General features: G+C 62.8%; 45 protein-coding genes. 26 read left to right on the top strand and 19 right to left on the bottom strand.

Annotated elements, in window-relative coordinates; translation table 11 throughout:
* The first annotated feature begins 138 nt into the window (after positions 1-138).
* On the top strand, positions 139-1,344 hold the full coding sequence (locus M2D63_RS21765) for a benzoate/H(+) symporter BenE family transporter (RefSeq protein WP_285865094.1): 1,206 nt from the start codon (positions 139-141) through the stop codon (positions 1,342-1,344).
* A 2-nt stretch (positions 1,345-1,346) separates the two neighbouring features.
* Here M2D63_RS21765 and lpdA read toward each other — a convergent pair whose 3' ends face one another.
* A complete protein-coding gene (gene lpdA / locus M2D63_RS21760; protein WP_285865093.1) occupies positions 1,347-2,747 on the bottom strand; it encodes a dihydrolipoyl dehydrogenase in 1,401 nt (466 codons plus the stop codon).
* Positions 2,748-2,957: 210 nt separating this feature from the next.
* Between lpdA and cfaB the strand changes: the two genes are divergently transcribed.
* A complete protein-coding gene (cfaB, locus tag M2D63_RS21755; RefSeq protein WP_285865092.1) occupies positions 2,958-4,142 on the top strand; it encodes a C17 cyclopropane fatty acid synthase CfaB in 1,185 nt (394 codons plus the stop codon).
* Positions 4,143-4,148: 6 nt separating this feature from the next.
* On the opposite strand, the gene cls is transcribed toward cfaB, so the two are convergent.
* The gene (cls, locus tag M2D63_RS21750) at positions 4,149-5,588 is read right to left on the bottom strand and encodes a cardiolipin synthase (RefSeq protein WP_285865091.1); all 1,440 of its coding nucleotides are present in this window, start codon (positions 5,586-5,588) and stop codon (positions 4,149-4,151) included.
* 128 nt (positions 5,589-5,716) lie between these two features.
* Between cls and M2D63_RS21745 the strand changes: the two genes are divergently transcribed.
* Positions 5,717-6,244, top strand: coding sequence for a DUF3617 domain-containing protein (locus M2D63_RS21745; RefSeq protein WP_285865090.1), 528 nt, complete (start codon positions 5,717-5,719; stop codon positions 6,242-6,244).
* On the opposite strand, the gene folE2 is transcribed toward M2D63_RS21745, so the two are convergent.
* A complete protein-coding gene (folE2, locus tag M2D63_RS21740) occupies positions 6,241-7,134 on the bottom strand; it encodes a GTP cyclohydrolase FolE2 (RefSeq protein ID WP_285865089.1) in 894 nt (297 codons plus the stop codon). The genes M2D63_RS21745 and folE2 overlap by 4 nt on opposite strands.
* A 114-nt stretch (positions 7,135-7,248) precedes the next feature.
* Here folE2 and zigA point away from each other — a divergent pair, with 114 nt between their 5' ends.
* Together zigA and M2D63_RS21730 are read left to right on the top strand one after the other, a co-directional pair.
* Positions 7,249-8,457 (top strand): zinc metallochaperone GTPase ZigA, encoded by a 1,209-nt coding sequence (zigA, locus tag M2D63_RS21735; RefSeq protein ID WP_285865088.1) that lies wholly within the window; start codon positions 7,249-7,251, stop codon positions 8,455-8,457.
* 61 nt (positions 8,458-8,518) lie between these two features.
* Complete coding sequence (locus M2D63_RS21730) at positions 8,519-9,490, top strand: CobW-like GTP-binding protein (protein ID WP_285865087.1); 972 nt, start codon at positions 8,519-8,521, stop codon at positions 9,488-9,490.
* Here the strand turns inward: M2D63_RS21730 and M2D63_RS21725 are convergent.
* A complete protein-coding gene (locus tag M2D63_RS21725) occupies positions 9,487-9,879 on the bottom strand; it encodes a DUF3301 domain-containing protein (RefSeq protein WP_285865086.1) in 393 nt (130 codons plus the stop codon). The genes M2D63_RS21730 and M2D63_RS21725 overlap by 4 nt on opposite strands.
* A gap of 116 nt (positions 9,880-9,995) precedes the next feature.
* On the opposite strand from M2D63_RS21725, the gene pdxY reads away from it, so the two are divergent.
* Positions 9,996-10,868: a pyridoxal kinase PdxY gene (gene pdxY / locus M2D63_RS21720; RefSeq protein WP_285865085.1), complete on the top strand. Its 873-nt coding sequence runs from the start codon at positions 9,996-9,998 to the stop codon at positions 10,866-10,868.
* Here pdxY and M2D63_RS21715 read toward each other — a convergent pair.
* Positions 10,865-11,350, bottom strand: a complete 486-nt coding sequence (locus M2D63_RS21715) for an acyl-CoA thioesterase (protein ID WP_285865084.1) — start codon at positions 11,348-11,350, stop codon at positions 10,865-10,867. The two genes, pdxY and M2D63_RS21715, sit on opposite strands and share 4 nt — an antisense overlap.
* A gap of 321 nt (positions 11,351-11,671) precedes the next feature.
* Between M2D63_RS21715 and M2D63_RS21710 the strand changes: the two genes are divergently transcribed.
* Complete coding sequence (locus tag M2D63_RS21710) at positions 11,672-13,432, top strand: cation:proton antiporter (protein ID WP_285865083.1); 1,761 nt, start codon at positions 11,672-11,674, stop codon at positions 13,430-13,432.
* A gap of 149 nt (positions 13,433-13,581) precedes the next feature.
* Here the strand turns inward: M2D63_RS21710 and M2D63_RS21705 are convergent, their stop codons facing one another.
* The 3 genes from M2D63_RS21705 to uvrD form a co-directional block, all read right to left on the bottom strand.
* Entirely contained in the window at positions 13,582-13,989 is a 408-nt protein-coding gene (locus M2D63_RS21705; RefSeq protein ID WP_010222784.1) for an SMI1/KNR4 family protein, read from the bottom strand.
* Between the two features lie 111 nt (positions 13,990-14,100).
* A complete protein-coding gene (locus tag M2D63_RS21700; RefSeq protein ID WP_285865082.1) occupies positions 14,101-14,952 on the bottom strand; it encodes a Tim44 domain-containing protein in 852 nt (283 codons plus the stop codon).
* Between the two features lie 160 nt (positions 14,953-15,112).
* Positions 15,113-17,296, bottom strand: coding sequence for a DNA helicase II (gene uvrD, locus M2D63_RS21695; RefSeq protein WP_285865081.1), 2,184 nt, complete (start codon positions 17,294-17,296; stop codon positions 15,113-15,115).
* 224 nt (positions 17,297-17,520) lie between these two features.
* On the opposite strand from uvrD, the gene M2D63_RS21690 reads away from it, so the two are divergent.
* On the top strand, positions 17,521-20,391 hold the full coding sequence (locus M2D63_RS21690; protein ID WP_285865080.1) for an EAL domain-containing protein: 2,871 nt from the start codon (positions 17,521-17,523) through the stop codon (positions 20,389-20,391).
* On the opposite strand, the gene zwf is transcribed toward M2D63_RS21690, so the two are convergent.
* Complete coding sequence (gene zwf, locus M2D63_RS21685; protein WP_285865079.1) at positions 20,388-21,830, bottom strand: glucose-6-phosphate dehydrogenase; 1,443 nt, start codon at positions 21,828-21,830, stop codon at positions 20,388-20,390. The two genes, M2D63_RS21690 and zwf, sit on opposite strands and share 4 nt — an antisense overlap.
* 103 nt (positions 21,831-21,933) lie before the next feature.
* Between zwf and hexR the strand changes: the two genes are divergently transcribed.
* Positions 21,934-22,800: a transcriptional regulator HexR gene (gene hexR / locus M2D63_RS21680; RefSeq protein ID WP_045186245.1), complete on the top strand. Its 867-nt coding sequence runs from the start codon at positions 21,934-21,936 to the stop codon at positions 22,798-22,800.
* 171 nt (positions 22,801-22,971) lie between these two features.
* Positions 22,972-23,190 (top strand): PA3496 family putative envelope integrity protein, encoded by a 219-nt coding sequence (locus M2D63_RS21675; RefSeq protein WP_285865078.1) that lies wholly within the window; start codon positions 22,972-22,974, stop codon positions 23,188-23,190.
* On the opposite strand, the gene M2D63_RS21670 is transcribed toward M2D63_RS21675, so the two are convergent.
* On the bottom strand, positions 23,132-24,094 hold the full coding sequence (locus M2D63_RS21670) for a LysR family transcriptional regulator (protein WP_285865076.1): 963 nt from the start codon (positions 24,092-24,094) through the stop codon (positions 23,132-23,134). The two genes, M2D63_RS21675 and M2D63_RS21670, sit on opposite strands and share 59 nt — an antisense overlap.
* Before the next feature lie 188 nt (positions 24,095-24,282).
* On the opposite strand from M2D63_RS21670, the gene M2D63_RS21665 reads away from it, so the two are divergent.
* Together M2D63_RS21665 and oadA are read left to right on the top strand one after the other, a co-directional pair.
* The gene (locus tag M2D63_RS21665; RefSeq protein ID WP_045186243.1) at positions 24,283-25,698 is read left to right on the top strand and encodes an acetyl-CoA carboxylase biotin carboxylase subunit; all 1,416 of its coding nucleotides are present in this window, start codon (positions 24,283-24,285) and stop codon (positions 25,696-25,698) included.
* Positions 25,699-25,709: 11 nt separating this feature from the next.
* Positions 25,710-27,518, top strand: coding sequence for a sodium-extruding oxaloacetate decarboxylase subunit alpha (gene oadA, locus M2D63_RS21660; RefSeq protein WP_285865075.1), 1,809 nt, complete (start codon positions 25,710-25,712; stop codon positions 27,516-27,518).
* Positions 27,519-27,672: 154 nt separating this feature from the next.
* Here the strand turns inward: oadA and M2D63_RS21655 are convergent, their stop codons facing one another.
* From M2D63_RS21655 to M2D63_RS21645, 3 genes are read right to left on the bottom strand one after another with little or no spacing between them, the layout of a single operon-like run.
* Entirely contained in the window at positions 27,673-28,344 is a 672-nt protein-coding gene (locus tag M2D63_RS21655; protein WP_285865074.1) for a GNAT family N-acetyltransferase, read from the bottom strand.
* Positions 28,345-28,360: 16 nt separating this feature from the next.
* Complete coding sequence (locus M2D63_RS21650; protein ID WP_285865073.1) at positions 28,361-28,807, bottom strand: GNAT family N-acetyltransferase; 447 nt, start codon at positions 28,805-28,807, stop codon at positions 28,361-28,363.
* Positions 28,808-28,819: 12 nt separating this feature from the next.
* The gene (locus M2D63_RS21645; protein ID WP_285865072.1) at positions 28,820-29,449 is read right to left on the bottom strand and encodes an FMN-binding negative transcriptional regulator; all 630 of its coding nucleotides are present in this window, start codon (positions 29,447-29,449) and stop codon (positions 28,820-28,822) included.
* 91 nt (positions 29,450-29,540) lie between these two features.
* Here M2D63_RS21645 and M2D63_RS21640 point away from each other — a divergent pair, with 91 nt between their 5' ends.
* Complete coding sequence (locus tag M2D63_RS21640; RefSeq protein WP_285865071.1) at positions 29,541-31,070, top strand: PLP-dependent aminotransferase family protein; 1,530 nt, start codon at positions 29,541-29,543, stop codon at positions 31,068-31,070.
* 3 nt (positions 31,071-31,073) lie between these two features.
* Here the strand turns inward: M2D63_RS21640 and M2D63_RS21635 are convergent, their stop codons facing one another.
* From M2D63_RS21635 to M2D63_RS21625, 3 genes are all read right to left on the bottom strand, one after another.
* Positions 31,074-32,174, bottom strand: coding sequence for a polyamine ABC transporter substrate-binding protein (locus M2D63_RS21635; protein WP_285865070.1), 1,101 nt, complete (start codon positions 32,172-32,174; stop codon positions 31,074-31,076).
* Positions 32,171-33,217, bottom strand: coding sequence for a histone deacetylase family protein (locus M2D63_RS21630; protein ID WP_285865069.1), 1,047 nt, complete (start codon positions 33,215-33,217; stop codon positions 32,171-32,173). Before M2D63_RS21630 ends, M2D63_RS21635 begins: the two co-directional genes overlap by 4 nt.
* 127 nt (positions 33,218-33,344) lie before the next feature.
* Positions 33,345-34,337, bottom strand: a complete 993-nt coding sequence (locus M2D63_RS21625) for an AraC family transcriptional regulator (RefSeq protein ID WP_285865068.1) — start codon at positions 34,335-34,337, stop codon at positions 33,345-33,347.
* Between the two features lie 198 nt (positions 34,338-34,535).
* Between M2D63_RS21625 and M2D63_RS21620 the strand changes: the two genes are divergently transcribed.
* A complete protein-coding gene (locus tag M2D63_RS21620; protein ID WP_285865067.1) occupies positions 34,536-34,778 on the top strand; it encodes a hypothetical protein in 243 nt (80 codons plus the stop codon).
* Between the two features lie 176 nt (positions 34,779-34,954).
* On the opposite strand, the gene aspA is transcribed toward M2D63_RS21620, so the two are convergent.
* Positions 34,955-36,379 (bottom strand): aspartate ammonia-lyase, encoded by a 1,425-nt coding sequence (gene aspA, locus M2D63_RS21615; protein ID WP_107024467.1) that lies wholly within the window; start codon positions 36,377-36,379, stop codon positions 34,955-34,957.
* Positions 36,380-36,558: 179 nt separating this feature from the next.
* Between aspA and M2D63_RS21610 the strand changes: the two genes are divergently transcribed.
* The 5 genes from M2D63_RS21610 to M2D63_RS21590 all read left to right on the top strand — a co-directional run bounded on the left by M2D63_RS21610 (position 36,559) and on the right by M2D63_RS21590 (position 40,158).
* Positions 36,559-37,467: a LysR substrate-binding domain-containing protein gene (locus tag M2D63_RS21610; protein WP_285865066.1), complete on the top strand. Its 909-nt coding sequence runs from the start codon at positions 36,559-36,561 to the stop codon at positions 37,465-37,467.
* A gap of 200 nt (positions 37,468-37,667) precedes the next feature.
* On the top strand, positions 37,668-38,159 hold the full coding sequence (gene purE / locus M2D63_RS21605; RefSeq protein WP_285865065.1) for a 5-(carboxyamino)imidazole ribonucleotide mutase: 492 nt from the start codon (positions 37,668-37,670) through the stop codon (positions 38,157-38,159).
* A gap of 10 nt (positions 38,160-38,169) precedes the next feature.
* Complete coding sequence (locus M2D63_RS21600; protein ID WP_285865064.1) at positions 38,170-39,252, top strand: 5-(carboxyamino)imidazole ribonucleotide synthase; 1,083 nt, start codon at positions 38,170-38,172, stop codon at positions 39,250-39,252.
* Positions 39,253-39,334: 82 nt separating this feature from the next.
* Positions 39,335-39,580 (top strand): GlsB/YeaQ/YmgE family stress response membrane protein, encoded by a 246-nt coding sequence (locus M2D63_RS21595; protein WP_285865063.1) that lies wholly within the window; start codon positions 39,335-39,337, stop codon positions 39,578-39,580.
* A gap of 44 nt (positions 39,581-39,624) precedes the next feature.
* Positions 39,625-40,158 carry a DUF3299 domain-containing protein gene (locus M2D63_RS21590; RefSeq protein WP_285865062.1) on the top strand — a complete coding sequence of 178 codons (534 nt, stop codon included), beginning with the start codon at positions 39,625-39,627 and terminating at the stop codon, positions 40,156-40,158.
* A gap of 58 nt (positions 40,159-40,216) precedes the next feature.
* Here M2D63_RS21590 and M2D63_RS21585 read toward each other — a convergent pair whose 3' ends face one another.
* Positions 40,217-41,113: a D-hexose-6-phosphate mutarotase gene (locus M2D63_RS21585; protein ID WP_285865061.1), complete on the bottom strand. Its 897-nt coding sequence runs from the start codon at positions 41,111-41,113 to the stop codon at positions 40,217-40,219.
* 72 nt (positions 41,114-41,185) lie between these two features.
* Complete coding sequence (locus M2D63_RS21580) at positions 41,186-41,587, bottom strand: acyl-CoA thioesterase (protein ID WP_009402429.1); 402 nt, start codon at positions 41,585-41,587, stop codon at positions 41,186-41,188.
* Positions 41,588-41,959: 372 nt separating this feature from the next.
* On the opposite strand from M2D63_RS21580, the gene M2D63_RS21575 reads away from it, so the two are divergent.
* The 7 genes from M2D63_RS21575 to M2D63_RS21545 all read left to right on the top strand — a co-directional run bounded on the left by M2D63_RS21575 (position 41,960) and on the right by M2D63_RS21545 (position 51,243).
* On the top strand, positions 41,960-43,249 hold the full coding sequence (locus tag M2D63_RS21575; RefSeq protein ID WP_285865060.1) for an MFS transporter: 1,290 nt from the start codon (positions 41,960-41,962) through the stop codon (positions 43,247-43,249).
* Between the two features lie 163 nt (positions 43,250-43,412).
* Positions 43,413-44,411 (top strand): phosphate ABC transporter substrate-binding protein PstS, encoded by a 999-nt coding sequence (locus M2D63_RS21570; protein ID WP_285865059.1) that lies wholly within the window; start codon positions 43,413-43,415, stop codon positions 44,409-44,411.
* 137 nt (positions 44,412-44,548) lie between these two features.
* Positions 44,549-46,837 carry an ABC transporter permease subunit gene (locus tag M2D63_RS21565; RefSeq protein ID WP_285865058.1) on the top strand — a complete coding sequence of 763 codons (2,289 nt, stop codon included), beginning with the start codon at positions 44,549-44,551 and terminating at the stop codon, positions 46,835-46,837.
* Between the two features lie 17 nt (positions 46,838-46,854).
* A complete protein-coding gene (gene pstA, locus M2D63_RS21560; protein ID WP_285865057.1) occupies positions 46,855-48,525 on the top strand; it encodes a phosphate ABC transporter permease PstA in 1,671 nt (556 codons plus the stop codon).
* An 86-nt stretch (positions 48,526-48,611) separates the two neighbouring features.
* Entirely contained in the window at positions 48,612-49,445 is an 834-nt protein-coding gene (gene pstB, locus M2D63_RS21555) for a phosphate ABC transporter ATP-binding protein PstB (protein ID WP_285865055.1), read from the top strand.
* Between the two features lie 56 nt (positions 49,446-49,501).
* The gene (phoU, locus tag M2D63_RS21550; protein ID WP_285865054.1) at positions 49,502-50,260 is read left to right on the top strand and encodes a phosphate signaling complex protein PhoU; all 759 of its coding nucleotides are present in this window, start codon (positions 49,502-49,504) and stop codon (positions 50,258-50,260) included.
* Between the two features lie 89 nt (positions 50,261-50,349).
* A complete protein-coding gene (locus M2D63_RS21545; RefSeq protein WP_285865053.1) occupies positions 50,350-51,243 on the top strand; it encodes a response regulator in 894 nt (297 codons plus the stop codon).
* Positions 51,244-51,372 lie beyond the last annotated feature (129 nt).

Below are 51,372 nucleotides of genomic sequence, written 5' to 3'. Positions count from 1 at the left end.
CGCTACGCTCAGCTGGGGGCGGGGGGGGTTGCTGTCGGTTTGTGTGGGGTTTTATCCCTTCGGGGGGCACCCCCGCCCCCCGGGGGGGGTGGGGGGTGGCCCCGCGATGCTTTTCAGAAGCCACCACTGGATAATCCAATGAAAACAATACTCCAGGACTTCTCCCTGTCGGCCTTGGTCGCCGGCTTCATCGCCACCCTGATCTCCTACGCAGGTCCCTTGGTGATCATCTTTCAGGCCGCCCACAGTGCACAGCTGTCGGCGGCCGAACTGTCTTCGTGGGTGTGGGCCATTTCCATCGGCAGTGGCGTGCTGGGTGTAGTCCTCAGCCTGCGTTTCAAGGTGCCACTGGTGATCGCCTGGTCGGCGCCGGGCTCGGCCTTGCTGGTGGCGTTGCTGCCGGACATCGCCTTCGCCGAGGCGGTCGGCGCCTATATCGTCGCCAACCTGGTGATCCTGCTGGTGGGCCTGTCCGGTGCCTTCGACCGCATCGTCGGCAAGCTGCCACCGGCCATTTCCGCCGCCATGCTGGCGGGTATCCTGTTCAGCTTCGGCACCGGTTTGTTCACGTCGCTCAAAGCGCAACCGCTGTTGGTGCTGGCGATGTTCGTCTGCTACCTGGTGTTCAAGCGCATCGCGCCACGCTACGCGGTGCTGGCCGTGCTGGTCTGCGGCGTGAGCATTGCCGTGGGCAGTGGCGCAATGAACAGTTCGGCGCTGGTGGTGGGGCTGGCCACCCCGGTGTGGACCACGCCGGCGTTCACCTGGCATGCCGTGCTGAGCATCAGCTTGCCGCTGGTCATGGTGGCGCTGACCGGGCAATTCGTACCGGGCATCGCGGTGCTGCGCAACGACGACTATGCCACGCCCGCCAGCCCGATCATTGCCAGCAATGCCCTGACCAGCCTGTTGCTGGCGCCCTTTGGTTGTCATGGCCTGAACCTGGCGGCGATCACCGCGGCGATCTGCACCGGTCGCGAAGCTCATGATGATCCGGGTAAACGCTATTGGGCGGGTGTTTGCGGTGGGGTGTTGTATCTGCTGTTGGGCGTATTCGGCGCAACGCTGGTGTCGCTGTTCACTGCCTTTCCCGCGGCCTTGATCGCGGCGCTGGCGGGACTGGCGCTGTTCGGCGCCATCGGCGGCGCGCTGGCCGGGGCGATGAGTGTGCCCGCTGACCGCGAGGCGGCGTTGATCACTTTTCTGGTGACGGCCTCGGGGATGTCATTCCTGGGCTTGTCGGCTGCCTTCTGGGGGTTGATCTTCGGTCTGTTCGCGCACCTGCTGCTGCACCTGCGGCGACCGGCGCCACAGGTGAGCAGGGTAGGGATGCAGGCTGACTGAAGTCAGATCTGCATGGCCATGCCTTCGACGTTCATGGCCGCCTGGCGCAAGGCTTCGGAACGGGTCGGGTGCGGGTGGCAGGTCAGGGCGATGTCTTCGGCCGACGCCGAGAACTCCATGGCCACGCAGAACTCGCCGATCATCTCGCTGACGCTCGGGCCGACCAGGTGCACGCCCAGCACTTCATCGGTGTTGGCATCGGCCAGGACCTTGGCGAAGCCCTCGGTCTCGTGGTTGATCTTGGCCCGGCTGTTGGCGGTGAAGGGGAACTTGCCGACCTTGTAGGCGCGACCTTCGGCCTTGAGCTGTTCTTCGGTCTTGCCGACGCTGGCCAGCTCCGGACGGGTGTAGATCACCCCGGGGATCAGGTTGTAGTTGACCTCATGGGCCTTGCCGGCGATCCGCTCGATACAGGCCACCGCTTCGTCTTCGGCCTTGTGCGCAAGCATCGGGCCGGAGGTGACATCACCGATGACCCACACGCCCGGTACTGAAGTGCGGTGATGCTCGTTGGCGAGCATGCCGCGTTTGTCGGTCTCAAGGCCGACACTCTCCAGGCCCAGGCCCTTGGTGTAGGGGCGACGGCCAATGGCGACCAGCACATAGTCGGCTTCGAGGTTTTCGCTGGCACCGCCGGCGGCAGGTTCCAGGCTCAGGCTGACGGCATCGGCCGAGGCCGTGGCCTGGGTCACCTTGCTGCCCAGCTTGAACTTGATGCCTTGCTTGGCCAGTGCGCGTTGCAGGGTCTTGGCGGTTTCTTCGTCGGTGCCCGGGCAGATGCGGTCCAGGTATTCGATCACGGTGACCTGGCTACCCAGGCGCCGCCACACCGAACCCAGCTCCAGGCCGATCACGCCAGCGCCGATCACCACCAGGTGCTTGGGTACGCTCGGCAGCGACAGGGCACCGGTGGAGTCGATGATGCGCTGGTTGTCGATGGTCACGCCCGGCAGCGGGGTGGGTTCGGAGCCGGTGGCGATGACGATGTCCTTGGCCTGCAGCTCGGTGATGCTGCCGTCGGCGGCGCTGACGTTGACCCGGCCAGGTCCGGCCAGCTGGCCCCAGCCCTTGATCCAGTCGACCTTGTTCTTGCGGAACAGGAACTCGATGCCCTTGGTCAGGCCGGTCACGCTTTCGTCTTTCTGCTTCATCATCTGGGCGAGGTTCAGGGTCGGGGTGACCTCGATACCCAGGTTGGCGAATTCACTGCCTGTGGCGGCTTCGTACAGCTCGGAGGCATGCAGCAGCGCCTTGGACGGCATGCAGCCAACGTTGAGGCAGGTGCCACCGAGGGTCGAGCGTCCTTCCACGCAGGCCACGCTCAGGCCCAGCTGGCCGGCACGGATGGCTGCGTTGTAGCCGCCGGGGCCGCCGCCGATGATCACCACATCATAGGTTTTCATTGTTGTACTCCAGGATGAAGAATCGACAATGGCGCCAAGATTAGTCTGTGGGATGATCGATTGTATACAAATTATCGAGTGGCCCCGGATGTGCCCGCAGGGTCTGGAATGCGGGCGTCAGCCTCAGACCATGGTCGCAATGTGCTATAGCTTTGAATATCTGAACTACCCTTTGGCGGTGACGTCCGATGAAGAAAGGGAGGCTCATTCATGCTTGCGCAACTTCCACTGGTTCTGCAAAGCCTGCGACTGCCACTGCGTCTGCGACTGTGGGATGGTCATGAGTACGATCTTGGCCCCAAGCCCAAGGTCACCATCCTGGTCAAGGATCCGCAGCTGATCACCCAACTGACCCACCCGAGCCTGGATGAACTGGGCGCCGCTTTCGTCGAGGGCAAGCTGGAGCTTGAGGGCACCATCGGTGAGGTGATCCGGGTTTGCGATGAGCTCAGTGAGGCGTTGCTCAAGGATGAAGCCGACCATCAGCCGGTGCGTCGCGAGCATGACAAGGACACCGATGCCGAGGCCATCTCCTATCACTACGACCTCTCCAACGACTTCTACCAGCTGTGGCTGGACAAGGAGATGGCCTACTCCTGCGCCTACTTCAAGACCGACCAGGACAGCCTGGAACAGGCCCAGCTGAACAAGTTCGAGCACCTGTGTCGCAAACTGCGTCTGCAGAAGGGCGATTACCTGCTGGACGTCGGCTGCGGATGGGGTGGCCTGTCGCGATTCGCCGCCCGTGAGTTCGGCGCCAGGGTGATGGGCATCACCTTGAGCAAGGAGCAGCTCAAGCTGGGCCGCGAACGGGTCAAGGCCGAGGGGCTCAAGGACCAGGTGGAGCTGAAGATCCTCGACTACCGCGACCTGCCTCAGGATGGCCGCTTCGACAAGGTGGTCAGTGTCGGCATGTTCGAGCACGTCGGCCACGCCAACCTGGCGCTGTATTGTCAGCGCTTGTTCGGCGCGGTACGCGAGGGCGGCCTGGTGATGAACCACGGCATCACTGCCAAGCATGTGGACGGCCGTCCGGTGGGACGTGGCGCCGGTAGCTTCATCGATCGCTTTGTGTTCCCTCACGGCGAGTTGCCGCATCTGTCGATGATCTCCGCCAGCATCAGCCAGGCGGGACTTGAGATCGTCGATGTCGAAAGCTTGCGCCTGCACTATGCGCGCACGCTGCACCTGTGGAGTGAGCGTCTGGAGAGTCAGTTACAAACAGCCTCGACCCTGGTGCCGGAGAAAGCCTTGCGCATCTGGCGCCTGTACCTGGCCGGCTGTTCCTATGCCTTTGCCAAGGGCTGGATCAACCTGCACCAGATTCTCGCGGTGAAGCCATTCGCCGACGGGCACCACGACCTGCCGCTTACCCGCGAAGACCTGTATCGCTGAGCGCCGCTAGAGAATCGGTGAAATCAGCCGGGCAATACGCATCCCCAGTTGTTGCAGGCGATGGGTGTCCTGGCTGTCTTCGGCGGTGATCTCCCGGGCCAGGTCGAAGTCGTGGAACAGCATGGCTTCGACCTGGCCGGCGAAGGCGCGATCGACAGTCAGCAGCATCACTTCGAAGTTCAGGCGGAAGGAACGGTTGTCGAGGTTGGCGCTGCCGATGGCGCTGATCTCATTGTCGATCAGCACCACCTTCTGGTGCAGGAATCCCGGCCCGTAGCGAAACATCCTCACCCCGGCACGCACTGCCTCGAAAGCGAACAGGCTGGAGGCGGCATAGACGATGCGATGGTCGGCCCGTGACGGCAGGAGGATGCGCACATCCACCCCACGCAAAACCGCCAGGCGCAGGGCGGCGAATACCGCTTCATCGGGGATGAAGTAAGGGCTGGTGATCCACACCCGCTCCTTGGCCGAATGAATGGCTTCGACGAAGAACAGCGAGCAGGTTTCCTGAGGGTCGGCCGGACCACTGGCCAGCACCTGGCAGAGCACGCCGTTTTCCGGATAGGTGTCGGGCAGCAGCAGGGGCGGCAGTGTGCGGGTCGCCCAGAACCAGTCTTCGGCGAAGGACTCCTGCAGGCAGGCCAGCACCGGACCGCTGACTTGCACATGGGTGTCGCGCCAGGGTGAGAGCTTCGGCTTGTTGCCCAGGTACTCGTCGCCGACGTTATGCCCGCCGACGAAACCCTGAATACCATCGACGACGACAATCTTGCGGTGGTTGCGGAAGTTGACCTGGAAGCGGTTGAACCAGCCGCGGCGGGTGGCGAAGGCGCGGATGTTCACACCGCCATCTCGCAGGACCTGGCTATAGGCAGCGGGCAGGGCATGGCTGCCGACCCGGTCGTACAGCACAAAGACCTTGACCCCCTCGGCGGCTTTTTTCAGCAGCAGGGCCTGCAGCGCCCGGCCCAGGTTGTCGTCGTGAATGATGAAGAACTGCACCAGCACGGTGTCCCGCGCCTGTTCGATGGCGGCGAAGATGGCGTCGAAGGTGGCCTTGCCATCGATCAGCAGACGCACCTGATTGTTCGCGAGGCAAGGCATGCGTCCCAGTCCGGGCATGGCTCGCAGCGAGGTGTAGGACTCGGAACTTCGTGCGGCGAGGGCCTCCTCGACCCAGGGCCGCCAGTTCAGGTCGGCCATGGCCACATGCATTTCACGGTTGGCGTGGCGGCGGGCATGGATGTAGGCATCGAAGGTGCGACTGCCGAACACCAGGTAGGGGATCAGGGTGAAGTAAGGAATGAACACCAGCGACAGGGCCCAGGCAATCGCGCCCTGGGCGGTGCGCACAGTGAGCACCGCATGCACGGCGGCGATGCTGCCCAGCAGGTGTATGACACCGATGAGGTAACCGAAGAATAAGGGGCTGTGGTAGTCCATACGCATCCTGCTATCCAAAGGCACTGTCTCTAACAGAGCATGTTCGAGGGCGACCTTGCAACCGAAAGCACAAAATGACGTCTAAGCTGTGTTCCAGCTTGGGGCTGGAGTTTCGAGGAGTCCACTACATGAAGAGTCGTCTGCCGATGCTGGCACTGGTCCTGGGGCTGGCGAGCCCGTTGGTGCATGCACAGATGTTGCAACCGGGTCTGTGGGAACTGACCACCAGCAATATGCAGGTCGATGGCAAGCAGCTGCCGGACATGGGCTTCATGCTCGGCCAGCTGAAGAACCTGCCGCCCGAGCAACGGGCAATGATCGAAGGGGGCCTGGCCAAGCAGGGCATCAATATCGCGGGTCAGGGCGTGCGTTCGTGCCTCACCCCTGAACAGGTCAAGAGCAACGACATCCCGCTGCAGGATCCGAAGTCTGGCTGCACGCAGAAGATCACCGAGCGCAATGGCAATGTGTGGAAGTTCACCTTCACCTGTCCGAAGGCCCAGGGAGCGGGACAAGCTACCTTCCTTAGTGACCGCGAGTTTCTCACCGAGGTCGCCGGCACCTTCAATGCGTCGGGCGTGCAGCAGCAGGGCAGCATGAACACCCGTGCCGTGTGGCTGGGTGCTGAGTGTGGAACGGTCAAGCCACGGACCTAGCCGTTCCAGCACCATCGGCTTTCGGCAACCGCGTCGTGGGCATGCAGGCTTTCCGCATGTTCCACGCGCAGCTTGAAGCCGCTGATCCCTTCCAGGCTGCGCAAGGCAAGATGCAGGCGCCGCGCGGCATCCTCACAGAACATCAGGTTCTGACCATTGGCCAAGGCGAAGGCCTGTTCATCCGCACGTTTCACCGCCGTTTGCACAGCAGTACCCAGTGCGGCTTCGGCCTGATCGATCAGCTCGACAATCGGAAACGCATCACTACCTTCCCGCAAACGCACCTGCAGTTTCGCCACACTGCGCTGGCTATGGGGTGTGGCAACCACACCCTCGGCACTGCCTAACCAAGCGAGTACGGCTTCGTGGCTTAGCGGGCGATTGTCGAAATCGGACAGGAACTGCTGCTGAATCAATTGCCTGGCCAGGGCTGCCGAGCAGGGGCAGGTGGAGGAATAATCCAGCTGCACAAATAGTTCCACGTGGAACATTTCATCCTTTAGCTGAGCAGACAGCGTAATCGGATGGGCCTTCCAACCCGCCAATGGGCTGACCAGTGCTGGGCGTTTGAGCAGCAAATCGAAGCGCAGATTCAAATAGGCTGCGGTGGATAAACCGGCGTGACTGGCTAGAAAATCTTCCAGAACCTGGCGTAGCAATCCTGGGCTCAGCGGCTGCTGTTCGAAAATCTCCAATGCCAGGTAGAGGCGCGACATATGGATGCCGCGAGCGCTGCCATCGTCCAGGCTGACGCCGGCGTCGGCACTGGCCCGCAGCCTGTTGCCTTGAAACAGCAGCGGCAAGGCAATGTTGCACATGCCGACCCAGTCCAGTGGCAAAGCAGTGCGGATGTCTTGAACAGCGATATCGGGAAGGGTTAAGGCAGTCATGGTCAGCTCATGTTCCGGGTGGCGTATTGGAGCAGGTTGGCAAAATTGTATTGTTATAATATAACATTGCGCAATGCATCGTTCGAATGCGCTTGCCCATATGAGGACCTGACCATGCCCGCCCGCCTTCCCGTCACCGTGCTTTCCGGCTTCCTCGGTGCCGGCAAAAGTACCTTGCTGAACCATGTGCTGCGTAACCGCGAGAACCTGCGCGTCGCGGTGATCGTCAACGACATGAGTGAAATCAACATCGATGCCAGTGAGGTGCAGCGCAATGTCAGCCTCAACCGCGCCGAAGAAAAGCTGGTGGAGATGAGCAACGGTTGCATCTGCTGCACCCTGCGCGAAGACCTTCTGGAAGAAGTGGGCCGGCTGGCCCGGGAGGGACGCTTCGACTATCTGCTGATCGAGTCCACTGGCATTTCCGAGCCGCTTCCGGTGGCCGAGACCTTTACCTTTCGTGATGACCAGGGTCGCAGCCTGGCTGACCAGGCGCGCCTGGACACCATGGTGACGGTGGTCGATGGTCTTAACTTCCTGCGTGACTACCAGGCCGCCGACAGCCTGGCCAGCCGTGGCGAGACCCTGGGTGAGGAAGACCAGCGCTCGATCACCGACCTGCTGATCGAGCAGGTGGAGTTCGCCGATGTGATCCTGCTCAGCAAGATCGACCTGATCAGCAGTCATGAACGGGAAGAACTCTGTGCCATCTTGCGCCGACTCAATGCCCAGGCGCGGATCATCCCGATGAGCATGGGCCAGGTACCGTTGGCCTCGATCCTCGACACTGGCCTGTTCGACTTCGAGCGCGCCGCGCAGGCGCCCGGCTGGTTGCAGGAGATGCGCGGCGAGCATGTGCCGGAAACCGAGGAATACGGCATCGCCGCCAGCACCTGGCAGGCGCGTCGACCGCTGCACCCGCAGCGCTTCTTCGACTTTATCAACGGTCCCTGGAGCAATGGTCGGTTGCTGCGCTCCAAGGGTTTCTTCTGGCTGGCCAACAAGCACCAGGACGCCGGTAGCTGGTCCCAGGCCGGGGGCATGATGCGCTATGGCTTTGCCGGGCGTTGGTGGCGCTTTGTTCCACGCGAGCACTGGCCGCAGGACGAACAGAGCACCGCTGCCATTCTCAAGAACTGGACGAACGAGTGCGGTGATTGCCGCCAGGAGTTGGTATTCATCGGCCAGGACATCGACTTTGCCCGCCTTGAGGCACAGCTTGAGGCTTGCCTGCTGAGCGATGCGGAAATGGCGCAAGGTGTTGAACGTTGGCGCCAGTTGCCGGACCCGTTTGGCCCCTGGTACGAGGAGGACGCTGCCTGACCTTGACGGGGTGGCCTGCAATCAAGGCATAGTGGCGCAAACTCCGGGTGATTACCGCCACATGCTGCAGAACATTCCTACTCATGTCATTGCCGGCCCGCTGGGGGCCGGCAAGACCAGCCTGATCCGCCACTTGCTGGGCCAGCGCCCGCCCGACGAGCGCTGGGCGGTGTTGATCAACGAGTTCGGCCAGATTGGCCTGGATGCTGCGCTGCTGAGCACTGACGACCAGGGCGTCGGCATGGCGGAAGTGGCGGGTGGCTGCGTGTGCTGCGTCAATGGCGCGCCGTTCCAGGTCGGGCTGGGTCGTCTGTTGCGCAAGGTCAGGCCGCAGCGGTTGTTCATCGAACCCTCGGGCCTGGGACATCCGTTGCAACTGCTCAAGCAGCTGCAGCAGGCACCCTGGCGAGGCGTGCTGGCCGTGCAACCGGCTGTGATGGTGCTGGACGCCGCTCAACTGGACGCCGGCATCCCCTTGCCCGCAGCGCAGCAGGAAACCCTGGCCAGTGCAGGGCTGCTGGTGTTGAACAAATCAGCGGCTGTGGATGATCAACGGCGGTTGTGGATAACTTCCCAGTTGCCGGATCAGCCGCTGTGCTGGACCGAACAAGGTCGGTTGGCCTTGTCGGCACTGCCGGTTCGGATGCCTGAAACGACCGCGGAAGGGGTTGTGGATAAGCTGGTTTCGCCGAGCAAACCCGAGCCCATGGCCGCCCTGTGGATAAATCAGCAGGAGCCGATATGCAGTGTCCAGGACAGCGACGACGGCTGGAGCATCGGCTGGCGCTGGCATCCACGGCAGCTGATCGATCACCTGCGTGTGGAAAAGTTTTTGGCTGATTTCAGCTGGCGCCGGGCGAAACTGGTTATCCACAGCCCCCGAGGCTGGCAGTCGCTCAATGCATTGGCCGAGCAAGGCGAGTTGCATTGGCAGCCCAGCGAATGGCGACGCGACTCGCGTATCGAATTGATCTTTTCCACAGCCCAGGATAGCCAGGCGCTGCAACAGGCCATGCTGGCCTGCCGTCTCTAGTTGCGCCAGCGGTTGTGGTCCTGGCGCCACTGCTTCATTTCGATAACGTTGTCAGCGTGCGGGGCGGGTTTGATCTCGAAGGGGTAGGGCGCCAGTTCGATGTGCATGCTGTGGGCGCCGAACTGGGTAACGGTGCCCGGGTGGCGTTGTTCGCCGGTGACGGTGAACTCGAAGTTATACACACGGGCCAGACGCTTGCGGCCCTGGGCGTCACGGACAAAGCCGATGCGCTTGAGCGCCACATTGCCGTCGAGCAGTTCCAGATCGAGTTTTGCACAGTGCTGCTTGACCCGCTCCAGGGCTTTCTCACGCAATCCGTGGTTGTGCCATAGCCAGGCGCCGGCAGAGGCCAGCAACATCAGCACGAAGAGATTACCCAGGGTCAGCATTACATTGGCTCCAACGAAGTACGTCCAGCTTAACTGCCTCTGCGGTCTGTCGTACAGGTAGCATTTAGCGCCATACTGCGCGCCGTGTTTTTCATTTTCTTGCCTGGAAGTCCTGAATGAAACGTACGCCGCATTTGCTCGCCATCCAGTCCCATGTGGTTTTCGGTCACGCCGGTAATGCGGCAGCGGTGTTCCCTATGCAGCGGGTCGGGGTGAACGTCTGGCCGCTCAACACGGTGCAGTTCTCCAATCACACTCAGTATGGCCAGTGGACGGGGGAAGTGCTTGCGCCAGCGCAAATCCCGGCGCTGGTGGACGGTATTGCGACGATCGGTGAGCTGGGCAACTGCGATGCGGTACTGTCCGGTTACCTGGGCAGTGCCGAACAGGGGCGGGCGATCCTCAGTGGCGTGGCGCGCATCAAGGCGGCCAACCCCAAGGCCTTGTACCTGTGCGACCCGGTCATGGGCCATCCGGAGAAAGGCTGCATCGTGCCGACCGAGGTCAGCGTGTTCTTGCTCGAAGAAGCCCTGTCGGCCGCCGATGTGCTGTGCCCGAACCAGCTGGAGCTCAACAGCTTCTGCGATCGCCAGCCGCAGTCGCTGGACGACTGCGTGGCCATGGCGCGCAGCCTGCTGGCGCGAGGGCCGAAAGCCATTTTGGTCAAGCACCTGGCGTACCCGGGGCGTGGGCCGGACGATTTCGAGATGCTGCTGGTGACTGCCGAAGGCAGCTGGCATGTGCGCAGGCCGCTGCTGGCGTTCCCGCGTCACCCGGTGGGTGTCGGCGACCTGACCTCGGGGCTGTTCCTGGCCCGGGTACTGCTGGGCGACGACTGGCTGGCGGCGTTCGAATTCACCGCCGCCGCCGTGCATGAGGTGCTGCTGGAAACCCAGGCCTGCGCCAGCTATGAACTTGAGCTGGTGCGGGCCCAGGACCGCATCGTGCACCCGCGGGTGCGCTTCGAGGCCAAGCGTCTTGCCAGTTAAAGCGCGTCGCCCTTGAGCTCCTGGTAGCGCTTTTCCAGTTCCTGGCGAATCTGCCGGCGCTGCTTGCCTTGCAGGTAGCGGCGTTTTTCTTCGCTGGTTTCCGGCTGGCGTGGCGGCACGGCCACCGGCTTGCGGTCGTCATCGACGGCGACCATGGTGAAGAAGCAGCTGTTGCTGTGGCGCACCGAGCGCTCGCGAATGTTTTCGGTGACGACCTTGATGCCCACCTCCATCGAGGTGTTGCCGGTGTAGTTGACCGAGGCCAGGAAGGTCACCAGTTCACCGACGTGTACCGGTTCGCGAAAGACCACCTGGTCCACCGACAGGGTGACCACGTAGCGTCCGGCGTAGCGGCTGGCGCAGGCATAGGCGACTTCATCCAGGTACTTGAGCAGGGTGCCGCCGTGCACATTGCCAGAAAAGTTGGCCATGTCCGGGGTCATCAGGACGGTCATCGACAGCTGGGCGTTTCCAGGTTCCATAGTGTGCTCACGGTTAGGTTGCGCTGAGACGGGGTGGCGATTGGTATTCACGCTTCTTTCCCCCAATACGATTCCCATCTAGAGACGGGACGCTGACAGCGGCCTTGCCGTCACGCTGTTTTTGCCATTTGCGGCGTTGATTCGGTCGATCTGTTTCCACTTATTGCATCTGCTTTTCGCGACAGGTCGCGGTGTTAACCTGAGGAGGCCCATGCAAGGTGGGTTTCCTACATTAAAAACACTATGTGCCCGCGACTCAATCGGTTAATTCCTGGCTGAGTAGCGGCTTGTCCTTTGTCATGAGGTAAGGAGTACCACGCCATGCATGCCATCAGCTTTATCCAGGACTTGGCAGTGATCATGCTGGTCGCCGGTGTGGTCACTATCCTGTTTCACCGTTTCAAGCAGCCAGTGGTGCTGGGCTATATCGTCGCCGGTTTCATCATCGGCCCGCACACGCCCCCCTTCGGCCTGATCCACGACGAAGACACGATCAAGACCCTGGCTGAGCTCGGGGTGATTTTCCTGATGTTCTGCCTGGGCCTCGAGTTCAGCCTGCGCAAGTTGTTCAAGGTGGGCGCCACCGCCTTTATCGCGGCGTTCCTGGAAATCGTGCTGATGATCTGGATCGGCTTCGAGATCGGCCGCTGGTTTGGCTGGAGCACCATGGACTCGCTATTCCTCGGCGCGATCCTGGCCATTTCCTCGACCACCATCATCGTCAAGGCGCTCAACGACCTGAAGATGAAGAACGAACGCTTCGCCCAACTGATTTTCGGCGTACTGATCGTCGAGGACATCCTCGGCATCGGCATCATCGCCCTGCTGTCGGGAATCGCAGTGAGCGGCTCGGTCAGCTCCGGCGAGGTGTTTTCCACGGTCGGCAAGCTGTCGCTGTTCATGATCGTCGCGCTGGTGATCGGCATCCTGCTGGTGCCGCGCTTGCTGGCCTACGTGGCGCGCTTCGAAAGCAACGAAATGCTGCTGATTACCGTGCTGGGGTTGTGTTTCGGCTTCTGCCTGCTGGTGGTCAAGCTGGAGTACAGCATGGTGCTGGGTGCCTTCCTGATCGGCGCGATCATGGCCGAGTCGCGGCAGTTGTTGAAAATCGAGCGCCTGGTCGAGCCGGTTCGTGACCTGTTCAGTGCCATTTTCTTCGTTGCCATCGGCATGATGATCGATCCGCAGGTGCTGCTCGATTATGCCTGGCCGATCGTGGTGATTACCGTGGCGGTGGTACTGGGCAAGATGCTGTCGTGCGGCATGGGGGCCTTTATCGCCGGCAACGACGGCCGCACGTCGCTGCGGGTGGGCATGGGGCTGTCACAGATCGGCGAGTTCTCGTTCATCATCGCCGCCTTGGGGATGACCTTGCAGGTCACCAGCGACTTCCTCTACCCGGTTGCCGTGGCGGTCTCGGCCATTACCACGCTGCTCACCCCCTACTTGATCCGCGGCGCCGACCCGCTGTCGCTCAAGCTCGCCAAGGTCGTACCGCGGCGCCTGGCGCGGGTGCTGTCGCTGTATGGTGAGTGGCTGCGCAGCATCCAGCCGCAAGGCGAGGGCGCCCTGGTGGCGTCCATGGTGCGGCGCATCCTGCTGCAGGTGGGGGTGAACCTGGCGCTGGTGGTGGCGATTTTCTTCAGCGGCGGCTATTTCGCCGAGCGTATCGGTAGCTACCTGGGCGAATGGATCAGCGATGTCGGCCAGCAGAAGGCGCTGATCTGGGGTGCAGCATTGCTGTTGTCGCTACCGTTCCTGATCGCCGCCTATCGCAAGCTCAAAGCGCTGTCGATGCTCCTGGCCGAGCTTGGGGTCAAGCCGGAAATGGCCGGGCGTCATACCCAGCGCGTACGGCGGGTGATTGCCGAAGTCATTCCGCTGCTGTCCCTGCTGGTGATCTTCCTGCTGCTGTCGGCGCTGTCGGCCAGCATCCTGCCCACCAGCGAGTTGCTGGTACTGATCGTGGTGGTGGCGGCGGGCGTGGTGGCATTGCTCTGGCGCTGGTTCATCCGCGTGCACACGCGCATGCAGATCGCCTTGCTGGAAACCTTGGAGAACCATCAGGAGCATCATCACTGAGGTGATGAGCACGGGAAGGGGCTTCCTGCGCGGGACGAATCGAATGTCCGAGGGGATGGAGCGGTAGCGAATCGCCACGCACAGGAATGCGAGGCGATTCTACGAACATTAATAGCGAAGAGCCATTACTTTGTGAGGATATTTCTCATTCAGCTTTCCAGCCAGACATCCCGCGCCCAGTGCCAGACCGACTCCCAGCTATCCTCGGTGACGATCTCTTCTTCGCCGGACCACAGCACCACGGTGCCGTCTTCTTCCACGCAGTAGTAATCGTCACCGTCCTGGCAGATCGGGATCAGGTCACGGGGCACCCCGGCATCCCAGGCGTTGGCCGCCACGTCCGGCAGGTAGGTGTGCGATTGCGGGTCGGTGACGGTAACCGGCTCCAGGCTGCCGTACACCACGTCGCTGACCGTCAGCAGGAATTCCTTGAAGACGAATGGAATGTTGATGAACAACTCTTCTTCGATTTCGACCAGCTGGTCTTCGTCTGGTAGCTCAAGCGGCACCGGTACCGGTTCGTTGGCTTCTCGGAGTTGCTCGATGACTTCTTCCACGGTTCTATCCTCTAACCTTTACGACGGCTGCGCGTTATACCCTAGTAGCCCGCTGCGCTAAAAGCAAAACCCCGGGACAAGCCCGGGGTTTTTTTGTGCAATGCCGCAGGATCAGCCGTTCTGGCGGATACCGGCAACCAGCCATGGCTGGTTTTCGCCCTGCACGCGTTCCATGTTCCAGCTTTCGCTGAACACTTCGCCCTGGTCGAAGCGCGAGGTCTTCGACACACCGCTGAAGGTCAGGGTGGCGATGGTCTTGTCGGCGCGGTCGTCGACGCCTTCAAGTTGCACATTCAGGTCGTCGATGTAGGTGGACTGGAAGCCATCACCCAGCGCAGCGCGCTCCTGCTTGAGGAACTGCAGCATTTGCGGGGTCACGAACTCGGCGATCTTGTCCATTTCGTTGGCGTCCCAGTGCTGCTGCAGCGTCTGGAAGTGGTTACGGGCGGCAGCCAGGAAGTTCTGCTCGTTGAACCAGGCCGGTGCGTTGATCACCGGACGGGCGGCGGCAGGGGCGGCCGAACCACCGAAGACCGACGGCTGGGCAGGCTGCTGGTGCACTTCACGCTGGAAAGGCGCATGACCGGCGGCGGCCACTTGTGGCTGCTGCTGGCGGCGACGAGCGGCAATGAAGCGGAAGACCAGGAAGGCGATCAGCGCCATGATCAGGATGTCGAAGATCTGCATGCCTTCGAAACCGTCACCCATGAACATGGAGGCCAGCAGGCCACCGGCGGCGATACCGGCCAGTGGGCCGAGCCATTTCGATGCGCCGCTGGCGGCGGCAGGTGCGCGACCTGGAGCGGTTGGCGCGGCGGCCGGAGTGGTCGGAGCTGCCTGGCGGGTCTGGTGGATAGGCGCGGCGCCCGAGCTCTTGCCGCCGCCGAGGCGCTTGGCGTTGGCGTCGAGACTCATCGTCAGGCCGATGCACAACGCCAGGGCGATGCTGAGAAAACGTTGCATAGAAGGGTATTCCCGTTTTGTGGATTGCACGCGCGTCATGGTGCACAGGTTGTAGGACACATGACCAGCGCCATAATGTTTCCAGCTTTTGCTTGTAGGAGCGGGCTTGCCCCGCGATGGGATGCGTCTGACCGCACGCGATCGCGGGGCAAGCCCGCTCCTACAAGGCTTCCAGCTTGGCGTAGCCGAGCATCAGCCACTTGCTGCCTTCGGCGAAATTGACCTGCACCCGTGCCTGGGCGCCGGAGCCTTCGAAATTGAGGATCACACCCTCGCCGAACACCGCATGCTGCACGCGCTGGCCCAGGTTGAAGGCGGTTTGCGGAATGTTGGCGTTGGCGAACAGGCTGCTGGCGCTGGTCTTCTGCGCGGCACCGAACGGACGGCTGACGCTGTTGGACAGGCGCACTTCCTGGATCAGCCCCGCCGGAATCTCGCGTACGAAGCGGGAAACCTTGTTGTAGGTTTCGCTGCCGTAAAGCCGACGGGTTTCGGCGTAGGTCATCACCAGTTGCTGCATGGCCCGGGTGATACCGACGTAGGCCAGGCGGCGTTCCTCTTCCAGGCGGCCGGGCTCTTCCAGGCTCATCTTGTGCGGGAACAGGCCTTCTTCCATGCCGACCAGGAACACATAGGGGAATTCCAGGCCCTTGGCACTGTGCAGGGTCATCAGCTGGATGCTGTCTTCATGCTCGTCGGCCTGGGCATCGCCGGCCTCCAGCGAGGCATGGCCGAGGAACGCCGACAATGGCGACAGGTCGGCGTCGTCTTCGCTGCTTTCGAAGTTGCGCGCGGCGCTGACCAGTTCCTCGAGGTTTTCTACCCGTGCCTGGCCCTTTTCACCTTTTTCTTCCTGGTGATAGATGATCAGCCCGGATTGCTCGATGACCGTCTGGGTCATCAGGTGCAACGGCATGTCCAGGACCTTGGCGGCGAGGTTCTCGATCAGCTCGATGAACGCGGCCAGGGCGCCGGCGGCACGGCCCTTGAGGGCCTTGTTGGCGATCAGCAGGCTCATCGATTCCCACATCGACACCTGGGCGTGGCGGGCGTGGTCGCGAATCGCCTCGACGGTTTTCTCGCCGATGCCCCGTGGCGGCACGTTGATCACCCGCTCCAGGGCCGCGTCGTTGCCGCGGCCTTCGAGCAGGCGCAGGTAGGCCATGGCGTTCTTGATCTCGGCCCGTTCGAAGAAGCGCTGGCCACCGTAGATACGGTAGGGGATGCGCTCGCGCAGCAGGGCTTCTTCAAGCACCCGCGACTGGGCGTTGGAACGGTAGAGGATGGCGATGTCGCTGCGGGCAAGGCCGGTCTTGAGCACGCTTTCGATGGTCTCGACCACATAGCGCGCTTCATCGTGTTCGTTGAACGCGGCGTACAGGCTCAAGGGCTCGCCGTCGCCACCGTCGGTCCACAGTTCCTTGCCCAGGCGTCCGCTGTTGTTGGCGATCAGGGCGTTGGCGGCCTTGAGGATGCCGGCGGTGGAGCGGTAGTTCTGCTCCAGGCGGATCAGTTCGGCGTCGGGGAAGTCGGCGCTGTACTGGTGGATGTTCTCGATCTTGGCACCGCGCCAGCCGTAGATGGACTGGTCGTCGTCGCCCACCACCATCAGGCTGTCGCCACCCTTGGCCAGCAGGCGCAACCAGGCGTACTGCACGGCGTTGGTGTCCTGGAACTCGTCCACCAGCAGGTGGCGGAAGCGGCGCTGGTAATGCTCCAGCAGGCCGGGATGGTCGCGCCACAGGTCCAGGGCGCGCAGCAGCAGCTCGGAGAAGTCGATGACGCCGGCCCGCTGGCAGGCTGCCTCGTAGGCCTCATAGATGCTGCGCATGGTGCCCAGGTACAGGTCGCCGCTGGCCTGGATGTGTTGTGGGCGCAGGCCCTCGTCTTTCTGGCCGTTGATGAACCACTGGGCCTGGCGTGCCGGCCAGCGTTGTTCATCCAGCCCCAGCTCGCGGATCACCCGCTTGACCAGGCGCTGCTGGTCGTCGCTGTCGAGGATCTGGAAGTTCTGGTTCAGCCCGGCTTCCTGCCAGTGCGCGCGCAGCAGGCGGTGCGCCAGGCCGTGGAAGGTGCCCACCCACATGCCGGCCGGGTTGATGCCCATCAGCTGTTCGATACGCTGGCGCATCTCGGCGGCGGCCTTGTTGGTGAAGGTCACCGACAGGATCGAGTGCGGCGAGGCCTGCTCGACCTGGATCAACCAGGCGATGCGGTGCACCAGCACACGGGTCTTGCCGGAGCCGGCACCGGCCAGGACCAACTGACGACCCACGGAGGCGGCTACCGCCTGACGTTGGGCATCGTTGAGGGAGTTCAACAGGAGAGAGAGATCATCGCGCATCCGGCCATTTTAGGGGCGCAGACAACCCTTGGGCAAATATACAGTAGAAAAACTTGCCCCTGACGACCGGCCGGTCATCGGCTGCAGCCCAGCGCCTGTGCGCTTGAGCGCTTGTCGTCGGAAAATTACGCCGATGAATTAATGATCCAGAGCAGTTTGGCCCAAGCCTTCGCTTGTGTATGCTCCGTGCACGTTTAGGGCTAACCATTACAAGAACATTGCCTATGACATCCGCTTGCGACGCCGTCGGCGTGCCTCTGCAGTCTCGTGGAAGTATCCGCAAACAGTTCGCCACGCAACTGGCGGTAGAGCGCACCCGCTTGCTTTACCAAGGCTCGTTGCTACCCACCTTGTTGATGCTGCTCAACGGCCTGGTCTGTGCCTGGCTGCTCTGGAGCCCTGCACGTTACCTGCTGGTCAGCGTCTGGGTGGTCTGGTTGACCGCTCTGGTGGCATTGCGGGTCATTCAGGTCGCCGCCTTCGATTCCGCCATGCCCGAACGCCAGGCCCAGCCGATCTGGCGGCGCATGTTCCTGTTCGGTTCGGCGTTCAGCGGCCTGACCCTGGCCAGTGCGGCGATTGCCCTGGTCCCTGTGGACAACTTCGTGCAGCAGGCCTGGGTGTTCGGCTTGCTGGGGGCAGCGACCCTGTCCGCCAGTATCGCCTACGCCGTCAGCCTGCCGGCCTTTCTCAGCTTTACCTTGCCCTGCCTGCTGCCGCCCATCGCTTTCCTGTTCTGGCAGGGTGACCCACGCCCACAAGGCTGGGGCTGGCTCGGCCTGATTGTGCTGGGCGCCTTGCTGGTGGTGGCCTGGCAGGTCAATCGGCTGATCGAAGGCGGGTTGCTCAGGCGATTCCAGAACCAGGCGCTGATCGACCACCTGCAATCGGCCCAGGCGCGTAGCGAGCGGCTCAACCAGGCGCTGGCCGGCGAAGTGCAGCAGCGGCGGCTGATCGAGGAACAATTGCGCGAGGCCCAGGCAGGCCTGGAATCGCGGGTTGCCCAGCGCAGCGAGGAACTGGACCGGGCCAACCGGGCTCTGCGCAAGAGCGAGCAACGCCTGGCCCAGGCCCTTGAGGCGAGCGAACTGGGGCTGTGGGACTGGAACCTGGAGACCGACGAAATCCACCATACCCAGCTGCATGAACTGTTCGGCCTGGACCCCGGGCTGGTCCAGGAAATGGAAGTGCACCTCAAGCCGCGCCTGCACCCGCAGGACTTGCCGCTGCTCAAACGGACCCTGGTCGAACACCTGAAGGGGCGCACCGAGGACTATCGCATCGAGTACCGCATTCGCCACGGCCAGGGCCACTGGTGCTGGATCGAGGACCGTGGCCGGGCGATCGAGCACGATGCCAGCGGGCGCGTGCTGCGCATGCTCGGCACGCGCCGCGATATCAGCGCGCGCAAGGCCCAGGAGGAACAACAGCGGCTGGCGGCCACGGTGTTCGAAGCCGCCCGCGAAGGCATCGTCATTCTCGACCCGGACTTCAACCTGCTGGCGGTCAACCAGGCGTTCTGCCGGGTTACCGGCTATGTGCGTGAAGAGTTGCTCGGCGGCAGGTTGCTGGAGTTGCCGTGCAGTCGCGATGCCTGGCGCCATTACCAGGCGATCGAGCAGGCGCTGGAGCAGCACGGCAGTTGGGAAGGCGAACTGGTCGAGGCGCGCAAGAGCGGCGAGTTGTACCCCCAATGGCTGCAGCTCAACGGCGTACGCGACGCGCACGGCACTATCAGCAGCATTGTCGGCTTTTTCACCGACCTGTCGGCCCGGCGCAAATCAGAAGAGCGCCTGCGCTACCTGGCTCATTACGACGAGCTGACCGGGCTCGCCAACCGGGCGCTGTTCCGCCTGCGCCTGCACGAGGCCAGCCAGCGCGTACGCCTGAGTGGCCGGGGCCTGGCACTGCTGCATATCGATCTGGACCGCTTCAAGCTGCTCAACGACAGCCTGGGCCATGAAATGGCCGACCAGTTGCTCAAGCGCATGGCCCAGCGCATCGGCAACGCCATGCCTGAAGCGGACACGGTGGCGCGCCTGTCTGGTGATGAATTCTCGGTGCTGTTCGATGGCTATACCAACCTGTCGAGCCTGGTACGGGTGACCACCCGCTTGCTCGACAAGCTGCGGGTGCCGTTGCGCGTCGATGGCCACGAGCTGGTGATCAGCGCCTCGGTGGGCATCAGCCTGTTGTCCGATAGCAGCCGTGACGTCACGGCGCTGGTCGGCCAGGCCAACATGGCCATGCAGCACGCCAAGCACCTGGGTGGCGACAACTTCCAGTTCTATACCGAGAGCCTGCAGGCCAGTACCCTGCAACGCCTGCAACTGGAGAACCAGCTGCGCAAGGCCATCGAAGAGCGTCAGTTGCAGGTCTACTACCAGCCCAAACTGTGCCTGGCCACCGGGCGCCTGCACGCAGCCGAGGCGCTGGTGCGCTGGCAGCATCCTCAGTGGGGCATGGTGCCGCCGGGGGATTTCATCGGCCTGGCCGAAGAAACCGGGCTGATCGCGCCCATGGGCGAGTTCGTGTTGCGCCAGGCCTGCTGGCAGGCCTGTGAGTGGCAGCGCCAGGGCCTGGAGCCGATTCGTGTCTCGGTCAACCTGTCGGTGTATCAGCTACGCCAGGGCAAGCTGGTCAGCCTGGTGCGCCAGGTCCTCGATGAAAGCGGCCTGGCCCCGCATTTGCTGGAGCTGGAACTGACCGAAAGCCAGTTGCTCGACAGCGTCGAGCACATCATTTCCACCTTCCGCCAGTTGCATGACCTTGGAGTGAAGCTGGCCATCGATGACTTCGGCACCGGCTATTCATCGCTGAGCTACCTCAAGCGCTTCCCGGTGGACTATGTGAAGATCGACCAGGCCTTCATCCGTGGCCTGGCCGTGGGCAGTGAAGATGCCGCCATCACCCGGGCAATCATCGTCATGGCCAAGAGCCTGAACCTGAAGGTGGTTGCCGAGGGTGTCGAAACCCTCGAACAACTGCAATTCCTGCGCGAGCAGGGCTGCAACGAGGTGCAGGGCTACCTGATCAGCCGGCCGGTACCGGCTACAGAGCTGGTGGGCCTGCTGTGCGCCGACTACAGCATCTAGAGGTGCCAGGCGCGCCCCTGGTGCGCGAGCAGGCTGTGGGCCTGGTCCGGCCCGTTGGAGCCGGCGTGGTAGGGCCGCGGGGCCTGGAAATGCTCCTGCCAGCCGGTGAGGATCGGGTCGACCCAGGCCCAGGCCGCCTCGACCTCGTCACGGCGCATGAACAGCGTCGAGTCACCTTCCAGCACATCCAGCAGCAAGCGCTCGTAGGCGTCCCAGCGGCGGGTCTGGCCGAACACCTGGGCCAGGTTGAGGTTCAGTTCCACCGGCTCCAGGCGCATGCCCTTGCCCGGGGTCTTGGTCATCATCTGCAGGCTGATGCGCTCATCCGGTTGTAGCTGGATCAGCAGTTGGTTGGCCTGGTCGCCGTCGAACAGGCGGTGGGGTACCGGCTTGAACTGGATGACGATCTGCGAGGAGCGCTTGGCCAGGCGTTTGCCGGTGCGCAGGTAGAAGGGCACGCCGGCCCAGCGCCAGTTGTCGATATGCGCTTCTACGGCGACGAAGGTCTCAGTATCGCTGTCGTTGTCGACATCTTTCTCGAAGTAGTAGGCCGGCACTTCCTGGCCGCCGATCTTCCCGGCGCTGTACTGGCCGCGCACGGTCTTGTCCTGCACGTCCTGGCCGCGAATGGGCTTGAGGGCCTTGAGGATCTTGACCTTTTCATCGCGCACCGCTTCAGCTTCGAACTGCGCCGGCGGCTCCATGGCCACCAGGCAGAGCAGTTGCAACAGGTGGTTCTGCAGCATATCGCGGGTCGCGCCGGCACGGTCGTAGTAGGCGCCACGGTTTTCCACACCCAGGGTTTCGCAGACGCTGATCTGCACGTGGTCGACCTGGTTGTTGCGCCACACCGGTTCCAGCAGGGCATTGGCAAAGCGCAGGGCCATGAGGTTCTGCACGGTTTCCTTGCCCAGGTAATGGTCGATGCGAAACACCTGCGGCTCGGCGAACACTTCGCTGATCGCCTGGTTGATCGCGGTGGCCGATTCCAGGGAGTGGCCGATGGGCTTCTCGAGGACAATGCGTGCTTCGCTGTCGGCCAGCCCGGCGATTTTCATGTGGTTGGCGATGGGCACGAACAGGTTGGGGGCGGTGGCCAGGTAGTAAACCCGGGTCAGGCCGCCGGGTTCGCCGAGAAAACGCGCCAGGCGGCCGAAGTCGGCACTCTGCGAGGCATCCATGGGGAAGTAGTCCAGGCGGGCGGAAAAACGCGCCCAGACCTCCTCGTCGAAGTCGTTGCGGGCAATCTGGGCCCGGCAGCGGCGTTCGACGAGCTTGAGAAATTCACCACGTGGCAGGTTGCGCCGCGCCAGGGCAATGATGCGCACGGCATTGTGCAGGCGCCCCTCGCGATACAGGTGGTAGAGCGCCGGAAGCAGTTTGTTCAGGGCCAGATCACCGGTGCCGCCGAATACCATGATGTCGCAAGGGATAGTCAATACCACCACTCTCCTGTTCGTTTAGCTGGGCGGGTCGCCGGTCATGTAGTATAACTACAAGAAAGCTACAACCCGGTCAGTCGATCATAACCGAGTCCTGCCCTTGAATCTGTTGCAACACATCGCCCAGTCGCGCCATCTGCTACGCAAATCGGAACTGAAGGTTGCCGATCACGTGCTGCTGGATCCCGCAGCCGTCATGCACAGCTCCATGGCCGATCTTGCCCATAGCGTTGGTATCAGCGAGCCGACCATCGTGCGCTTTTGCCGTGCGATCGGTTGCTCCGGGTTCCAGGACCTCAAGCTCAAGCTGGCCCAGAGCCTGGCGGCCGGTGCCAGCTTCGGCCAGTTCGCCATTCATGAAGACGACTCGGTTGCCGACTACAGCCTGAAGATCTTCGACACCACCCTGCATACCCTGATGGAGGTGCGCGAGCATCTCGATCCCCAGGCCCTGCAGCGCGCGGTGAGCGCCATGGCCCAGGCCCAGCGCGTCGAGTTCTACGGCTTTGGCGCCTCAGGCGCGGTGGCGGCCGATGCCCAGCACAAGTTCTTCCGCCTGCTGCTGACCGCGGCGGCCTATTCCGACCCGCACATGCAGGCGATGTCGGCGGTCACCCTCAAGCCTGGCGATGTGGCCATCTGCATTTCCCAGTCGGGGCGTTCCAAGGACCTGCTGATCACCGCCAACCTGGTGCGTGAAAGCGGCGCCACGCTGATCACCCTGTGCCCGAGCCAGACGCCGCTGGCCGAGCTGTCGACGGTCAACCTGGCCATCGACGTGCACGAAGACACCGAGATCTACACCCCGCTGACGTCGCGTATCGCCCACCTGGTGGTGATCGATGTGCTCGCCATGGGCGTGGCCATGGCCCGCGGCCCGAGCCTGGTCAACCACCTCAAGAGCGTCAAGCGCAGCTTGCGCAGCCTGCGCCTGTCGCCCAAGTCCGTGAAGGCGATGGACGACTGATACCTGCCTGTGGGAGCGGGCTTGCCCGCGATTGCGATGTGGCTGACAGATCGCAATCGCGGGCAAGCCCGCTCCCACAGCGGTTTTCATTGATTTGTCATGGGCTCGCCGCCAAACCGTCACGCCCCCTTGTCAGGCTGAAACTCCCGCACTCGATCAGGGAGATATGCAATGGCTCGTGAATTCGATGGCTCGTATCAGCCCAGCGCCAAGTCCCGCAAGCAGCAGGAGAAAGATCAGCGCCGCATGGAGTTCCGCCGCGCGATCGAAAGCTACTCCGAGCAGCGTCGCCTGCTGCAGGAAATCGCCGATTACCCCGAGTTGCAGGCCATCAATGTGTGGCAGGTATCGGCGGCAAGTTCCCCGAAAAACGCTCAACAAGTGCGCTGATTTGCGTACGTTCGCTACGGATGAACGCAAGAAAAGCCAAGGCCACCGGCGACTGCCGCTTGGCCTTGGATTGCACCACGCACCAACTGCGGTACAGCGGCAATTCCTCCACCGGTAGTTCGCGCAGCACGCCGGTGGCCAGCTCCAGGTTCAGTGCATGGCGGGTCAGCAGGGCGATACCCAGGCCGGCCACCACGCACTCGCGCTGGGCATCGGTGGAGGCCACTTCCAGGGTCTGGGTGAAGTGCACGCGCTTGTCCTTGAAGTACTCCTCGCAGGCCTTGCGAGTGCCCGAGCCTTGCTCGCGAATCAGCAGGGTATGGGGCTCCAGGTCCTGCAGGCGCAGTTTTTCCAGCTTGCACAACGGATGATCCGGTGGCGCCACCGCGACAATCGGGTTGTTGAGGAACGGCAGGAACTCCAGGCCCATGTCCTGGGGTACCATGGACATGATGATCAGGTCGTCGCGGTTGTCGGAAAGCCGGCGGATCGCCTGGGCGCGGTTGACCACCGTCAGGGTCAGGTTGACTTCGGGGTGCAGGCGTTTGAAGGCGGCGAACAGGTGCGGCACGAAGTACTTGGCGCTGGATTCCACCGCCAGCTTCAAATGGCCCTGCAGCGAGCCCTGCATGTCGGAGAGCTGCATGTCGAGGCTTTCGAGGCGGCCGAAGATGTCCCGGCTGGCCCGTTGCAGGGCTTCGGCGGCTTCGGTCAGGTAGAGCTTCTTGCCGACGTACTCGAACAGCGGCTGACCCACCAGTTCTTCGAGTTGGCGGATCTGTAGACTAACGGCGGGTTGCGTCAGCGACATTTCCTCGGCCGCCCGGCTGTAGGAACGCAAATCGCAGACCTCGTTGAAGATCTGAAGTTGACGCAATGTCATACGCATCAATGACTTACGCATTTTATTCCCGCCTCGGCAAAACCTTGTAACAGCACTATAAGCTTTTGCTAATGCACACCCTAATAAATATTGATTTTTGTTTATCCAGAGACGGCGCTAGGGTAAAGATGCGACTGGCCAGCGACGATTGGTCACGCGCCGACCGGCGGTGCCGGCTCGTTTGTTCTAGCGGCCTTGGGAATACTCCAGTGATAAAAAAGATCCTGATCGCCAACCGCGGTGAAATTGCTGTCCGAATCGTGCGTGCCTGCGCCGAGATGGGCATTCGTTCCGTGGCGATCTACTCTGACGCCGATCGCCATGCCTTGCACGTCAAGCGTGCCGACGAAGCCCACAGCATCGGTGCCGAGCCCCTGGCCGGCTACCTGAACCCGCGCAAGCTGGTCAACCTGGCGGTGGAAACCGGTTGCGATGCCCTGCATCCCGGTTACGGCTTCCTGTCGGAGAACGCTGAACTTGCGGATATCTGCGCCGAGCGCGGGATCAAGTTCATCGGTCCTGCGGCCGAGGTGATCCGCCGCATGGGCGACAAGACCGAAGCCCGTCGCAGCATGATCAAGGCCGGCGTGCCGGTGACCCCGGGCACCGAGGGCAACGTTGCCGACATTCATGAAGCCCTCGAGGAAGGCGATCGCATCGGTTACCCGGTGATGCTCAAGGCCACCTCCGGTGGTGGCGGTCGCGGCATTCGTCGTTGCAACAGCCGTGAGGAGCTGGAACAGGCCTTCCCGCGGGTGATCTCCGAAGCCACCAAGGCCTTCGGTTCGGCGGAAGTCTTCCTGGAAAAATGCATCGTAAACCCGAAACACATCGAGGCCCAGATCCTCGGTGACAGCTTCGGCAACGTCGTGCACCTGTTCGAGCGCGACTGCTCGATCCAGCGCCGCAACCAGAAGCTCATCGAAATCGCTCCGAGCCCGCAACTGACCCCCGAGCAGCGCGCCTACATCGGCGACCTGTCGGTGCGCGCAGCCAAGGCCGTAGGTTACGAAAACGCCGGTACCGTGGAGTTCCTGCTCGCCGATGGCGAGGTGTACTTCATGGAAATGAACACCCGGGTGCAGGTGGAGCACACCATCACCGAGGAAATCACCGGTATCGACATCGTTCGCGAGCAGATCCGCATTGCCTCGGGCCTGCCGCTGTCGGTCAAGCAGGAAGACATCCAGCACCGTGGATTCGCCCTGCAGTTCCGTATCAACGCGGAAGACCCGAAGAACAACTTCCTGCCCAGCTTCGGCAAGATCACCCGTTACTACGCGCCCGGCGGCCCCGGCGTGCGGACCGACACGGCGATCTACACCGGCTACACCATTCCACCGTTCTACGACTCCATGTGCCTGAAACTGGTGGTCTGGGCGCTGACCTGGGAAGAAGCCATGGACCGCGGCCTGCGGGCCCTGGACGACATGCGCGTGCAAGGGGTCAAGACCACTGCCGCCTATTACCAGGAAATCCTGCGCAATCCGGAATTCCGCAGCGGTCAGTTCAACACCAGCTTCGTTGAAAGCCACCCGGAACTGACCAACTACTCGATCAAGCGCAAACCCGAAGAGCTGGCCCTGGCCATCGCTGCCGCCATCGCCGCCCACGCAGGCCTGTGAGGAACCCGATAATGTCCAAGAAAATCTTTGTAACCGACACAATCCTGCGCGACGCCCACCAGTCCCTGCTGGCCACCCGCATGCGTACCGAAGACATGCTGCCGATCTGCGACAAGCTCGACAAGGTCGGCTACTGGTCGCTGGAAGTCTGGGGCGGCGCCACCTTCGACGCTTGCGTACGCTTCCTCAAGGAAGACCCGTGGGAGCGCCTGCGCAAACTGCGTGCAGCGCTGCCCAACACTCGCCTGCAGATGCTCCTGCGCGGCCAGAACCTGCTCGGCTACCGCCACTACAGCGACGACGTGGTCAAGGCCTTCGTCGCCAAGGCGGCGGTCAACGGCATCGATGTGTTCCGTATCTTCGACGCCATGAACGACGTGCGTAACCTGCGCGTGGCCATCGAAGCAGTGAAGGCCGCCGGCAAGCACGCCCAGGGCACCATCGCCTACACCACAAGCCCCGTGCACACCATCGACGCTTTCGTGACCCAGGCCAAGCAGATGGAAGCCATGGGTTGCGACTCGGTAGCGATCAAGGACATGGCCGGCCTGCTGACCCCGTACGCCACCGGTGAGCTGGTCAAGGCACTGAAGGCCGAGCAATCGCTGCCGGTGTTCGTCCACTCCCACGACACCGCCGGCCTGGCTGCCATGTGCCAGCTCAAGGCTATCGAGAACGGTGCCGACCACATCGATACCGCCATCTCCAGCTTCGCCTGGGGCACCAGCCATCCGGGTACCGAATCGATGGTCGCCGCCCTCAAGGGCAGCGAGTTCGACACCGGCCTGGACCTGGAGCTGCTGCAGGAAATCGGCCTGTACTTCTACGCCGTGCGCAAGAAGTACCACCAGTTCGAAAGCGAATTCACCTCCGTCGACACCCGTGTGCAAGTGAACCAGGTGCCGGGCGGGATGATTTCCAACCTGGCCAACCAGCTCAAGGAGCAGGGTGCACTCAATCGCATGAGCGAAGTGTTGGCCGAGATCCCGCGTGTGCGTGAAGACCTCGGCTTCCCGCCGCTGGTGACCCCGACCTCGCAGATCGTCGGTACCCAGGCCTTCTTCAACGTCCTCGCCGGCGAGCGCTACAAGACCATCACCAACGAGGTGAAGCTGTACCTGCAAGGCGGCTACGGCAAGGCCCCGGGTGTGGTCGACGAGCAACTGCGTCGCCAGGCCATCGGCAGCGAAGAAGTCATCGACGTGCGTCCGGCCGACCTGCTGAAGCCGGAAATGGCCAAGCTGCGTGCCGATATCGGCAACCTGGCCAAGTCGGAAGAAGACGTGCTGACCTTCGCCATGTTCCCGGACATCGGGCGCAAGTTCCTCGAAGAGCGCGAGGCGGGCACCCTGACCCCAGAAGTACTGCTGCCGATTCCTGAAGCCGGCAAGGTGGCCTCGGCCGGTGGCGAAGGTGTACCGACCGAGTTCGTCATCGACGTCCACGGCGAGACCTACCGCGTCGACATCACCGGTGTTGGCGTCAAGACCGAAGGCAAGCGTCACTTCTACCTGTCCATCGACGGCATGCCGGAAGAAGTGGTGTTCGAGCCGCTCAACGAATTCGTCGGCGGTGGCGGCAGCAAGCGCAAGCAGGCCAGCGCGCCGGGTCATATCAGCACCACCATGCCGGGCAACATCGTCGATGTACTGGTCAAGGAAGGCGACCAGGTCAAGGCCGGCCAGCCGGTGCTGATCACCGAAGCGATGAAGATGGAGACCGAAGTGCAGGCGGCCATCGCCGGCAAGGTCACCGCCATCCACGTGGCCAAGGGCGACCGGGTCAACCCGGGCGAAATCCTGATCGAGATCGAGGGCTGATTTTCAGGCCCTCATCTACAAGCGGTTAACCTCCGGGGGGCGTATGCTCCCCTTTTTTTTGAATCGCCCCCTGTAGGAGCGGGCTTGCCCCGCGATGCGATGTGACAGGTACGCTGCAATCGCGGGGCAAGCCCGCTCCTACAGAGGGATGCGTTCAGCGTGCCCGGCAGGCTTCGAGCGTGTGCACTTGCCCCTGCGGCTGCTGATTCTCTGCTGACAGCCAGCGGTCGAACCCTGCGGCAATGGCTGGCCACTCCTCATCGGTAATCGAGAACCAGGCCGTATCGCGATTCCGGTCCTTGATCACCATATGCTTGCGAAACACCCCCTCGAAGGTGAAGCCGAACCGCAGCGCGGCACGCTTGGAGCGGGCATTGGCATCGTTGCATTTCCACTCCAGGCGCCGGTTGCCCAACTCGAACGCCAGCTTGCCCAGCAGGTAGACCGCTTCGCTCCCCTTGGGCGTGCGCTGCATGGCGGCGCCGAAGGCGATGTGGCCGATCTCGATGCGACCCTGGTCGGGGACGATGGACATCAGGCTGAGAATGCCCTGGGCCTGGCCGCTGGCCAGGTCGATGACGCTGTAGAACAGCGGGTCGCTACTGGCCGCGTTGCTGTCGAGCCAGTGGTCGAAATCCTCGCGTTCGGTGAAAGGCCCATAGGCCAGGTAGTCCCAGAGTTTCGGGTCGGACTCGACGCCCTGGAACACCTCCCAGAGGTCTTCACGGTCGCGCCGAGGGTCGAGTTTTTCCAGGCGGATGAAGCGCCCGGTCAGGGTGGTCGGTTGCGGGCGTCTGGCCGGATGCCAGTTCAAGGTTGCACTCATGTGATGGCTCCCGGGCTCAAAGCGGTTTGCGGAACTGGATGAAGCCAGGCCGTTCGGCGACCTGCTCGTAGAGGCTGATCGCGGTGGCGTTGGTTTCATGGGTCAGCCAGTGCACCTTGGCGCAGCCAGCCTCCCGCGCCGTGGCGTAGACATGCTCGATCAGCTGGCGACCGACACCCAGGCCGCGTTGCTCGCTGTCCACATAGAGGTCCTGCAGGTAGCAGGAATTTTCAATGGACCAGTTGGAGCGGTGGTAGATCCAGTGGACCATGCCCACCGCCTTGCCATCGACCCAGGCCAGGGCGGCATTGGTCGGCTCGCCGGGATCGAGCATGCGCTGCCAGGCCACGGCGGTCACCTCGTCGGCGATGCGGGTCTCGTAGAAACGTAGATAGGCTTGCCACAGGGGCAGCCAGACGCTGTGGTCGCCGGCGGTGACAGGGCGGATGGTGACGGTCGACATGGTAGTTTCCTTTCAGGGTTGGCGCATCAAGGCGGCCAGTTGGTTGTCCAGGGGATCGGGGCTGTCGCTCAGGCGGGTGCGCACGCCTTCGATATCGATGGCCGAGCGGTTCTGGCTGAGTTTGCGGGTGCCTTGCAAACGCTCGATGGGCAGGGCGAAACCGACGATGGCCTTGAGCATGCCGGCCATGTAGTCGGCGGGCGCCTCATCCACCGACCAGGGCCTGGCCTGGCCTTGTTCATGGCGGTCGCTCAGGCGCCGGACGATCTCCAGCAGGCGCTCGGCATCGTGATAGACCTCGGCCTTGCCCCAGGCATGCACGGCCACGTAGTTCCAGGTGGGCACGGTGCGCGGGTCGTCGGCCTTGCTTGGATAGTAGCCGGCGCTGACGTAGGCATCGGGGCCGGCGAACACCACCAGGGCTTCGGCGCCATCGGCCAGGTCGTGCCATTGACGGTTGGCGCGGGCGAAGTGGCCGTACAGGGTGCCGTTGCCGCCCTGGCTGCGGTCCAGCAGCAGGGGCAGGTGGCTGGCCTGCAGGCCCGACTCGCCTTGAGTCACCAGCACGGCCAGGCGGGTTTGCTCGATCTGCTCGTGCAGTCGGTCGAGATCGGTTTCCTTGTAGCTTGAAGGTGTGAACATGAGGATTGTCCTTGGCGAATGGCTCAATCCTAGGCAGGCTATTGGTTCATGGTAAGAGCCATTTGTAGCTAATTTGAGAGGTCCATTGGTGATGAGCGAGCGTCCTTTCACCTCGTCATTCGATCCCACCGGCATTGTCCTCGACCGCCGCCAGGGCCTGAGCCGGCAGCTCTACCAGGCCCTGCGCATGCGGGTGCTGGACGGACGCCTGGGCAGTGGTACGCGGTTGCCGGCCAGTCGTGACATGGCCGCTGCGCTGGCCGTGTCGCGCAACAGCGTGGTGCGGGCCTACGACCAGCTCTACGCCGAAGGCTTCATCGAAAGCCGGGTAGGGGACGGGACCTATGTCAGTCAGTTGCCGAAACTATCCACAAAAGTATCCACAGGGTTATCCCTGGGTTTTTCCACAGCTTTATCCACAAAACTAGACGAAAATACTGAGATTATATCCAGTAAAGTTATCCACAGCGGCCCGCTCGAACGCTTGGAAAAGCACCATTTACCCGCCCCGAAAAGCGGTCCACCACGCGCGTTTCGCGTCGGTTTACCGGCGCTCGATCTGTTCCCTTTCGACGTCTGGGCCAAGCTGCAGGCGGGTTTCTGGCGCAATCCCGATCCTGCCACCCTGGGCTATGGCGATCCTGCGGGTGAACCGCAACTTCGTGAACTGATCGCCACCTATCTGCGTCGATCACGCGGACTTTCCTGCACAGCTGAACAAATAGTGATCACCAGTGGTGCACAACAGGCCATCAGCCTTTGTGCACAGTTGCTGCTGGAGCCGGGCCAAGGCGTGGCTGTGGAAAACCCGGGTTACCGTGCCGCCGGCAACGCCTTCGCCCTGACCGGCGCCCGGGTTCATCCGGTGGCTGTGGACAACGAAGGGCTGGACTGCTCGGCGCTCAATGGCTTGCCCGACTGCCGCCTGTGCTATGTGACGCCGTCGCACCAGTATCCCACCGGCGTCACCATGAGCCTGGCCCGGCGCCTGCAGCTGCTGGAATGGGCGCAGCGCAAGGACGCCTGGATCATCGAGGACGACTACGATGGCGAATACCGCTACAGCGGTGCACCGCTGGCGCCCCTGGCGGCGCTGGATCGCAGCGCTCGGGTGCTGTACATCGGGACCTTCGGCAAGATTGCCTTTCCGGCCTTGCGCCTGGGCTATCTGGTATTGCCGCAGCCATTGGTGCAGGCGTTCTCCCGCTGCCGGGCGCTGGCGGTCAGGCACTCGGAAGTCGGTACCCAGGCAGTGATGGCCGAGTTCATGGCCAAAGGGCATTTCCAGCGCCATATCCGTCGCGTGCGGCGCGCGGCGCTGAACCGGCGCAATGCCTTGCAAGTCGGCTGGCCTGTGGATATCCCCGGTCTCGGCCCCTTGCCGGAGGTGGCGGCGGGGCTGCATGTGAAGGTCGATGTGGACAGTTTTGCCCGTGAGCAGGAACTGATTGCCCAGGCCGAAGCCGTTGGCGTCGAGCTCAATGCCCTGAGCGATTACTGGTTGTCGGATTCACCCACCCCTGTGGATAAGCGGGCCGGATTGGTGCTGGGCTTCGCCGCGGTGGACGAAGCCCGGATCGCCGACGCCTTGGCACGCCTGCGGCGTGCCTGGCGTGGCTGAGGCTCAGGTGCCGGCCTTGATCTTGGTCCAGGCCCGGGTCCGCGCGCGTTCCGCGTCACGGGCCAGCGGTTGCAAGGTGTACAGCTTGGCCATGGCCGCTTCGGTCGGGTACAGGTTGGGGTTGTTGCGAATCGCCGGGGCAACCATGTCCGTGGCGTCCTTGTTCGGGTTCGGATAGCCGACAAAGTCGCTGATGGGGGCGATGACCTTGGGCTGCAGCAGGTAGTTGATGAAGGTGTAGGCATCTTCCGGGTTGGCTGCACCTTTGGGGATCGCCAGCATGTCGAACCAGATCGGCGCGCCTTCCTTTGGCAGGCGCATGTCCACCACCACGCCGTTCTTCGCCTCGATCGCCCGGTTGGCGGCCTGGGAGAAGCTACCCGAGTAGCCGACGGCGACGCAGATTTCGCCGTTGGCGATGTCGGCCATGTATTTGGAGGAGTGGAAGTAGGTGACGTGCGGACGGATTTTCAGCATCAGCTCCTCGGCTTTCTTGTAGTCGGCCGGTTTGTCGCTGTTGGGCGGCAGGCCCAGGTACTGCAGGGCCAGCGGCAGGATCTCCGAAGGCGAGTCGAGCAGGGCTACGCCACATTGCTTGAGCTTGGCGATGTTCTCTTCCTTGAAGATCAGGTCCCAGCTGTCGACGGGGGCGTTGTCACCCAGTACCGCCTTGACTTTGGCCGGGTTGAAGCCGATCAGCACGGTGCCGTACATGTAGGGCACGGCGAACTTGTTGCCCGGGTCGTTGGCTTCGATCAGTTTCATCAGCTTGGGGTCCAGGTGCTGCCAGTTCGGCAGCTTGCTGCGGTCCAGCGGCTGGAACACCCCGGCTTCGATCTGCTTGGCCAGGAACACGTTGGAAGGCACCACCACGTCATAGCCGGAGTTGCCGGTCAGCAGCTTGGCTTCCAGCGCTTCGTTGGTGTCGAAGATGTCGTAGATCAGCTTGACCTGGCTGTCTTTCTGGAAGTCCACCAGGGTCTGCGGGGTGATGTAGTCGAACCAGTTGTAGACCCGCAGGGTGCGTTGCTCGGCAGCCTCGAGGCTACCGGCGAGCAGGGTGCTGCAGAGCAGGGGGGCGAGCAGGCGCTTGAGTCGGGTCATGCTTGGGCTTCCTGTTGGGCGCGTTCGAAACCTTCAAGTACGTTCACCGCGTTGATGCCGATTTCCTCGACGGCATAACCCCCTTCCATGACGAACAGGGTCGGTTTGCCGAGGCGGGCGATGCGTTCGCCCATCTGAAGATAGTCGGGACTGTCCAGTTTGAACTGCGAGATCGGGTCGTCCTTGAAGGTATCGACCCCCAGGGACACCACCAGCACGTCCGGCCCGTAGTCGGCGATACGCTCGCAGGCATCGTTCAGGGCGTTGTTCCAGGTCGGCCAGTCGCTGCCGGCCGGCAACGGGTAGTTGGCGTTGAAGCCCAGGCCCGGGCCTTCGCCCTGTTCGTCGGCATAACCGAGGAAGAACGGGAATTCGGCCTGCGGGTCGCCATGGATCGAGGCGAAGAACACGTCGCTGCGCTCGTAGAAGATTTCCTGGGTGCCGTTGCCGTGGTGGTAATCGACATCGAGGATCGCGACCTTGCGGCGGCCCTGGTCGAGGAAGGCCTGGGCAGCGATGGCGGCATTGTTCAGGTAGCAGTAGCCGCCCATGACGTCGCTGGCGGCATGGTGTCCAGGCGGGCGGCACAGGGCGAAGGCGCTGTAGGCGCCGGCCTGCATGGCGGACTGGGCGGTCAGGGCAACCTGCACGGCACTGTAGGCGGCCTGCCAGGTGCCGGCAGTGATCGGCGCGCCGGCGTCGAAGCTGTAGTAGCCCAGCTCGCCATGCAGGCCGCGGGGTTTGACGCTGCGCAAGGTGCGCGCCGGCCAGGTGAAGGGCAGCAGGTCGCCTTCATGACCGAGCTCGGCCCAGCGGCGCCAGGCACCTTCGAAGAAGTCCAGGTAGTCGGCGCTGTGTACCCGCAGGATGGGCGCGCGACCGTGGTCCACAGGCCCTTGCACCGGGCCCAGGCCAACGCTTTTGACCCGCTCCAGCACATGGTCGGCGCGCGAGGGCATTTCAAAGCAGGGCATCAGTTGCCCGTCGATCAGCTCGCAGCGGCCGTGGTGCAGGCGGTGGTCATCGGAATAGATCGTCAGCATTTATTGTTCTCCGGGTAACTGGCGTGACTCCATTGTTGATGGGCACGCCTCGCGGCAGAACGGTGGATGCGGCCAAAAGGGGATCGATATGGCCAGCCTGGTTGTCCGGATTGCGCCCCTGGCCGGCTCAGGTGCGAAAGTGACTCGGGGCCACGCCGCTCCAGCGCAAGAAGGCATGGCGGAAGCTGGCGGTTTCACTGAAGCCCAGTTCCTCGGCAATGCGGTAGATCGGCAACTGGTCTTCAGCCAGCAGCTGCTTGGCCCGTTCAAAACGCAGCTCGTCGAGCAATTGCTGGTAGCTGCTGCCCAGTTCCTGCAGGTGCCGGCGCAGGGTGCGCGATGAACAGTTCATCTGCCGCGCCAGGCCTTCCAGTCCGGGGGCGGCATCCAGCTGGTCGAGCAGCAGCTGGCGAATCCGCCCCAGCCAGGCCTGGCGACCGGTGAACTCCAGGTTCTGCCGGCGGCAGCGTTCGCTCATGGCCCTGTGGGTGATCTGGTCGGCCAGAGGCAGCGGTGCGTTCAGCCAGCGGCGATCGAAGGCAAAGGCATTGTCGAGCGCATCAAACGCCAGCGGGCAATCGAAGGTCTGGGCGTAGAGCGGGTGGTAGTCGGGCGCGCCGTGGGCAAAGCGGGCGGCCAGCAGTGGCAGCGACTGGCCGAGCAGGTCGTCGCAGATGACCTTCAGCGAGGTCAGGCAGAACTCGGCGTTGAATGCCGCCAGTTTCGGGTCTTCATCATAGTCGCCGGCACTGAACCAGACGCGTTCGCCATCGTCGACCAGGCGCAGCTGGAAAAACGTTCCCAGTAGCGCCGGGTATTGCATGGCCAGGCGCAAAGCGTCACCTAAGGTGGCACTGGAGAGCAGGGCGTAACCGAGCATGCCGTAGCAGGAAACATGCATGCGCCGTCCCAGCTCCAGGCCCACTTCACGGCGCCGGGCCACCGCATTGGCGCACACCAGCAGCTCCTGGCGGGTAGTGATGCGCGAATCGGCGCGGCCCAGGTCGGCCGGGCTGATGCCGCTGCCTTCGAGCAACTCGCCGGCATCGATGCCCTGGTCCTGGAAGGCCTGTAGCACCAGGGATACGGCGTTCAGCGTGGTGAGGTGTGAGTGGAGCATGCTCGGCTTCCGGCTGTGGGGCTGGTCAATGCGGAGCAATAAATGTGCCTTGGCTGCCGGTGGGGACTGACATTTCTGTCAGGTGACGGTGTCCGGTCGGGCGCATAGCATTTTTTGGCGTAGTTTCGGTGTTCCTGTTGAGTCGGACGGGATCACCGGGTAATCCGATCGAAACGGTTTATTGCGAGGAACCACGTCATGGGAATACTGAAAACAGCAGTACTTCTGACTGGCTTGCTGGTAGGTGCTTTTCCTGCGGAGAGTTGGGCTGAGGATACATACAACTGCGAATACTCGAAGATGGAGAACAATTCGAAAAAAGATTTCGGCTACGACACCTACGAAGCCAGCAGCAAGGAGGAGGCAGAAAAAAAATCGCGCGAGGATCACCCTGACGCAGAAGCCAATGGCTTGACACTCGAATGCACGAAGAATGAATGATGAAGCGTGAATCCTAGTTTCATCCAGGATTCGTCTTACCCTCGAAGCTGTCGCTTCGAGTTGATGCAGGCCTTTTCGGTTCGCATAAAAAAAGGGCCCGGGGATCTGATCCCTGGGCCCTCAAAAGGTGAGAGGTGTCTAGTCCCTCGACCTGGTGAGCGGTGTTACAGCATCGGTTACGCCTTCAGCGGCACCAGACGCGGAGCAATCATGTTTTCCGGACGCAGGATGTCGTTGAGCATCGCTTCGTCCAGCAGGCCTTCCTCGCGGACCAGTTCCAGCACGCCACGGCCACTTTCCAGGGCGATGGCAGCGATACGGGTGGCGTTTTCGTAGCCGATGTACGGGTTCAGGGCGGTGACCAGGCCGATCGAGTGCTCGACCAGTTCACGGCAGCGCTGTTCGTTGGCGGTGATGCCGACGATGCAGTGCTCGCGCAGCATGTCCATGGCGCGTTGCAGCAGGCGGATCGAGTCGAAGATCTTGTAGGCGATCAGCGGCTCCATCACGTTCAGCTGCAGCTGGCCACCTTCGGCGGCGACGGTCAGGGCCAGGTCGTTGCCCATGATGGCGAAGGCCACCTGGTTGACGGCTTCCGGGATTACCGGGTTGACCTTGCCTGGCATGATCGAGCTGCCTGGCTGACGCGCTGGCAGGTTGATCTCGTTGATGCCGGTGCGTGGGCCGCTGGACAGCAGGCGCAGGTCGTTACAGATCTTCGACAGCTTGACCGCGGTACGCTTGAGCATGCCGGAGAACAGCACGAAGGCGCCCATGTCGGAGGTGGCTTCGATCAGGTCGGCAGCCGGGACCAGCGGCTGGCCGCTGATGGTTGCCAGGCGCTGAACGGCCAGGGCCTGGTAGCCAGGGTCGGCGTTGATGCCGGTGCCGATGGCGGTACCGCCCAGGTTGATTTCGGTCAGCAGTTCCGGGGCCAGCGAGCGCAGGCGCTGCAGGTCTTCGGTCATGGTGGTGGCGAAGGCGCGGAATTCCTGGCCCAGGGTCATCGGCACGGCGTCCTGCAGCTGGGTACGGCCCATCTTCAGTACGTGGTCGAACTCTTTACCTTTGGCAGCGAAGGCCTGGATCAGGCTGTCGAGGCTGGCCAGCAGGGCGTCGTGACCGAGCAGCAGACCCAGGCGGATCGCGGTCGGGTAGGCGTCGTTGGTCGACTGCGCCATGTTCACGTCGTTGTTCGGGTGCAGGTATTTGTACTCGCCTTTCTGGTGGCCCATGGCCTCCAGCGCGATGTTGGCGATCACTTCGTTGGCGTTCATGTTGGTAGAAGTACCAGCACCGCCTTGAATCATGTCGACCACGAACTGCTCGTGGTAGTCGCCGCGGATCAGACGGGCGCAGGCCTCGCTGATGGCGGCGTGCTTGGCATCGCTCAGGTGACCCAGCTCACGGTTGGCGTCGGCAGCGGCCTGCTTGACCATGGCCAGGGCCACGACCAGCTTCGGGTAGTGCGACAGCGGAACACCGGAGAGGTGGAAGTTGTTGGCAGCGCGCAGGGTCTGGATGCCGTAGTAGGCATCAGCCGGGACTTCAAGGGTGCCAAGCAGATCTTTTTCGACGCGGAACGATGCAGCAGCGGACATGATAAATATCATCTCGAGTTTGACCCGGCACATGCCGGAATGGCGCCAATCCTAGGCCTGCGCCGATTTTGCGGCCAATGCTGTTGCACGCTAACCTATGCACAAACGGCATAATGATTGATGTGACGCCGATTGACATTCGAGCGTGTACCATTTTGGTGCATGCCGGGAGATGAGTGATGAACCTCGAAAGCAAGTGGCTGGAAGACTTCAGTGCCCTGGCCGCGACCCGCAGTTTTTCCCAGGCCGCCGAACGCCGCTTCGTGACCCAGCCGGCTTTCAGCCGCCGCATTCGCAGCCTTGAAGCGGCGCTGGGGCTGACCCTGGTCAACCGTTCGCGCACGCCGATCGAACTGACCGCTGCTGGCCAGTTGTTCCTGGTCACGGCACGTACGGTGGTCGATCAACTGGGCGAGGTGTTGCGTCACCTGCATCATCTGGAAGGCGGGCAGGGAGAGGTCATTCAGGTGGCCGCAGCGCACTCTTTGGCCCTGGGCTTCTTCCCGCGCTGGATTGCCCAGCTGCGCAACGATGGCCTGAACATCGCCACCCGGCTGGTGGCGACCAACGTCGGCGATGCGGTACACGCCCTGCGCGAAGGCGGCTGCGACCTGATGCTGGCCTTCTACGACCCGGATGCGGCCTTGCAGATGGACGCGGAGATCTTCCCTTCGCTGCACATGGGGCATACCGAGATGCTGCCGGTCTGCGCGGCCGATGCCGACGGCAAGCCGCTGTTCGACCTCGAAGGCGAGGGCAGCGTGCCGTTGCTGGCCTACAGCGCCGGTGCCTTCCTCGGTCGTTCGGTCAACCTGTTGTTGCGCCAGCGCAATCTACGCTTCACCACGGTCTATGAGACAGCCATGGCCGACAGTCTCAAGAGCATGGCCCTGGAAGGCCTGGGCATTGCCTGGGTGCCACGCCTGTCGGCACGGGCGGAGCTGGAGCGCGGCGAGCTGGTGATCTGTGGTGGCGCCCAGTGGCATGTACCGCTGGAAATTCGCTTGTACCGCTGCGCCCTGGTGCGCAAGGCCAACGTGCGTTTGCTCTGGCGCAAGCTGGAAGGTGGACCTGCCACGCCGGCTTGACCCGAAAGTCAGTCAAAGCCCCGAAAAATAAGGGCGACAGTTGGTCGACGGGGTGCATTAAACGCACCGCTTTGCGGTATACTGCGCGGCCTTCGGTCGGTTTTCCCGACCCTAATTCGCATAACAAGCCACGCCGGTCGTCCCGCGTGGCTTGTTGTTTTTTGACGCGCCTGCGGGCGCCCAAGAGAAGAGGCTCGACGATGAGTGCACTGGTTGGCGTGATCATGGGCTCCAAGTCCGATTGGTCCACCCTTAGCCACACCGCCGATATGCTGGAAAAACTCGGCATTCCCTACGAGGTCAAGGTGGTTTCCGCCCATCGCACCCCGGACCTGCTGTTCCAGTATGCCGAAGAGGCCGAAGGCCGTGGCATCGAGGTGATCATCGCCGGTGCCGGTGGCGCTGCCCACCTGCCAGGCATGTGCGCCGCCAAGACTCACCTGCCGGTGCTGGGCGTGCCGGTCCAGTCGTCGATGCTCTCCGGCGTCGACTCGCTGCTGTCGATCGTGCAGATGCCGGCCGGTATCCCGGTTGCCACCCTGGCCATCGGCAAGGCCGGTGCGATCAACGCCGCGCTGCTCTCGGCGAGCATCCTGGGCGCCAAGCACCCGCAGTTCCATGCGGTGCTCAAGCAGTTCCGCACTGAGCAGACAGACAACGTTCTGGACAATCCAGATCCGCGCCAGGCCTGAGGTCAAAAGCATGAAAATCGGTGTAATCGGTGGCGGCCAGCTGGGTCGCATGTTGGCCCTGGCAGGAACCCCGCTGGGCATGAACTTCGCTTTCCTGGACCCGGCGCCGGACGCGTGCGCGGCGCCCTTGGGCGAGCACCTGCGGGCCGATTACGGCGACCAGGACCACCTGCGCCAGCTGGCTGACGAAGTCGACCTGGTGACCTTCGAGTTCGAAAGCGTGCCGGCTGAAACCGTCGCCTTCCTGTCCCAGTTCGTGCCGGTCTACCCGAGTGCCGAGTCCCTGCGCATCGCACGTGACCGCTGGTTCGAGAAGAGCATGTTCAAGGACCTGGGCATCCCCACGCCGTCCTTCGCCGACATCCAGTCGCAAGCCGACCTGGACGCTGCCGTGGCCAGCATCGGCCTGCCTGCCGTGCTCAAGACCCGGACCCTGGGTTATGACGGAAAAGGGCAGAAAGTGCTGCGAACTGCTGAGGATGTTGTAGGCACCTTCGCAGAACTGGGCAGCGTGCCCTGCCTGCTGGAAGGCTTCGTGCCGTTCACCGGCGAAGTGTCGCTGATCGCCGTGCGTGCCCGTGATGGCGAAACCCGCTTCTACCCGCTGGTGCACAACACCCACGAGAGCGGCATCCTGCGCCTGTCGGTGGCCAGCGAAGACCACATGCTCCAGGGTCTGGCCGAAGACTACGCGGGCCGCGTGCTCAAGCAGCTGGATTATGTCGGCGTGCTGGCGTTCGAGTTCTTCGAAGTCGATGGCGGCCTGAAAGCCAACGAAATCGCGCCGCGGGTGCACAACTCCGGGCACTGGACCATCGAAGGCGCCGAGTGCAGCCAGTTCGAGAACCACCTGCGCGCCGTCGCCGGCCTACCGCTGGGCTCGACCGCCAAGGTCGGTGAAAGCGCCATGCTCAACTTCATCGGCAGCGTGCCGGCGGTGGAGCAGGTCGTGGCCATCGACGAATGCCACCTGCACCACTACGGCAAGGCGTTCAAGGCCGGACGCAAGGTCGGCCACGCCACCCTGCGCTGCGCCGACATGGCGACTCTGGAACAGAAGATCCAGCAGGTCGAAGCCCTGATCGAGGGCTGACCCCTTGCTGTTCCTCTGAATGGCGCGATGCCAAAGCGCTGACTAGGCTTTGGCATGCGTCATTTCATTCAGAGGGATTGCCATGGGCATCATCGGTACCATCTTCATCGGCCTGATCGTCGGTCTGCTGGCACGCTTCATCAAGCCCGGCGACGACAGCATGGGCTGGATCATGACCATTCTGCTGGGCATTGCCGGTTCGCTCGCCGCGACCTACGGCGGCCAGGCGCTGGGCATCTACCAGGCCGGGCAGGGCGCGGGATTCCTTGGCGCGCTGGTGGGCGCGGTCGTCCTTCTGGTGATCTACGGCATAGTCAAAAAGAACTGACAGCAGGCTAGAATGCTCGGCAATTTTCGTTGCCGAGCATTTTCATGCGCCGTGTATTACTGGCTTCACTGTTGTTGATCAGCAGCCTGGCTCACGCCGAGCTGGCGGAAACCGACTGGCTGGAATTGATGCCCAAGTCGGACCAGAAAGCCCTGGAGTTGATGCCTGAGATCGATCACAACTCCCCGGAAGCTACCGGCACCTTTACCGAGAAGGGTGGCCTGAAGCAGAGCAAGGGCTTGCCGGCGGTAATGTATTCGAGCAAGACCGTGGCGGCCATGAACGGCAAGCACATTCGCCTGGGTGGCTACCCGGTGCCGCTGGAAAGCGATGCCAAGGGCAACAGCACGCTGTTCTTCCTCGTGCCTTATCCGGGCGCCTGCATCCACGTACCACCGCCACCGCCCAACCAGCTGGTGCTGGTACGCTATCCCCATGGCCTGAAGCTGGACGATATCTACACGCCGCTGTGGGTCACCGGCACCCTGAAGATCGAAAAGGTCAGCAACGACCTGGCCGATGCGGCCTACGCCCTGGATGCGGCGAAGGTGAAGGTGGTGGAAGAGGGCGATCTGTGAATGATCGCGGGGCAAGCCCGCTCCTACAGTAGGAGCGGGCTTGCCCCGCGATAGCGATCTAGAGCGGCTCGCTGCTGATACTCAGGCCTAGCGAATGACTCGCCCCGGGCTTGAGCGTAACCACATCGTCCCAGACGTTCGCCGTCTCGATGCACAGCATGCGCTGCCAGCCATCATCGGCCATGTCCGTCAGTTCCGCGGCGCGATCGGTCCAGGGGTTCCAGATCACGGCCGAGCGCGAACCACTGGCCGTCAGGTGGATACGCCGGTTCCAGGCCGGGTCGACAATGCTCAGTCGCTCAGGGGCCTGCAGGTAGATCCGGTCGGTTTCCCCGGCGAACCCCAGGCTGCCAGCCTGTGTGCGCTGCTCCCAGTTGGCCAGGGTTTCGATATAGCCAAGGCCGTCGACGCCTTCTACCTGAACCTGGCGTACATCACTGACCGCAAAGTAGCTGTGCAGCGCCTGACTGATCGTAACGGGGACGTTGTCGAGGTTGTAGCTGGTGAGGGTGATGCTCAACTGCTCGGCCATGACGATGCAGAGCTTGAGCTCGACATTGTGGGGCCAGCCAGGCAGATCGCCCTGGGTGTCCGGCAGGTTGAAGTCGACCCGCACGGCGCTGCCTTGCTGGGTGATATCTGCCAACTGCCAGTCGCGACCGCGCACCAGGCCGTGGGCCGATGCTTCGCTGCCGCGATACATCGCCTGGACAGCTTCGGGGTTGCGTGCCAGCTGGCCGAACCAGGGCCAGCACACCGGAACACCGGCGCGCACGGATTTGCCCTGCTTGAAAATGGCCTGCTCGCTGAGCCACAGCAGTGGCGGCTCGCCCACGCGCTGATAGCTCAACACCTGCGCGCCCTGCTGGGCGACCAGCAGCTCGGCGCTGTCGGTGGTGATGCGCCAGCAGTTGAGTTCGCCGTGCTGTTCGGTTTCGACCTGGAATGTGGACATGCGCGTTATCTCGTTGATTTGCCGTACGGTCTTGGACCGCTTGCATACCTACGAGTTTACCGCGCCGGTGTCTCAGCGACGAGGAGGAACCGAGCGGGTGCGGCCACTGCCGTCGATGGCAACGAAGACAAACACCGCTTCGGTGACCTTGCGCCATTCGCTGGACAGCGGGTCGTCGCTCCACACCTCGACCATCATCTGGATCGAGCTGCGGCCGATTTCCAGGGTCTGGGTATAGAAGGACAGCTGGGCGCCAACGGCCACCGGGACCAGGAACGCCATGCGATCGATGGCCACGGTGGCTACCCGGCCACCGGCTACACGGCTGGCCATGGCGGTGCCGGCCAGGTCCATCTGGGCGACCAGCCAGCCGCCGAAGATATCGCCGAAACCGTTGGTTTCACGCGGCAATGCGGTGATCTGCAAGGCCAGGTCGCCTTGCGGGATAGGATCTTCTTGTTCGAGTTCAATCATGCCGGGGGTGCCTCTGACCCGTGACGCTTCGTTGGTTGGCGCTATGACAGACGCCTCGAAAAACGATTCAGCACAACTATTCTACGCTGCTTTCGCTTTGCCAGGCGGCGAAGGGAAACTCTGCGAAATCGACTAAGCATACCTAGCGGCGTTTTCGCACAACATCCTTCAAAAGGCCCAACCCGTTCCTACAGGCGGCCAGTATATAGAGCTGAAGGCGCAGCGACGACCATGCAGTCATGAATACTTGTAATGCATTTGTACGCTATGTGCTTTTTTCAGCAATTTGCTATCGTTCGAGGCTTCCCAGGCTCAAAGCCACGTCGCAGACGGCCTGCAATCTCAATAAAGCTATTCCAATAAGAGATACCTATGACCTCCGTGCCAGGCACTATTGCGCAACCTTCAAGGCCGTTGACCCGCAGTGACTACAAGACCCTGTCGCTTTCCGCCCTGGGCGGTGCGCTGGAGTTCTACGATTTCATCATTTTCGTGTTTTTCGCCACTGTGGTCGGCAAGTTGTTCTTCCCCGTCGACATGCCGGAATGGCTGCGCTTGATGCAAACGTTTGGTATTTTTGCCGCCGGTTACCTGGCGCGGCCGCTGGGCGGGATCATCATGGCCCACTTCGGCGACCTGCTGGGGCGCAAGAAGATGTTCACCCTGAGCATCTTCATGATGGCTGTGCCGACCCTGATCATGGGCCTGCTGCCAACCTACGCGCAGGTCGGCCTGTGGGCGCCGATCCTGCTGTTGCTGATGCGGGTGATCCAGGGCGCGGCCATTGGCGGTGAAGTGCCGGGTGCCTGGGTGTTCGTCTCCGAGCACGTGCCGGCGCGCAATACCGGTTATGCCTGCGGCACCCTGACGGCCGGGCTGACCTCCGGGATCCTGCTCGGTTCGCTGGTAGCGACCCTGATCAACACCGTCTACACCCCGCAAGAGGTCGCCGACTACGCCTGGCGCGTGCCATTCCTGCTGGGCGGGGTGTTCGGCCTGTTCGCGGTGTACCTGCGCCGCTGGCTGCATGAGACGCCGGTATTCGCTGAAATGCAGGCGCGCAAGGCCCTGGCCGAGGAAGTGCCGCTGCGTGCGGTACTGCGTGATCACCGCGGCGCCATCGTCATTTCGATGCTGCTGACCTGGCTGCTGTCGGCCGGCATCGTGGTGGTGATCCTGATGACCCCGGCGTTGCTGCAGAGCCTCTATCAGGTCAGCCCGACCGACTCGCTCAAGGCCAACAGCCTGGCCATCGTGCTGCTCAGCCTGGGCTGCATCGCCACCGGTACGCTGGCCGATCGTCTGGGGGCCGGGCGGGTGTTCATCGTTGGCAGCCTGTTGCTGCTGGCCTCGTCCTGGACCTTCTACCACACCCTGCCGACCCACCCTGAGTGGCTGTTCCCGCTGTACGCCCTGACCGGCCTGTGCGTGGGCATCGTCGGTGCCGTGCCTTACGTCATGGTCAAGGCATTCCCGCCCGTGGTTCGCTTCAGTGGCCTGTCGTTTTCCTACAACCTGGCCTACGCAATCTTTGGCGGTCTGACGCCGATGGTGGTCACTGCACTGCTCAAGTTCAGCCCCATGGCGCCGGCCTACTACGTGGCCGGGATCTGCACCATTGGTCTGCTGGTCGGTTGCTACCTGTTGGCGAAAAAGCGCTGAAACCCCTCTGCTTCAAGCCCCCGCAACATTTTGAAAAGGCCATCACCGACATTCGGTGATGGCCTTTCATCTAATTGTCACATTCGATTCATAGAGTGTTCATACGGCCTGCAGATACTTGGGCCCGATCCATCTCACCCCCAATTCCTGCTAGGAGTAAGGCATGAAACTGAAGCGTTTGATGGCGGCCCTGACGTTCGTCGCCGCTGGCGTTGCCACCGCCAACGCGGTTGCCGCTGTTGACCCTGCTATTCCGACCTACACCAAGACCACCGGTGTGTCGGGCAACCTCTCCAGCGTCGGTTCCGATACCCTGGCGAACCTGATGACTCTGTGGGCCGAGGCCTACAAGAAGGAATACCCGAACGTAAACATCCAGATCCAGGCTGCCGGCTCCTCCACCGCGCCACCCGCGCTGACCGAAGGCACCGCCAACCTCGGCCCGATGAGCCGCAAGATGAAGGACGTCGAGCTGCAGGCGTTCGAGCAGAAGTACGGCTACAAGCCAACCGCCATCCCGGTTGCCGTCGACGCCCTGGCCGTGTTCGTACACAAGGACAACCCGATCAAGGGCCTGACCATGGCTCAGGTCGACGCGATCTTCTCCTCCACCCGCCTGTGCGGTGGCAAAGCCGACGTGAAAACCTGGGGCGACCTGGGTGTGACCGGCGACCTGGCCAACAAGCCGGTCCAGCTGTTCGGCCGCAACTCGGTATCCGGCACCTACGGCTACTTCAAGGAAGAAGCCCTGTGCAAAGGCGACTTCAAGCCTAACGTCAACGAACAGCCTGGCTCGGCCTCGGTCGTGCAGTCGATCAGCAGCTCGCTGAACGGCATCGGCTACTCGGGCATCGGCTACAAGACCGCCAGCGTCAAGACCGTACCTCTGGCCAAGAAAGACGGCGGTGCTTTCGTTGAAGACAACGAAGCCAACGCCCTGAACGGCACCTACCCGCTGTCGCGCTTCCTGTACGTCTACGTCAACAAGGCGCCGAACAAACCTCTGGCCCCGCTGGAAGCCGAGTTCGTGAAGCTGGTCCTGTCCCAGGCAGGCCAGCAGGTCGTGGTGAAAGACGGTTATATCCCGGTTCCTGCCAAGGTGGCTGAAAAAGCCCTGGCCGACCTGGGCCTGAGCAACGCGAAAAACGTTGCCAAGCAGTAAGTAGTACCGGTGGGCCGCTCTAGTAGGCGGCCCACCACTCATTGCGAGTCTGCTGCCAGTGAACCCCCTGTGCGGCAGGCTTTTTTGCGTCACTGCATTGTAATGTTTTTGTCACACAGGACCGCTAGGGTGAGCGCATGAATGATCTGGCCAACTCTACAATGACCCCGAACTCTCCCCCCGTGCGGATTGACTTCAATACGCCCGAACTTCAACGCAAGCGCAAGCTGCGTGCGCTCAAGGATCGCCTGACCCGCTGGTACGTACTGGTGGGCGGGCTTGCCGTGCTGGCGGCAATCACCCTGATTTTCTTCTACCTCGCCTACGTGGTCGTGCCCCTGTTCCAGGGTGCCACACTGACCAGCAAGAAGGCGCTGGAGCCGACCTGGCTGCAACAGGACGCCGGCAAGCCGCTGATGATCGCCCTGGAAGAGCAGAACCTGGTCGGTATGCGCGTTTCCGACAAGGGCCAGGCGCTGTTCTTCGACACCAAGACCGGTGCCGAGCTCAAGCGCGTCGACCTGCCCGTGCCCGCCGGCACCCAGGTGACCTCCATCGGCCAGGACCAGCCGGGCAACCCGCTGGTGGTCCTCGGTCTGTCCAACGGTAAAGCGCTTGCCTTCAGCCACAGCTACAAGATCACCTACCCGGACAACAAGAAGACCATCACCCCGGCCATCGACTTTCCCTATGGCCAGGAGCTTTTCACCCTGGACGACGAAGGCCGTGCCCTTGAGCACGTGAGCCTGAACGTCAACAGTGACACTCTGGTGGTCGCAGGTTCTACCGGTGCGCACCTGCAGGTATTGTCGCTCGCCCGCGAAGAAAACATGATGACCGGCGAGGTCACCACCGAGCAGAACCGCATCGACCTGCCGCAGATGACCGAGCCGGTCAAAGCCATCTTCATCGACCCGCGCCAGCAGTGGCTCTACGTGGTCAACGGCCGCGCCCAGGCCGACGTGTTCAGCCTGCGCGACAAGAGCCTCAATGGTCGTTACAAGCTGCTGGAAGACGGCAATGCCGAAATTACCGCCAGCGCCCAGCTGGTCGGCGGCATCTCGCTGATCTTCGGTGACTCCAAGGGCGGCCTGGCCCAGTGGTTCATGGCCCGCGACCCGGATGGCGAGCAGCGCTTCAAGCGTATCCGCGAGTTCCAGATGGGCAAGACGCCGATCGTGCAGATCGACGCCGAAGAACGTCGCAAGGGCTTTGTCGCCCTGGACGCCGCCGGTGAGCTCGGCGTGTTCCACAGCACCGCGCACCGTACCCTGCTGGTAGAGCCGGTGGCCGAAGGCGCTGGCGTACTGGCACTGTCGCCGCGTGCCAACCGCATCATCATCGAACAAGGCAACAAGCTGCTGCCGCTGAGCCTGAAGAACCCGCACCCGGAAGTGTCCTGGAGCGCGCTGTGGAGCAAGGTCTGGTACGAGAACTACGACGAGCCGAAGTACGTCTGGCAGTCGACCGCCTCGAACACCGACTTCGAACCCAAGCTGAGCCTGTCCCCGCTGACCTTCGGTACCCTGAAGGCGGCGTTCTACGCCATGATCCTGGCCGCACCGCTGGCTATTGCCGCGGCCATCTACACCGCCTACTTCATGGCCCCGGGCATGCGCCGCAAGGTCAAGCCGGTGATCGAGCTGATGGAAGCGATGCCGACGGTGATCCTCGGCTTCTTCGCCGGCCTGTTCCTGGCACCGTACCTTGAAGGCCATCTGCCGGGTGTGTTCAGCCTGTTCCTGCTGATGCCGATCGGCATCCTGCTGGCCGGTTTCACCTGGAGCCGCCTGCCCGAGTCGATCCGCCTGCGGGTGCCGGATGGTTGGGAAGCGGCGATCCTGATCCCAGTGATCCTGCTTACCGGCTGGTTCGCCCTGTACATGAGCCCGTTGCTGGAGACCTGGTTCTTCGATGGCGACATGCGCCTGTGGATCACCAATGACCTGGGCATCACCTACGACCAGCGCAACGCCCTGGTAGTGGGTATCGCCATGGGCTTCGCGGTGATCCCGAACATCTACTCGATTGCCGAAGACGCCGTGTTCAGCGTGCCGCGCAGCCTGACCCTGGGCTCCCTGGCACTGGGCGCGACCCCGTGGCAGACCCTGACCCGCGTGGTCATCCTGACCGCCAGCCCGGGCATTTTCTCGGCGCTGATGATCGGTATGGGCCGTGCGGTGGGTGAAACCATGATCGTGCTGATGGCCACCGGCAACACCCCGGTGATGGAGCTGAACCTGTTCGAAGGCATGCGCACCCTGGCCGCCAACGTCGCGGTGGAGATGCCCGAGTCGGAAGTCGGTGGCAGCCATTACCGCGTGCTGTTCCTCGCCGCGCTGGTGCTGCTGATGTTCACCTTCGTGATGAACACCTTGGCCGAGCTGATTCGCCAGCGTCTGCGCAAGAAATACTCGTCGCTTTGATAGAAAGGTAGCGATCCGTGAAAAAGGATTCCCTCAAAAGCTGGTTCAAGAGCGGCGCCCCCGGCGTCTGGATCAGCGGTGGCGCGGTCGCCATCGCGGTCATCATGACCGTGGGCCTGCTGGCTGTGATTGCCGTGCGCGGCCTGGGCCACTTCTGGCCGGCCGACCTGATCCAGGCCAATTACAACGTGCCCGGCCAACCCAACCACATCGTGGTCGGCGAGGTGGTGCAGAAGGAAGAGGTGCCCCGTGCGCGTCTGAAAGGTGCCGGCCTGCCGGTGCCTGACGAGGGCCCGGAGTTCATGACCCGCGAGCTGATCAAGGTCGGTAACCGCGACCTCAACGGCAGCGATTTCACCTGGGTGGTCGGCGAATGGCTGACCGACGAGCAGCGTCCGGCCGAGCTGATCGCCCTGGAGCGTCGTGAGTGGGGCAACTTCTACGGCTACCTGGTCAGCGTCAAGGAAAACGGCAAGGTGGTCGCCGAAGGCCAGGCGGCCTGGGCCGAGCTGCAGGCGCGCCTGAAGCGCACCGAGAAGCTGGCGGGTGAGCTGCAGAGCCTGGAAAAGAAAGAGATCGGCGCCATCAACCATGGCCTCGAACGCCTGCGCCTGCACGGTCGCAAGCTGGAACTGCAAGGCAAGCTGGACGCCGCCGCCCAGGCCGACATCGAGGCCGAGCGTGCCGAGCTGAACAATCGCTACAAGGCCATCGAAGAGCGTCTGGGCAACCTGCACCAGGCGTTCAGCCGCGACAGCCTGGTGGCCAAGGACGGCAACGGCCGTGAAGTCGAGATCAACCTGGAAAAGGTGGTCCACGCCTACCAGCCGAATGGCATGGGCACCTTCACCAAGCTGGGTGTGTATTTCGCCAAGGTCTGGGAGTTCCTCAGCGACGACCCGCGTGAAGCCAACACCGAAGGCGGGATTTTCCCGGCCATCTTCGGTACCGTGATGATGACCCTGATCATGGCCGTGATCGTCACTCCGTTCGGTGTGCTGGCGGCGGTGTACCTGCGTGAATATGCGCGCCAGGGCCCGGTCACCCGGCTGATCCGCATCGCCGTGAACAACCTGGCCGGTGTACCGGCGATCGTCTACGGCGTGTTCGGCCTGGGCTTCTTCGTCTACGTGCTGGGTGGCTCGCTCGACCGCCTGTTCTTCCCCGAAGCCTTGCCGGCGCCGACCCTGGGTACCCCGGGCCTGCTCTGGGCCTCGCTGACCCTGGCGCTGCTGGCGGTACCGGTGGTGATCGTGGCCACCGAAGAAGGCCTGGCGCGTATCCCGCGCACCGTCCGCGAAGGCTCCCTGGCCCTGGGCGCGACCAAGGCCGAGACCCTGTGGAAAATCGTCCTGCCGATGGCCAGCCCGGCGATGATGACCGGCATGATCCTCGCGGTGGCCCGTGCCGCCGGTGAAGTGGCGCCGCTGATGCTGGTAGGTGTGGTGAAGCTGGCGCCGTCGCTGCCGCTGGACGGCAACTACCCGTACCTGCACCTGGACCAGAAGATCATGCACCTGGGCTTCCATATCTACGACGTCGGCTTCCAGAGCCCCAACGTCGAGGCCGCGCGGCCGCTGGTGTACGCCACCGCGTTGCTGCTGGTGCTGGTGATCGCCACCCTCAACCTCTCGGCGGTCTGGATTCGTAACCACCTGCGCGAGAAGTACAAGGCGCTGGATAGCTGATCGATACACCCCTTATTGCAAGTGCCGCCCGTGTGTTGTGCCGGGCGGTTCGATGAAACGAAATAGATAGCGTATGGAGTCTGACCATGCAGCATGAATCCCACGCCCACGGCATCGATATGTCGGCCCTGGGTCGCGACAAGCAGAGCCTGCGTCTGGCCGAAGAAACCGTGGCCATCGAAGTACCGGGCCTGAGCCTGTACTACGGCGAGAAGCAAGCCCTGTTCGACGTCAGCATGAACATCCCCAAGCAGCGCGTGACCGCCTTCATCGGCCCGTCCGGCTGCGGCAAGTCGACCCTGCTGCGCACCTTCAACCGCATGAACGACCTGGTTGACGGTTGCCGCGTCGATGGTGCGATCAACCTGTACGGCAACAACATCTACCGCAAGGGCGAGGACGTGGCCGAGCTGCGTCGCCGGGTCGGCATGGTGTTCCAGAAGCCCAACCCGTTCCCCAAGACCATCTACGAGAACGTGGTCTATGGCCTGCGCATCCAGGGCATCAACAAGAAGCGTGTGCTCGACGAGGCCGTGGAGTGGGCACTCAAGGGCGCGGCCTTGTGGGATGAGGTCAAGGACCGCCTGCACGAGTCGGCACTGGGCCTGTCCGGTGGTCAGCAGCAGCGTCTGGTGATTGCCCGTACCATCGCCGTGGAGCCGGAAGTGCTGCTGCTCGACGAGCCGTGCTCGGCACTCGACCCGATCTCGACGCTGAAGGTCGAAGAGCTGATCTACGAACTGAAATCCAAGTACACCATCGTCATCGTTACCCACAACATGCAGCAGGCGGCGCGGGTTTCCGACTACACCGCGTTCATGTACATGGGCAAGCTGATCGAGTTCGGTGACACCGACACCCTGTTCACCAACCCGGCGAAGAAGCAGACCGAAGATTACATCACCGGTCGGTATGGCTAGGATTCGACGACTGAACGCCGCCTGACCGCACTTACCGGACGCTCCAAGGATTTCTCATGATCGATAAAGACAGCCTTACCCACCACATCTCCCAGCAGTTCAACGCCGAACTCGAAGAGGTCCGCAGCCACCTCCTGGCGATGGGCGGCCTGGTCGAGAAGCAGGTCAACGACGCGGTCACCGCGCTGATCGAGGCCGACTCGGGCCTGGCCCAGCAGGTGCGTGAAGTCGACGAGCAGATCAACCAGATGGAGCGCAACATCGACGAGGAGTGCGTGCGCATCCTCGCCCGTCGCCAGCCGGCGGCCTCCGACCTGCGGTTGATCATCAGCATCTCCAAGTCGGTGATCGACCTGGAGCGCATCGGCGACGAGTCGACCAAGATCGCCCGCCGCGCCATCCAGCTGTGCGAAGAGGGCGAGTCGCCCCGCGGTTATGTCGAAGTGCGGCATATCGGCGACCAGGTGCGCAACATGGTCCGCGATGCCCTGGATGCCTTCGCCCGTTTCGATGCCGACCTGGCCCTGTCGGTGGCCCAGTACGACAAGACCATCGACCGCGAGTACAAGACTGCCCTGCGCGAGCTGGTCACCTACATGATGGAAGACCCGCGCTCGATCTCGCGGGTGCTCAGCGTGATCTGGGCCCTGCGTTCGCTGGAGCGGATCGGCGACCACGCGCGCAACATCTCGGAACTGGTGATCTACCTGGTGCGCGGCACCGACGTGCGCCACCTGGGCCTGGCGCGGATGAAAGAAGAGGTCGAGGGCGGCGGCGAAAAGGCTAATGTTCCGGGCCGATCTGACGATAAATAAGACTGCCTGCGAAAACGAACGCCCGGCTTTGGCCGGGCGTTTTCGTTTGCGCTCGGCGCTATGCGAGTCGGGATGCAATAGGAGCGGTGATGAGTAAAGTCAGTGTGCTGGTGGTGGACGATGCGCCGTTCATTCGCGACCTGGTGAAGAAGTGCCTGCGCAACCATTTCCCGGGGATGGTCATCGAAGACGCGGTCAATGGCCGCAAAGCCCAGGCCTTGCTGGCCCGCGAAGCCTTCGACCTGGTTCTGTGCGACTGGGAAATGCCAGAGATGTCGGGCCTGGAGCTGTTGACCTGGTGCCGCCAGCAGGACGCCATGAAGAGCCTGCCGTTCATCATGGTGACCAGCCGTGGCGACAAGGAAAACGTGGTCCAGGCGATCCAGGCCGGTGTCTCGGACTTCGTGGGCAAGCCCTTTACCAACGAGCAGCTGCTGACCAAGGTGAAAAAGGCCCTGACCAAGACCGGCAAGCTCGATGCCTTGATGTCCGGCGCGCCGGCGCGGGTCAACTCGGCCTTCGCCAACGATTCGCTCAGCGCCCTGACCGGCGGGCGTGCGGAAACGGTCAAAGTGGCGCCGACGCCGGCACCGGCCAAGCCGCTGGTCACCGCGCCCCAGCCCCCAGCGGCTGCCGCCGCACCAACCGGCCGCAGTCAGGGCCAGTTGCGCTTGCCGGGTGGCATCCAGCCTTGCGTGATCAAGGCCCTGAGCCTCAAGGAGGCGCTGCTGGTGGTGCGTCGTGGTGAGACCCTGCCGCAAGTGCTCGAAGGCGCCGTGCTCGACCTGGAGCAGGGCGAGAACGCCGAGATCGCGCGCCTGAACGGCTACCTGCACGCGGTGGCGGCCCTTGAGCCGAAACCGGACAGCGACTGGCTGCAACTGACGTTCAAGTTCGTCGACCAGGATGCGCAGAAGCTCGACTACCTGTCGCGCCTGATTGCCCGGGGTACCGCGCAGAAGCATTTCGTGCCGGGGGCCTGACAGGGCCCCATCGCGGGGGGGGGGCCCCCCCCCCCACCGACGCGAGGGGGTGGGGGCCCCCACAAAAAAACCCACCCCCCCCCCCAACCAAAAAACACAAAAAAAAACAAAAAACAGCACAAAGAAGGA

The organism is Pseudomonas sp. BJa5, from assembly GCF_030272875.2.
In the GTDB taxonomy this organism is placed as follows: domain Bacteria; phylum Pseudomonadota; class Gammaproteobacteria; order Pseudomonadales; family Pseudomonadaceae; genus Aquipseudomonas.
The sequence above is the reverse complement of the archived record's forward strand: the minus strand, read 5'-3'. Positions and strand labels throughout refer to the sequence as shown.

Excerpts from the sequence above, each read along its gene's own strand:
- M2D63_RS21565 (WP_285865058.1), top strand. The coding sequence starts at position 44,549 with ATGAATGATCTGGCCAACTCTACAATGACCCCGAACTCTCCCCCCGTG.
- lpdA (WP_285865093.1), bottom strand. The coding sequence starts at position 2,747 with ATGAAAACCTATGATGTGGTGATCATCGGCGGCGGCCCCGGCGGCTAC.
- pstB (WP_285865055.1), top strand. The coding sequence starts at position 48,612 with ATGCAGCATGAATCCCACGCCCACGGCATCGATATGTCGGCCCTGGGT.
- folE2 (WP_285865089.1), bottom strand. The coding sequence starts at position 7,134 with ATGACTGCCTTAACCCTTCCCGATATCGCTGTTCAAGACATCCGCACT.
- cls (WP_285865091.1), bottom strand. The coding sequence starts at position 5,588 with ATGGACTACCACAGCCCCTTATTCTTCGGTTACCTCATCGGTGTCATA.
- M2D63_RS21715 (WP_285865084.1), bottom strand. The coding sequence starts at position 11,350 with ATGGAACCTGGAAACGCCCAGCTGTCGATGACCGTCCTGATGACCCCG.
- M2D63_RS21655 (WP_285865074.1), bottom strand. The coding sequence starts at position 28,344 with ATGAGTGCAACCTTGAACTGGCATCCGGCCAGACGCCCGCAACCGACC.
- M2D63_RS21585 (WP_285865061.1), bottom strand. The coding sequence starts at position 41,113 with ATGTCCACATTCCAGGTCGAAACCGAACAGCACGGCGAACTCAACTGC.
- M2D63_RS21650 (WP_285865073.1), bottom strand. The coding sequence starts at position 28,807 with ATGTCGACCGTCACCATCCGCCCTGTCACCGCCGGCGACCACAGCGTC.
- M2D63_RS21635 (WP_285865070.1), bottom strand. The coding sequence starts at position 32,174 with ATGACCCGACTCAAGCGCCTGCTCGCCCCCCTGCTCTGCAGCACCCTG.
- M2D63_RS21730 (WP_285865087.1), top strand. The coding sequence starts at position 8,519 with ATGCTGCAGAACATTCCTACTCATGTCATTGCCGGCCCGCTGGGGGCC.
- oadA (WP_285865075.1), top strand. The coding sequence starts at position 25,710 with ATGTCCAAGAAAATCTTTGTAACCGACACAATCCTGCGCGACGCCCAC.
- M2D63_RS21580 (WP_009402429.1), bottom strand. The coding sequence starts at position 41,587 with ATGATTGAACTCGAACAAGAAGATCCTATCCCGCAAGGCGACCTGGCC.
- M2D63_RS21570 (WP_285865059.1), top strand. The coding sequence starts at position 43,413 with ATGAAACTGAAGCGTTTGATGGCGGCCCTGACGTTCGTCGCCGCTGGC.
- M2D63_RS21625 (WP_285865068.1), bottom strand. The coding sequence starts at position 34,337 with ATGCTCCACTCACACCTCACCACGCTGAACGCCGTATCCCTGGTGCTA.
- M2D63_RS21765 (WP_285865094.1), top strand. The coding sequence starts at position 139 with ATGAAAACAATACTCCAGGACTTCTCCCTGTCGGCCTTGGTCGCCGGC.
- M2D63_RS21725 (WP_285865086.1), bottom strand. The coding sequence starts at position 9,879 with ATGCTGACCCTGGGTAATCTCTTCGTGCTGATGTTGCTGGCCTCTGCC.
- M2D63_RS21600 (WP_285865064.1), top strand. The coding sequence starts at position 38,170 with ATGAAAATCGGTGTAATCGGTGGCGGCCAGCTGGGTCGCATGTTGGCC.
- M2D63_RS21640 (WP_285865071.1), top strand. The coding sequence starts at position 29,541 with ATGAGCGAGCGTCCTTTCACCTCGTCATTCGATCCCACCGGCATTGTC.
- pdxY (WP_285865085.1), top strand. The coding sequence starts at position 9,996 with ATGAAACGTACGCCGCATTTGCTCGCCATCCAGTCCCATGTGGTTTTC.
- M2D63_RS21575 (WP_285865060.1), top strand. The coding sequence starts at position 41,960 with ATGACCTCCGTGCCAGGCACTATTGCGCAACCTTCAAGGCCGTTGACC.
- aspA (WP_107024467.1), bottom strand. The coding sequence starts at position 36,379 with ATGTCCGCTGCTGCATCGTTCCGCGTCGAAAAAGATCTGCTTGGCACC.
- M2D63_RS21620 (WP_285865067.1), top strand. The coding sequence starts at position 34,536 with ATGGGAATACTGAAAACAGCAGTACTTCTGACTGGCTTGCTGGTAGGT.
- purE (WP_285865065.1), top strand. The coding sequence starts at position 37,668 with ATGAGTGCACTGGTTGGCGTGATCATGGGCTCCAAGTCCGATTGGTCC.
- M2D63_RS21710 (WP_285865083.1), top strand. The coding sequence starts at position 11,672 with ATGCATGCCATCAGCTTTATCCAGGACTTGGCAGTGATCATGCTGGTC.
- M2D63_RS21700 (WP_285865082.1), bottom strand. The coding sequence starts at position 14,952 with ATGCAACGTTTTCTCAGCATCGCCCTGGCGTTGTGCATCGGCCTGACG.
- M2D63_RS21645 (WP_285865072.1), bottom strand. The coding sequence starts at position 29,449 with ATGTTCACACCTTCAAGCTACAAGGAAACCGATCTCGACCGACTGCAC.
- phoU (WP_285865054.1), top strand. The coding sequence starts at position 49,502 with ATGATCGATAAAGACAGCCTTACCCACCACATCTCCCAGCAGTTCAAC.
- M2D63_RS21745 (WP_285865090.1), top strand. The coding sequence starts at position 5,717 with ATGAAGAGTCGTCTGCCGATGCTGGCACTGGTCCTGGGGCTGGCGAGC.
- M2D63_RS21675 (WP_285865078.1), top strand. The coding sequence starts at position 22,972 with ATGGCTCGTGAATTCGATGGCTCGTATCAGCCCAGCGCCAAGTCCCGC.
- M2D63_RS21690 (WP_285865080.1), top strand. The coding sequence starts at position 17,521 with ATGACATCCGCTTGCGACGCCGTCGGCGTGCCTCTGCAGTCTCGTGGA.
- M2D63_RS21545 (WP_285865053.1), top strand. The coding sequence starts at position 50,350 with ATGAGTAAAGTCAGTGTGCTGGTGGTGGACGATGCGCCGTTCATTCGC.
- M2D63_RS21670 (WP_285865076.1), bottom strand. The coding sequence starts at position 24,094 with ATGCGTAAGTCATTGATGCGTATGACATTGCGTCAACTTCAGATCTTC.
- M2D63_RS21595 (WP_285865063.1), top strand. The coding sequence starts at position 39,335 with ATGGGCATCATCGGTACCATCTTCATCGGCCTGATCGTCGGTCTGCTG.
- M2D63_RS21610 (WP_285865066.1), top strand. The coding sequence starts at position 36,559 with ATGAACCTCGAAAGCAAGTGGCTGGAAGACTTCAGTGCCCTGGCCGCG.
- M2D63_RS21630 (WP_285865069.1), bottom strand. The coding sequence starts at position 33,217 with ATGCTGACGATCTATTCCGATGACCACCGCCTGCACCACGGCCGCTGC.
- uvrD (WP_285865081.1), bottom strand. The coding sequence starts at position 17,296 with ATGCGCGATGATCTCTCTCTCCTGTTGAACTCCCTCAACGATGCCCAA.
- zigA (WP_285865088.1), top strand. The coding sequence starts at position 7,249 with ATGCCCGCCCGCCTTCCCGTCACCGTGCTTTCCGGCTTCCTCGGTGCC.
- M2D63_RS21590 (WP_285865062.1), top strand. The coding sequence starts at position 39,625 with ATGCGCCGTGTATTACTGGCTTCACTGTTGTTGATCAGCAGCCTGGCT.
- cfaB (WP_285865092.1), top strand. The coding sequence starts at position 2,958 with ATGCTTGCGCAACTTCCACTGGTTCTGCAAAGCCTGCGACTGCCACTG.